The sequence below is a fragment of the Mycolicibacterium monacense genome, assembly GCF_010731575.1.
Lineage (GTDB): Bacteria > Actinomycetota > Actinomycetes > Mycobacteriales > Mycobacteriaceae > Mycobacterium > Mycobacterium monacense.
This window is the reverse complement of record NZ_AP022617.1, coordinates 1,375,343-1,432,224: the sequence shown is the minus strand read 5'-3', so window position 1 is coordinate 1,432,224 and position 56,882 is coordinate 1,375,343. Positions and strand designations below refer to the sequence as shown.

The 56,882-nt window shown below is 69.9% G+C and carries 53 protein-coding genes (2 of these 53 running past the window's edge); 17 read left to right on the top strand and 36 right to left on the bottom strand.

What is annotated here, in order from left to right; translation table 11 throughout:
- Positions 1–1,183, bottom strand: the 5' portion of a protein-coding gene (locus G6N49_RS06815; protein WP_234786928.1) for a hypothetical protein. The gene continues 83 nt to the left of window position 1, outside the view; 1,183 of the gene's 1,266 nt are visible here — the first part of the coding sequence; its start codon is at positions 1,181–1,183; the stop codon falls past the left edge of the window.
- A gap of 435 nt (positions 1,184–1,618) precedes the next feature.
- On the opposite strand from G6N49_RS06815, the gene G6N49_RS06810 reads away from it, so the two are divergent.
- Complete coding sequence (locus G6N49_RS06810) at positions 1,619–2,818, top strand: TerC family protein (protein ID WP_011560611.1); 1,200 nt, start codon at positions 1,619–1,621, stop codon at positions 2,816–2,818.
- 4 nt (positions 2,819–2,822) lie between these two features.
- Here G6N49_RS06810 and G6N49_RS06805 read toward each other — a convergent pair whose 3' ends face one another.
- A complete protein-coding gene (locus G6N49_RS06805) occupies positions 2,823–6,638 on the bottom strand; it encodes a bifunctional nitrate reductase/sulfite reductase flavoprotein subunit alpha (RefSeq protein WP_011560612.1) in 3,816 nt (1,271 codons plus the stop codon).
- A gap of 174 nt (positions 6,639–6,812) precedes the next feature.
- Here G6N49_RS06805 and G6N49_RS06800 point away from each other — a divergent pair, with 174 nt between their 5' ends.
- The 4 genes from G6N49_RS06800 (at position 6,813) to G6N49_RS06785 (ending at position 10,773) form a co-directional block, all read left to right on the top strand.
- Positions 6,813–7,166, top strand: a complete 354-nt coding sequence (locus G6N49_RS06800) for a hypothetical protein (protein WP_011560613.1) — start codon at positions 6,813–6,815, stop codon at positions 7,164–7,166.
- Positions 7,166–9,625, top strand: coding sequence for a nitrite reductase large subunit NirB (gene nirB / locus G6N49_RS06795; protein ID WP_083045071.1), 2,460 nt, complete (start codon positions 7,166–7,168; stop codon positions 9,623–9,625). The genes G6N49_RS06800 and nirB overlap by 1 nt, the downstream gene beginning before the upstream one ends.
- A gap of 59 nt (positions 9,626–9,684) precedes the next feature.
- Positions 9,685–9,993 (top strand): Rieske (2Fe-2S) protein, encoded by a 309-nt coding sequence (locus G6N49_RS06790; RefSeq protein WP_011560615.1) that lies wholly within the window; start codon positions 9,685–9,687, stop codon positions 9,991–9,993.
- A gap of 96 nt (positions 9,994–10,089) precedes the next feature.
- Positions 10,090–10,773 (top strand): sensor domain-containing protein, encoded by a 684-nt coding sequence (locus tag G6N49_RS06785; RefSeq protein ID WP_011560616.1) that lies wholly within the window; start codon positions 10,090–10,092, stop codon positions 10,771–10,773.
- 15 nt (positions 10,774–10,788) lie between these two features.
- On the opposite strand, the gene G6N49_RS06780 is transcribed toward G6N49_RS06785, so the two are convergent.
- From G6N49_RS06780 to G6N49_RS06765, 4 genes are all read right to left on the bottom strand, one after another.
- Positions 10,789–11,181, bottom strand: coding sequence for a universal stress protein (locus G6N49_RS06780; RefSeq protein ID WP_083045070.1), 393 nt, complete (start codon positions 11,179–11,181; stop codon positions 10,789–10,791).
- A 66-nt stretch (positions 11,182–11,247) separates the two neighbouring features.
- Positions 11,248–12,798, bottom strand: a complete 1,551-nt coding sequence (locus G6N49_RS06775) for a tripartite tricarboxylate transporter permease (RefSeq protein WP_011856030.1) — start codon at positions 12,796–12,798, stop codon at positions 11,248–11,250.
- Entirely contained in the window at positions 12,799–13,305 is a 507-nt protein-coding gene (locus tag G6N49_RS06770) for a tripartite tricarboxylate transporter TctB family protein (RefSeq protein WP_011856031.1), read from the bottom strand. It abuts the gene before it with no gap.
- Entirely contained in the window at positions 13,302–14,288 is a 987-nt protein-coding gene (locus G6N49_RS06765; protein ID WP_083045069.1) for a Bug family tripartite tricarboxylate transporter substrate binding protein, read from the bottom strand. Before G6N49_RS06765 ends, G6N49_RS06770 begins: the two co-directional genes overlap by 4 nt.
- A gap of 57 nt (positions 14,289–14,345) precedes the next feature.
- Here G6N49_RS06765 and G6N49_RS06760 point away from each other — a divergent pair, with 57 nt between their 5' ends.
- Both G6N49_RS06760 and G6N49_RS06755 read left to right on the top strand, forming a co-directional pair.
- Complete coding sequence (locus G6N49_RS06760; RefSeq protein WP_083045068.1) at positions 14,346–15,965, top strand: sensor histidine kinase; 1,620 nt, start codon at positions 14,346–14,348, stop codon at positions 15,963–15,965.
- Positions 15,958–16,620 carry a response regulator gene (locus G6N49_RS06755; RefSeq protein WP_011560622.1) on the top strand — a complete coding sequence of 221 codons (663 nt, stop codon included), beginning with the start codon at positions 15,958–15,960 and terminating at the stop codon, positions 16,618–16,620. Before G6N49_RS06760 ends, G6N49_RS06755 begins: the two co-directional genes overlap by 8 nt.
- On the opposite strand, the gene G6N49_RS06750 is transcribed toward G6N49_RS06755, so the two are convergent.
- Positions 16,607–17,521 carry a hypothetical protein gene (locus tag G6N49_RS06750; RefSeq protein ID WP_011560623.1) on the bottom strand — a complete coding sequence of 305 codons (915 nt, stop codon included), beginning with the start codon at positions 17,519–17,521 and terminating at the stop codon, positions 16,607–16,609. The genes G6N49_RS06755 and G6N49_RS06750 overlap by 14 nt on opposite strands.
- 165 nt (positions 17,522–17,686) lie before the next feature.
- Between G6N49_RS06750 and G6N49_RS06745 the strand changes: the two genes are divergently transcribed.
- Positions 17,687–18,895, top strand: a complete 1,209-nt coding sequence (locus tag G6N49_RS06745) for a cytochrome P450 (RefSeq protein WP_011856036.1) — start codon at positions 17,687–17,689, stop codon at positions 18,893–18,895.
- Here G6N49_RS06745 and G6N49_RS06740 read toward each other — a convergent pair whose 3' ends face one another.
- Complete coding sequence (locus G6N49_RS06740; protein WP_083045067.1) at positions 18,896–20,428, bottom strand: phospholipase D family protein; 1,533 nt, start codon at positions 20,426–20,428, stop codon at positions 18,896–18,898.
- Positions 20,429–20,444: 16 nt separating this feature from the next.
- Here G6N49_RS06740 and G6N49_RS06735 point away from each other — a divergent pair, with 16 nt between their 5' ends.
- Together G6N49_RS06735 and G6N49_RS06730 are read left to right on the top strand one after the other, a co-directional pair.
- Positions 20,445–21,656: a serine hydrolase domain-containing protein gene (locus G6N49_RS06735; protein ID WP_011768283.1), complete on the top strand. Its 1,212-nt coding sequence runs from the start codon at positions 20,445–20,447 to the stop codon at positions 21,654–21,656.
- Between the two features lie 10 nt (positions 21,657–21,666).
- Positions 21,667–22,389, top strand: a complete 723-nt coding sequence (locus G6N49_RS06730; protein ID WP_011560627.1) for a type 1 glutamine amidotransferase — start codon at positions 21,667–21,669, stop codon at positions 22,387–22,389.
- Here G6N49_RS06730 and G6N49_RS06725 read toward each other — a convergent pair.
- Positions 22,359–23,717 (bottom strand): TIGR01777 family oxidoreductase, encoded by a 1,359-nt coding sequence (locus G6N49_RS06725; protein WP_011560628.1) that lies wholly within the window; start codon positions 23,715–23,717, stop codon positions 22,359–22,361. The genes G6N49_RS06730 and G6N49_RS06725 overlap by 31 nt on opposite strands.
- A gap of 82 nt (positions 23,718–23,799) precedes the next feature.
- On the opposite strand from G6N49_RS06725, the gene G6N49_RS06720 reads away from it, so the two are divergent.
- Positions 23,800–24,483, top strand: a complete 684-nt coding sequence (locus G6N49_RS06720) for a phosphoribosyltransferase (protein WP_011560629.1) — start codon at positions 23,800–23,802, stop codon at positions 24,481–24,483.
- On the opposite strand, the gene G6N49_RS06715 is transcribed toward G6N49_RS06720, so the two are convergent.
- The 20 genes from G6N49_RS06715 to G6N49_RS06620 all read right to left on the bottom strand — a co-directional run bounded on the left by G6N49_RS06715 (position 24,480) and on the right by G6N49_RS06620 (position 45,704).
- A complete protein-coding gene (locus G6N49_RS06715; RefSeq protein ID WP_011560630.1) occupies positions 24,480–24,887 on the bottom strand; it encodes a phage holin family protein in 408 nt (135 codons plus the stop codon). The genes G6N49_RS06720 and G6N49_RS06715 overlap by 4 nt on opposite strands.
- Positions 24,888–24,904: 17 nt before the next feature.
- Positions 24,905–25,723, bottom strand: a complete 819-nt coding sequence (gene wag31, locus G6N49_RS06710; RefSeq protein WP_011560631.1) for a DivIVA-like cell division protein Wag31 — start codon at positions 25,721–25,723, stop codon at positions 24,905–24,907.
- A 203-nt stretch (positions 25,724–25,926) separates the two neighbouring features.
- Positions 25,927–26,217, bottom strand: coding sequence for a YggT family protein (locus tag G6N49_RS06705; protein ID WP_011560632.1), 291 nt, complete (start codon positions 26,215–26,217; stop codon positions 25,927–25,929).
- 97 nt (positions 26,218–26,314) lie between these two features.
- Positions 26,315–26,977 (bottom strand): cell division protein SepF, encoded by a 663-nt coding sequence (locus tag G6N49_RS06700; protein WP_011560633.1) that lies wholly within the window; start codon positions 26,975–26,977, stop codon positions 26,315–26,317.
- 66 nt (positions 26,978–27,043) lie between these two features.
- Positions 27,044–27,808, bottom strand: coding sequence for a YggS family pyridoxal phosphate-dependent enzyme (locus G6N49_RS06695; RefSeq protein ID WP_011560634.1), 765 nt, complete (start codon positions 27,806–27,808; stop codon positions 27,044–27,046).
- On the bottom strand, positions 27,805–28,509 hold the full coding sequence (gene pgeF, locus G6N49_RS06690) for a peptidoglycan editing factor PgeF (protein WP_179967736.1): 705 nt from the start codon (positions 28,507–28,509) through the stop codon (positions 27,805–27,807). The genes G6N49_RS06695 and pgeF overlap by 4 nt, the downstream gene beginning before the upstream one ends.
- Positions 28,510–28,530: 21 nt before the next feature.
- Positions 28,531–29,688 (bottom strand): cell division protein FtsZ, encoded by a 1,158-nt coding sequence (ftsZ, locus tag G6N49_RS06685; RefSeq protein WP_011560636.1) that lies wholly within the window; start codon positions 29,686–29,688, stop codon positions 28,531–28,533.
- 200 nt (positions 29,689–29,888) lie between these two features.
- Positions 29,889–30,818 (bottom strand): cell division protein FtsQ/DivIB, encoded by a 930-nt coding sequence (locus tag G6N49_RS06680; protein ID WP_011560637.1) that lies wholly within the window; start codon positions 30,816–30,818, stop codon positions 29,889–29,891.
- Positions 30,815–32,269, bottom strand: coding sequence for a UDP-N-acetylmuramate--L-alanine ligase (gene murC / locus G6N49_RS06675; RefSeq protein WP_011560638.1), 1,455 nt, complete (start codon positions 32,267–32,269; stop codon positions 30,815–30,817). The genes G6N49_RS06680 and murC overlap by 4 nt, the downstream gene beginning before the upstream one ends.
- Positions 32,266–33,387, bottom strand: a complete 1,122-nt coding sequence (gene murG / locus G6N49_RS06670) for an undecaprenyldiphospho-muramoylpentapeptide beta-N-acetylglucosaminyltransferase (RefSeq protein WP_011560639.1) — start codon at positions 33,385–33,387, stop codon at positions 32,266–32,268. Before murG ends, murC begins: the two co-directional genes overlap by 4 nt.
- Entirely contained in the window at positions 33,384–34,919 is a 1,536-nt protein-coding gene (ftsW, locus tag G6N49_RS06665; RefSeq protein ID WP_011560640.1) for a putative lipid II flippase FtsW, read from the bottom strand. Before ftsW ends, murG begins: the two co-directional genes overlap by 4 nt.
- A gap of 5 nt (positions 34,920–34,924) precedes the next feature.
- Positions 34,925–36,412: a UDP-N-acetylmuramoyl-L-alanine--D-glutamate ligase gene (murD, locus tag G6N49_RS06660; RefSeq protein ID WP_011856041.1), complete on the bottom strand. Its 1,488-nt coding sequence runs from the start codon at positions 36,410–36,412 to the stop codon at positions 34,925–34,927.
- Between the two features lies 1 nt (position 36,413).
- On the bottom strand, positions 36,414–37,493 hold the full coding sequence (gene mraY, locus G6N49_RS06655; RefSeq protein WP_011856042.1) for a phospho-N-acetylmuramoyl-pentapeptide-transferase: 1,080 nt from the start codon (positions 37,491–37,493) through the stop codon (positions 36,414–36,416).
- Positions 37,490–38,983, bottom strand: coding sequence for a UDP-N-acetylmuramoyl-tripeptide--D-alanyl-D-alanine ligase (locus tag G6N49_RS06650; protein WP_011560643.1), 1,494 nt, complete (start codon positions 38,981–38,983; stop codon positions 37,490–37,492). Before G6N49_RS06650 ends, mraY begins: the two co-directional genes overlap by 4 nt.
- Positions 38,980–40,500 (bottom strand): UDP-N-acetylmuramoyl-L-alanyl-D-glutamate--2,6-diaminopimelate ligase, encoded by a 1,521-nt coding sequence (locus G6N49_RS06645; protein WP_041925322.1) that lies wholly within the window; start codon positions 40,498–40,500, stop codon positions 38,980–38,982. Before G6N49_RS06645 ends, G6N49_RS06650 begins: the two co-directional genes overlap by 4 nt.
- A gap of 43 nt (positions 40,501–40,543) precedes the next feature.
- Positions 40,544–42,364, bottom strand: a complete 1,821-nt coding sequence (locus G6N49_RS06640; RefSeq protein WP_234786931.1) for a peptidoglycan D,D-transpeptidase FtsI family protein — start codon at positions 42,362–42,364, stop codon at positions 40,544–40,546.
- Positions 42,365–42,468: 104 nt separating this feature from the next.
- On the bottom strand, positions 42,469–43,482 hold the full coding sequence (locus tag G6N49_RS06635; protein WP_011856044.1) for a cell division protein FtsL: 1,014 nt from the start codon (positions 43,480–43,482) through the stop codon (positions 42,469–42,471).
- Entirely contained in the window at positions 43,479–44,591 is a 1,113-nt protein-coding gene (gene rsmH / locus G6N49_RS06630) for a 16S rRNA (cytosine(1402)-N(4))-methyltransferase RsmH (protein ID WP_406540076.1), read from the bottom strand. The genes G6N49_RS06635 and rsmH overlap by 4 nt, the downstream gene beginning before the upstream one ends.
- Complete coding sequence (gene mraZ / locus G6N49_RS06625; protein ID WP_011560648.1) at positions 44,566–44,997, bottom strand: division/cell wall cluster transcriptional repressor MraZ; 432 nt, start codon at positions 44,995–44,997, stop codon at positions 44,566–44,568. The genes rsmH and mraZ overlap by 26 nt, the downstream gene beginning before the upstream one ends.
- Before the next feature lie 296 nt (positions 44,998–45,293).
- A complete protein-coding gene (locus G6N49_RS06620) occupies positions 45,294–45,704 on the bottom strand; it encodes an SCO2097 family morphological protein (RefSeq protein ID WP_011560649.1) in 411 nt (136 codons plus the stop codon).
- A 225-nt stretch (positions 45,705–45,929) separates the two neighbouring features.
- Here G6N49_RS06620 and G6N49_RS06615 point away from each other — a divergent pair, with 225 nt between their 5' ends.
- The 4 genes from G6N49_RS06615 to G6N49_RS06600 are packed head-to-tail and all read left to right on the top strand — an operon-like array spanning position 45,930 to position 49,871.
- Positions 45,930–46,523 carry a GNAT family N-acetyltransferase gene (locus G6N49_RS06615; protein ID WP_011856046.1) on the top strand — a complete coding sequence of 198 codons (594 nt, stop codon included), beginning with the start codon at positions 45,930–45,932 and terminating at the stop codon, positions 46,521–46,523.
- A gap of 26 nt (positions 46,524–46,549) precedes the next feature.
- Positions 46,550–47,254: an LppM family (lipo)protein gene (locus G6N49_RS06610; RefSeq protein WP_011560651.1), complete on the top strand. Its 705-nt coding sequence runs from the start codon at positions 46,550–46,552 to the stop codon at positions 47,252–47,254.
- Positions 47,255–47,256: 2 nt separating this feature from the next.
- The gene (gene idsA2 / locus G6N49_RS06605; protein ID WP_011560652.1) at positions 47,257–48,336 is read left to right on the top strand and encodes a bifunctional (2E,6E)-farnesyl/geranyl diphosphate synthase; all 1,080 of its coding nucleotides are present in this window, start codon (positions 47,257–47,259) and stop codon (positions 48,334–48,336) included.
- A gap of 2 nt (positions 48,337–48,338) precedes the next feature.
- The gene (locus tag G6N49_RS06600; protein WP_011560653.1) at positions 48,339–49,871 is read left to right on the top strand and encodes an alpha-(1->6)-mannopyranosyltransferase A; all 1,533 of its coding nucleotides are present in this window, start codon (positions 48,339–48,341) and stop codon (positions 49,869–49,871) included.
- Between the two features lie 17 nt (positions 49,872–49,888).
- Here G6N49_RS06600 and G6N49_RS06595 read toward each other — a convergent pair whose 3' ends face one another.
- Entirely contained in the window at positions 49,889–50,293 is a 405-nt protein-coding gene (locus G6N49_RS06595) for an Rv2175c family DNA-binding protein (protein WP_011856047.1), read from the bottom strand.
- A gap of 35 nt (positions 50,294–50,328) precedes the next feature.
- On the opposite strand from G6N49_RS06595, the gene G6N49_RS06590 reads away from it, so the two are divergent.
- A complete protein-coding gene (locus G6N49_RS06590; protein ID WP_011856048.1) occupies positions 50,329–51,525 on the top strand; it encodes a protein kinase domain-containing protein in 1,197 nt (398 codons plus the stop codon).
- A 13-nt stretch (positions 51,526–51,538) separates the two neighbouring features.
- Here G6N49_RS06590 and G6N49_RS06585 read toward each other — a convergent pair whose 3' ends face one another.
- Genes G6N49_RS06585 through G6N49_RS06575 form a run of 3 tightly spaced genes read right to left on the bottom strand, consistent with a single transcriptional unit; the run spans position 51,539 to position 54,333 of the window.
- The gene (locus tag G6N49_RS06585) at positions 51,539–52,936 is read right to left on the bottom strand and encodes a class II 3-deoxy-7-phosphoheptulonate synthase (RefSeq protein ID WP_011856049.1); all 1,398 of its coding nucleotides are present in this window, start codon (positions 52,934–52,936) and stop codon (positions 51,539–51,541) included.
- A gap of 14 nt (positions 52,937–52,950) precedes the next feature.
- The gene (locus G6N49_RS06580) at positions 52,951–53,457 is read right to left on the bottom strand and encodes a polyadenylate-specific 3'-exoribonuclease AS (protein ID WP_011560657.1); all 507 of its coding nucleotides are present in this window, start codon (positions 53,455–53,457) and stop codon (positions 52,951–52,953) included.
- Complete coding sequence (locus G6N49_RS06575) at positions 53,458–54,333, bottom strand: hypothetical protein (RefSeq protein ID WP_011856050.1); 876 nt, start codon at positions 54,331–54,333, stop codon at positions 53,458–53,460.
- An 85-nt stretch (positions 54,334–54,418) separates the two neighbouring features.
- On the opposite strand from G6N49_RS06575, the gene G6N49_RS06570 reads away from it, so the two are divergent.
- Positions 54,419–55,675 (top strand): glycosyltransferase 87 family protein, encoded by a 1,257-nt coding sequence (locus G6N49_RS06570; protein WP_011856051.1) that lies wholly within the window; start codon positions 54,419–54,421, stop codon positions 55,673–55,675.
- Here G6N49_RS06570 and G6N49_RS06565 read toward each other — a convergent pair.
- The 3 genes from G6N49_RS06565 to G6N49_RS06555 form a co-directional block, all read right to left on the bottom strand.
- Positions 55,636–56,355 carry a lysophospholipid acyltransferase family protein gene (locus tag G6N49_RS06565; protein ID WP_011560660.1) on the bottom strand — a complete coding sequence of 240 codons (720 nt, stop codon included), beginning with the start codon at positions 56,353–56,355 and terminating at the stop codon, positions 55,636–55,638. The genes G6N49_RS06570 and G6N49_RS06565 overlap by 40 nt on opposite strands.
- 81 nt (positions 56,356–56,436) lie before the next feature.
- Positions 56,437–56,829 (bottom strand): hypothetical protein, encoded by a 393-nt coding sequence (locus G6N49_RS06560; RefSeq protein ID WP_011856052.1) that lies wholly within the window; start codon positions 56,827–56,829, stop codon positions 56,437–56,439.
- Positions 56,826–56,882: the 3' portion of an ArsA family ATPase gene (locus tag G6N49_RS06555; RefSeq protein ID WP_011560662.1), read on the bottom strand. It continues 1,209 nt past the right edge of the window; 57 of the gene's 1,266 nt are visible here — the last part of the coding sequence; the start codon falls outside the window, past its right edge — the gene reads right to left on this strand; the stop codon is at positions 56,826–56,828. The genes G6N49_RS06560 and G6N49_RS06555 overlap by 4 nt, the downstream gene beginning before the upstream one ends.

Sequence of the window (56,882 nt, the reverse complement as noted above, 5' to 3'; positions counted from 1 at the left end):
CTTCCTCGGAGGTGTTCTCGGACTCGTCCTGGGCCGGCGACGCCTCCTCGTCGTCGGTCAGTGACTCCTCATCGTCGGTCACGTCGGTCACGTCGGTCACGTCGGTCACGTCGGTCACGTCGGTCACGTCGTCCTCGGCGGGCTCCTCCTCCTCTGGCACATCGTCGACAAGTGTGTCGTCGAGCGGGTCCGTCTCGGCCGTCGCATCGGCCGGCTCCGACGCGCCCTCGCTCTTGGTCGACTCCTCCTGTGCGAGTGCCGTTTCCGATGTGCCGGGTTCCTCCGACGACTCCACACTCACCGATACGGTCCTGGCGGTCGCGTCGGTGGTCGTCGAGTCGATCGCCGCGATTCCGGCCGTCTGCACCGGCCGGAGCGCCTGGGCGATGGCATCGCGGATGTTGAGCAGGCCGCTGATGGTGCCGAGACCGGGGCTGAAGAAGCCGGCATCGACGGCGTCGCCGTTGAGGAACCCGTTGATCACCGCCGCGGGTCCGGTGATGAAGGCGTTGGCGAGCCCTTCGAGGTCACCGGTGCGCGCCGCATCGAAGACGTCTTGAACGAACGCGCCCCCTGCCTTCACGAAACCGGCGTAGATCGGGCTCAGCACGCCGATCGCGAACAAGGTGATCGGCAGCTGGGTCTGGTCGATCACGTTGAGCATGTTCTGCACCGGCTGCCGGATCACCGAGGTGATCGCCGGGATGAGTTCGATGGCGGGGCCGAGCAGCGGCGTGATCACCACCTGCCACAGGCTGTTGATCGCACCCTCCAGGTCACCCGCCGCCAGGTGGTCGCCGGCCGCGCGAAGCAGTGCCGGCACGCCGAACGGATTGTCGGCAGAGAACGAGTTGGCGAGACTTTCGCCCGCCCGGTCCAGGGCGCCGCCCAGCGTCTGCGCGCTGTTCCACTGGTTCTGCAGGATCTGGGCCAGAATCGGCGCGGGGTCGGCCAACACCCGCTCGCCGAGCAGACCGAGGTTCGTCAGCGTGTTCTCGACCACTTCGCCGTAGACGACGAAGGGATTCGCCAAGGCGGACAGCTGCAGATCTGATGTCGTGACGCTCGATGTCGCGGCGCGGGCGGCGTCCGGCAGCGGCGGCGCGACGGGGCTGATCGCGATGGCGCCGGCTCCCACCAACGCCACACCGGTGGTCAGATACGAACGAGCAGCTGTGTGCATTGCAAACTTCTTTCCATCGAAAGGACGGCCGACGGAAACGCAAACTACTGCGCGGTAGCCCGCAGCGATGCCCGATTCCGCAAACTCACAGCAGGAACGCCAGAACGACTGAGCGCACATCGGCGCCTCGACCCATTGCCGTTGAAAGCCGTCCAGTACGGGCAATCTTGGACTGGCAAACAAATGTCGGAAGCTGTCTCGCAAACTCGACCATCGGAGCGGCGGCCCACGGAAGATGTTTGCATCATCAAGCGCAGGGCAAACTCATGAGCAAGTCTAATGACCGCGGGATGGCAGGTCTCCGGGCCGGCAAACCCCACAGTCGTCCGGGCGGCATGACCGCCGCATTCGCCGTCAGTTCGCACGCGTGACCCGGCCGCGTTGTGGGAACACTGACGCCATGCCCACTGCCCGGACGCGATCGGCCGCCACCCGATGAACATCTCCCCTGTGCTGTGGGGGCTGACCGTCGCCGTCATCATCGCCCTGGTTCTCTTCGACTTCTTCTTCCACGTCCGCAAGGCGCACATCCCGACCTTGCGCGAGGCGGCCGTCTGGTCGGCCTTCTATGTCGGGATCGCGATCCTGTTCGGCCTCGGCGTGCTCGTGTTCGGCGGAACCAAACCCGGTCTGGAGTATTTCGCCGGGTACGTCACCGAGAAGGCGCTGTCGGTGGACAACCTGTTCGTCTTCCTCGTCATCATCGGCAGCTTCGCGGTGCCGCGCGCCGATCAACAGAAGGTCCTGCTGTTCGGCATCGTGTTCGCGCTCATCGCGCGCACCGGACTGATCTTCGTGGGCGCCGCGCTGATCAACGCCTTCGCGTGGGTCTTCTATCTGTTCGCGCTCATCCTGCTGCTCACCGCCGGTCAGCTGATCAAACCCGACGACGACGACCGCGGCGCGGACAACCTGGTGATCCGGCTGGCGCGGCGGTTCCTGCGTACCACCGACGACTACGACGGCGACAAGCTGTTCACCGTCGAGAACGGCAAGCGGATGCTGACGCCAATGCTGCTGGTCATGGTGGCCATCGGCGGCACCGACCTGCTGTTCGCCCTGGACTCGATCCCGGCGATCTTCGGCCTCACCCAGGACGTCTACATCGTCTTCACCGCCACCGCGTTCAGCCTGCTGGGGCTGCGCCAGCTGTACTTCCTGATCGACGGGCTGCTGGACCGCCTGATCTACCTGCACTTCGGGCTGGCCGCGATCCTGGCGTTCATCGGCGTCAAGCTGTTCCTGCACGCACTGCACGAGAACAACGTGCCGTTCATCAACGACGGTGAACCGGTCAACGTCGTCGAGGTCAGCACCCCGGTGTCGCTGGGCGTGATCATCACGCTGCTGCTGGTCACCACGGTGGCATCGCTGGTGTCGCCGAAGGGCCGGGTCAAGAACGCGATCGGCAGCGCCCAGCGCCACGCCACCACCTACCTGAACAAGACCTACTACGGCGAAGACGCCGCCGAACGCGAGAAGGCGTTCGCGAAGCTGTGCGCCGAGGAGCAGCAGATCAAGCAGATGCCGCCCAAGTACCGGGCCATGATCCGCCGCGAGGACGATCTGATGGATCTGCTGCGCCGTGCGCACGCCGAGCACGACCGGTATCTGGCCGAGGAGAAGTCGACGTGACCGCTCAGTACACGTCGCGCAGGTAGCGCTTCCCCGCGACGAGGCTCTTCTTGTATTCGCGCGCAGCCGATTCCGACAGGCCGCCGTGCTTCCGGATGATGGTGGTCAGGGCGGCATCGACATCCTTGGCCATCCGGGCGGCGTCACCGCAGACGTACAGATGCGCACCGCGTTCCAGCCACCGCCACACCTCGGCACCGTGTTCGAGCATCCGGTGCTGCACGTACACCGGCTTCGGCTGGTCACGGGAGAACGCCAGGTCGAGGCGAAGGAAGCCGTCGGTGACCATGTCCTCGAGGTCGTCGCGGTAGTAGAAGTTCTCGTCGCGGTGGCGGTCGCCGAAGAACAGCCAGTTGGGCCCGGTGTGTCCCAGCGCCCGGCGCTCCTGCAGGAACGCCCGGAACGGGGCGATGCCGGTGCCCGGTCCGACCATGATCATCGGGGTCACGCCGTCGCGGGGTGGCCGGAAGTGCGGGGAGCGTTGCAGGAACACCGGAAGCGGTGCGGTGGCGCGGTCGGCGAGGAACGTGCTCGCCACTCCTCCGCGCTCACCGCCGTCGCTGCCCCGGTAGCGCACCACCGACACCGTCAACTGCACCTCGTGCGGGCTGACGAGCGGACTGCTGCTGATGGAGAACTGGCGCGGGGTCAGCCGCACCAGCACCTCCTGCCACTGCCGCGGATCGGCGCGAACCTCGAACTCGCGAACCACGTCGAGACCGTTGCGATCGACCAGCCAGGCGTCCAGATCGGCACGCGCCGCCCGCAGTCGCTTGGCCGCCGAGCGGTCGCGGCACTGCTCGGCCACGAACCGCATGAGGTCCGGGGTGACGCGGCAGAAGTCGTAGCTGACCGTGAGCGCGTCCCGCAGACTGTGTTCGGCACCGTCGACGTCGACCTTCTCGCTTCCGTCGAGGCCGGTGGCGGCGAGCCAGGCGTCGACGGCCACCGCGCTGTTCGTGGCGTAGACGCCCAGTGAATCGCCCGCGGCGTAGGTGACGTCGTATTCGGAGATGTCGAAGCCGAAGTGCCGCACCTCTTTTCGGGACTCTGCCGGGGTGAGCAGCGTGTTGCGCGCCAGCGGCGCGAGCAGCGGCCTGGCCCGGGTGAACGGTTCGGCGACGGTCGTGGTCCGCCGCCGCGTGGTGACCCCGCCGCCGTCGGAGTCCACGCCGTCCGGGTTCAGCAGGTGGGTCATCTGCTGGGCCCAGTGCTCCATGCGGTCCTGGTCGTAGGCTTCGCAGTCGACCCGGTCGAGCATCCGGGTGGCGCCCAGCGAGGCCAGCCGACCGTCCAGCGAGCGGGCGTGCCCGCAGAAGTCGCTGTAGGACCGGTCGCCGATCCCGAGCACCGCGAAGCGGATGTGGTCGAGCTTCGGTGCGTCCGGGCCCTGCAGCCGGTCGAAGAAGTCGGCCCCGTTGTCGGGCGGGCCGCCGTCGCCGAAGGTGCTGGTGATGACGACGACGTCACGCGCCTCGGCCAACCGCGGCAGCGGCAGCTCGTCCATGGTGACCAACTGGGCACCGGGCAGTCGGGCCGCCACGTCGGTGGCGAAGTCCTCGGCGGTGCCGGTCTGCGAGGCCCACAGCACCAGCGGCCCGTCCGATGCCACGGGTTCCGGCGCCGGGGTGCGGAGCTCTTCGGTGGGTGCGGCGACCGTCTGCACCGGCCGCAGCGCCACCGCGCACACCTTGAACTCCGGCTGCAGCGAGTCGGGGTCGACCGCATCGTTGGTCAACGCGTTGACGGTGAGGTACTCGCCGTGTTCGTCGTTGAAATGGAATGGCGCAAAGCAGTTTCCGGGCATCACCCGATCGCAGACCACCGCGGGCAGCACCGCGCGTCCGCGTCGCGAGGTCAGTTCGACCGATTGTCCGTCGACGATGTCGAGGGCTGCGGCGTCGTGCGGGTGGACTTCGACGAACGGCCGGCCGTCGAGTTTGACCAGGGCCCGCACCCGGCCGGTCTTGGTCATGGTGTGCCACTGGTGCGGCAGACGCCCGGTGTTCAGCACGAACGGGAAGTCGCCGTCGGGCAGTTCCGCGGCGTCGACGTGCGGGCGGGCGTAGAAGACCGCGCGCCGCGACGGTGTCGGGAACGCCAACCGCGGGCGGTGGCCGGAGGCGTCGACGTGGAGATCCTGGCTCACACCGTCGTTGAGGTAGCGGATCGGGTGGCGGTCGGTTCCGTCGTCGGGAGGGACCGGCCACTGCAGCGGCGTCTCGCGCAGCCGGTCGTACGTCGCGCCGCGAAGATCGAAACCCGTTCTGCGATTGCTGAACTCGCGGATCTCGTCGAAGATCTGGGCACTGTCGGTGTAGGCGAAATCCGCGCCGAACCCCAGTTCGGCGGCGATCCGGCAGATCAGCTGCCAGTCGGGGCGGGTCTGGCCGGGCGGTGGGACGGCCTGCTGCAACAGCGTGAGCGTACGGTCCGAATTCACCATCACCTGATCGGATTCGGCCCACAGGGTGGCGGGCAGCACGATGTCGGCGTACCGGTTGGTGGCGGTGTCGCGGTAGACGTCCTGCGTGATCACCAGTTCGGCGGCCTCCAGCCCGGCGATCGTGGTCCTGCGATTCGGCATGGTCGCCACCGGGTTGGTGCAGATGATCCAGCAGGCCTTGATCTCGCCCGCGGCCAACCGCTCGAACATGTCGACCGCGCCGGGACCGGCGTCGGTGCGGATGGTGCCGGGCGGCAGACCCCACCGCTGTTCGACGAACGCGCGGTCCTCGGCGGAGAGGATGGAACGTTGACCGGGCAGGCCGGGCCCCATGTAGCCCATCTCGCGCCCGCCCATCGCGTTGGGCTGCCCGGTCAGCGACATCGGCCCGGCACCCGGTCGGCAGATGGCGCCCGTGGCCAGGTGCAGGTTGCAGATCGCGTTGGTGTTCGCCGTGCCGTGGGTGCTCTGGTTCATCCCCACCGCCCAGCACGTCACCCAGTCGCCGGCCTCGGCGATCATGGCCGCGGCACGGTGCAGATCGGCTTCGGCGAGGCCGGTGATCGCGGCGACCCGCGCCGGGGCGTAGTCGGCGAGGAACTCCGGCATGTGCGCCCAGCCCTCGGTGTGCTCGGCGATGAACTCCTCGTCGATGTCGCCGCGCTCGACCAGCAGGTGCAGCAGCCCGTTGAGCAGCGCCACGTCCGTGCCCGGCCGGATCGGCAGGTACAGGTCGGCCCGGTCGGCGGTGGCGGTGCGGCGGGGGTCGACGACGATGAGCTTGGCGCCCGTCTTGAGGCGGTCGACCATCCGCTGGTGCAGGATCGGGTGACAGTCCGCCATATTCGACCCGATGACGAAGAACAGGTTGGTGACGTCGAAGTCCGTGTAGGACCCCGGCGGCCCGTCGGCGCCCAGCGACTGTTTGTAGCCGGTGGCCGCGCTGGCCATGCACAGCCGCGAATTCGACTCCAGGTACTTGGTGCGCAGGAAGCCCTTCGCCAATTTGGTTGCCAGATACTGCGATTCGAGCGACATCTGACCCGACACGTACAGTGCGACGGCATCGGCTCCGTGTTCGTCGACGATGGCCCGCAGCCGCCGCCCCGCCTCGGCGACGGCGTCGTCCACCGGGGCCGGAACCGGTTCCTCGTGGCGGGTGGGCCGCAGCAGCGCCGAGGTCAGCCGGCCGTCGGTGGCGTTCATCATCTCAGCGTGGGTGGCACCCTTGGTGCACAACCGGCCGGAGTTCGTCGGGTGCAACCGATCTCCGGACACCCGGGCGATGACGGGTCGGCCCCCTTCGCTGCCGGTGTGCACCTCGATACCGCAGCCGACGCCGCAGTACGAGCACGCAGTCCTGGTCACGGCCATACGCCCATCGTTCGCCGGACCTGTTCCGGTTGGTTTCCGCGGACGTTATGGTCAGGAAAATTGGTCCTCACCGCGGAGGGCGGCCTGCGGTGAGCCGCCGGTGCGGAGTCCGACTCCTGCCGGACTCGCCGACGAAACCGCCGCGAAACAACGGCGCCCTACTTTGTCGTAGGCATGAGCGACGGAAGTACACCTCGTTTCCTGCAGGGCGCCTTCGAGTTCGAGGGCAACGGCCTTGACAAACCCATGCCGATCGACCCCGGGCTGCGCTACGTCGTGCCCGCCGGGGCGGTCGCCCAACCCGTGTACTTCCGCGGCGGCAACTCGACTGCCGAGATGGTCACGGTCGTGCTGTTCCGCGACGGGAAACCGATGCGGTACTTCCCCATCGCGGCCAAGGGTTCCACCCACGTGGCGTTGCGCGTGGTGGAGGACCTCCTCGGTGACACGGTGCTCGAACTGTTCGTCGCCGCCCCCGCCGGGTGCGCTGGGACGTTGATCGTCGATCTCGGACTGGTGGAGATCTGATGACGCGCAGACGACTCGTCGTCATCGGCAACGGGATGGCCGGCGTCCGCGCGATCGAGGAGATCCTCGCGCGCGGCGGCGCCGACATGTTCGAGATCACCGTGTTCGGCGACGAACCGTACGGCAACTACAACCGCATCCTGCTGTCGAACGTGTTGTCCGGCAGTGACGATACCTCCGAGATCTACCTCAACCCCCTCGACTGGTACACCGGCAACGGCATCGATCTGCGGGCCGGGGTGCGGGTGGTGCGCATCGACCGCTACGCCCGTCTGGTGCACGCCGACGACGGCACCGCACTGCACTACGACGAGCTGATCGTGGCCACCGGGAGCCGCTCCTTCTTCCCGCCGATCACCGGGTTGTGGGCCGACGACAAGACGCTGGCCGACGGGGTGTTCGGCTTCCGCACCCTCGACGACTGCCTGGGCATGATCCACGAGGCCGAACACCGGACCAAGGCCGTGGTCATCGGCGGTGGGCTGCTGGGGCTGGAAGCCGCACGCGGCCTGCAGAACCGGGGTCTGACCGTGGACGTGGTGCACGCCGGCGCAACGCTGATGAACGCCCAACTCGACGACACCGCGGGCGCGATCCTGCGACGCTCGGTCGAACGCCTGGGGATCACGGTGCACATGGACAAACGCACCACCGAGGCACTCCTCGGCGAGGACGGGAAGCTGCGCGGCATCGGCTTCTCCGACGGCAGCACCGTCGACTGCGACATGCTGGTGGTCGCGGCGGGTATCCGGCCCAACGTCGGGCTCGCGCAGCGGGCCGGCCTGACCGTCGAACGGGCCATCGTCGTCGACGACCACATGCGCTCGATCGACGACGACCACATCCACGTGGTCGGTGAGTGCGCGCAGCACCGCGGCCAGGTGTACGGGCTGGTGGCGCCGCTGTGGGAGCAGGCAGGGGTGCTGGCCGCCCACCTCACCGGCACCGACCCGACCGCGGCGTATCACGGCTCCCGGACCGCGACCAAGCTCAAGGTCGCCGGGGTCGACGTCGCCGCGATGGGGCTCAAGGCGCCCGAACTGCCCGACGACGAGTTCGTGCAGTACTCCGAGCCCAGGCACGGGGTGTACAAGACCATCGTCATCCGCGACGGAAAGCTGGTCGGGGCAACACTTCTCGGCGACGTCAGCAAGGTCTCGTTCCTGACGCAGGCGTTCGACACGGGCCTGCCGCTCCCCGAGGAGCGGGTATCGCTGATGTTCGACATCGGCACCCCCGACGTCGAGGTGGGGGTCGCCGAGCTGGCCGACGACGCGCAGGTGTGCAACTGCAACGGGGTCTCCAAGGGCACGCTCGTGGGGTGCGTGCGCGACGGGGAGGCCTCGGTGTCGGGGGTGATGGCGAAGACCAAGGCGGGCAAGGGGTGCGGCTCGTGCAAGGAACTCGTCGGCCAGATCGTCGAATGGGCCGCCGGCGGGGCCGTCACCGAGGATCCGTCGGCGTCCTGGTATGTGCCGGGTGTCCCGTACGACAAGCCGACGCTGATGCGCCACATCCGTGAGCTGCGTCTGCATTCGGTGTCCTCGGTGTTCGCCGCACTCGCCCCCGACGGCAGGGAGGACGCCGGCTCGAAGATGGCGCTGGCCTCACTGCTCGAGATGATGTGGGCCGACGAGTTCGTCGACGAGCGCGACGCCCGGTTCATCAACGACCGGGTGCATGCCAACATCCAGCGCGACGGCACCTTCTCGGTGGTTCCGCAGATGAAGGGCGGCGTCACTAACCCGTGGCAGCTGCGCCGCATCGCCGACGTCGCGGACAAGTACTCGATCCCGATGATCAAGCTCACCGGCGGGCAGCGCATCGACCTGCTCGGGGTGCGCAAAGAGGATCTGCCCGCGGTGTGGGCCGATCTGGACATGCCGTCCGGCTACGCGTACGGCAAGAGCTTCCGCACGGTGAAGACGTGCGTGGGCAGCGACTTCTGCCGGTTCGGCGTCGGTGACTCGACGGCGCTGGGGATCGCGATCGAAGACCGGTACAAGGGGTTGGCCAGTCCGGCGAAGATGAAGCTCGCCGTCACGGGATGTCCGCGCAACTGCGCCGAGTCGCTGTGCAAGGACCTCGGGGTCGTCGCGATCGACGGCGGCCGCTGGGAGATCTACGTGGGCGGGGCGGCCGGCGCGCACATCCGCAAGGGCGACCTGCTGGCCACCGTCGACGCTCCCGACGAGGTCATGACGCTGACGGGGCGGTTCCTGCAGTACTACCGGGAGAACGCCAACTGGCTGGAGCGCACCTACGCATTCGTCCCACGGGTCGGCATCGAGAAGATCCGCGACGCGATCGCCGAGGACGCCGAAGGGCTGGATCAACGGATGCAGAAGTCCGTCGACGCCTACCGCGATCCGTGGCACGACGGCCGGGCGCCGGCGACCGAGGGGCAGTTCCGGTCGTCGCTGCCGCTGCTGCCCCTTCCCCAGGTGCCCGTGCGATGAGCGCTTGCGCGAAGAGCCGAGGACCCGATGAGCGCTTGCGCGAAGAGCCGAGGATCTAGATGAGCGACGTGGAGCTCGGCGCGGTCGACGAGATCCCCGTCGGTGAGGGCCGCACGTTCACCGTCGACGGTGACCAGATCGCGGTGTTCCGGCTGCGTGACGGGTCGCTGCGGGCCGTGGATGCGGTGTGTCCGCACCGCGGCGGACCGCTGGCCGACGGGTTGGCCGACGAACGGGTGGTGGTGTGCCCGCTGCACGGCCACACGTTCGATCTGTGCAGCGGCGCGGAGGCGGGCGGGGCGGAACTCTCGGTGCGCAGCTACCCCGTCACCGCGGTCGGCGGGGCCATCCGGCTCAGCCGATCTTGACGGCACCGATTCGTTATCGGGAATTGCGGTGCATCGTGACCAGGAATCGCCGTCGACTTCGCCACATCGGCGGCGCCAATACAGCACCATGCTCATATGCGCCAATCGAGAGCCGCACTTGTTGTCGCAGGCGTCTGCCTTGTCGTCACCGGCTGCACCACGACGGTCAACGCCGAGTCCACCACACCGACCCGCACAATGATCCCGCGTCCCCTCGTCGAACGTGAGCTGCCCGGGCTGCTCCTCGAGCCCGAGGAGGCCTCCGCGGTGATGGGTACCACCGGTATGGCGCCCACCGGGACGGAGTCCGCAATGGAGGACAACAGCGGGATCATGGAGCCCCGGGAATGCCTGTCCATCGATGCCGCGGCGGAGGCGCTCGTCTACGAGGGCAGCGAATACTGGGCCGAGCGCGGTGTGAGCATGAACAACGGTGACGATTTCACCCACTACCTCAAGCAGGCGGTGGTGCTGTTCCCGTACCGGGAGAAGGCCGCCGCCTTCTACGAGGCCTCGGTTCACCAGTGGCCGGCCTGCCGCCAGTACACCCACACCCAGAGCGGGTCGGTCTGGGACGTCGGCAAGATCGTCGACGAGGACCACATCCTGAGCACGACGGCGATGATGCAGGAGGCCAAGGCGCCGGGCTGGGGCTGCGGACGCGCGCTGGCGCTGCGCAACAACATCATCATCGACGTCAACACCTGCAGCCCCGATCCGGCCGACTCGGCGGTGCGGGTCGCCGCCCAGATCGGCGAGAACGTGCGGGCCCAGTGGTAGCAGGGCGGTGCCGGATCAGCCCTCGTCCGGTTTGACGGCCAGCACCGGTTTCGGGCATTCCAGCAGCACCTGCTGGGATACGCTGCCCAGCAACAGCTTCCCCACCGGGCTGCGGTGACGCAGGCCGATCACCAGCAGTTCGGCATCGTCGCGCTCCATCGCGGCGAGCAACGCATCCGCGGCATAGACACCGACGGGTTGCTGCACCTCGTACGGCACCCCGCAGTCGGCGAGTTGCGCCTCGAGTCCGCTGACGTCCTTGGACTGGGCGAACGCGGCGTCGACGTAGGAGTCGCCTGCGGTGGAATTGACCACCAGCAGTCCGGTGCCGCGGCGGTTGGCCTCGGTGATCCCGTGTTCGACCGCCACCTCACCGAACCGGTCCGCGGTGTATCCGACGACAATCATGCCGTCTCCTCGCGCGAGCGCTCGTCGGTGATCATGCCGTCTCCTCGCGCGAGCGCTCGTCGGTGATCATGTCCGTGCCGCCTTCTCCTGTTGGTCCACATCGTCCTCCACGATGAGCAGAGTGTCCTCGCTACGGTGAAAGAGCTTGAGCACCAACGGGGCCAGCAGTAACAGCGCCATCAACACGTAGACGACGATCGCGACCGGTTCGGTGAACAGGCTCGTCCAGTCGCCGCCGCCGAGTTGAAGGCTCTGCCGCAGTTGGCGTTCGATCCGCGGCCCGAGGATGACCCCGATGATCAACGGCAGCACCGGGAGGCCGAAGCGGCGCATCATCAACCCGAGCAGTCCGAACACCAACAGCAGCGCCAGGTCCAGCGGTTGGATGTTGACGGCCAGAGCACCCAGCGTGGCGAAGAACAGGATGCCGGCGTACAGGTACGGCCGCGGTGTGCGCAGCAGTTTCGCCCACAGCGGGGCCAGCGGCAGGTTGAGCACCAACAGCAGCAGGTTGCCGATGAACAGGCTGGCGATCAGCGTCCAGATCAGCAACGGCTCCTTCTCGAAAAGCGTTGGACCGGGCTGGATTCCGTAGGACACGAAGGCGGTCAGGATGACCGCCGCGGTGGCGTTGGTGGGCAGGCCGAGCGACAGCATCGGCACCAGCGTGCCCGCCGCCGACGCGTTGTTGGCCGCCTCCGGTCCGGCCACGCCCTCGATCGCGCCCTTGCCGAACTCCACATCGTGCCCCGTGCGTTTCGCGAGCTTCTTCTCGGTGATGTAGGACAGGAACGTCGGCAGTTCGGCGCCGCCGGCGGGCAGCGCACCGAACGGGAAGCCGTAGGCGGTGCCGCGCAGCCAGGGCTTCCATGACCGGCGAAAGTCGTCGCGACCCATCCACGGCCGGCCCACCGGGATCACCTCCGCGGGGCGCCGCCGCAGGTGGGCGGCCACCCACAACGCCTCGCCGACGGCGAACACGGCGACGGCGATCACCACGATGTCGATACCGTCGGACAGCTGCGGTAGCCCGAAGGTGGCCCGCGGTTGGCCGGTGAGGAAGTCGATGCCCACCACCCCGATGGCCAGGCCGAGAAACAGCGAGATCGCCCCGCGCAGCTTCGAGGCGCCGAGCACCGCGGTGACCGCGACCAGCGCGAACACCATGATCGCCAGGTACGACGGCGCGCCGAGCGTGACCGCGAACCTGCTGATCGGGGGTGCGAAGGCCGCGAGCAGCGCAGTGCCGATCGCACCGGCGACGAACGAGCCGATCGCGGCGGTGGCCAGCGCCTGGGCGGCCCGGCCGGCCTTGGCCATCTTGTTGCCCTCGATCGCGGTGATCACCGACGACGATTCACCGGGGGTGTTCAGCAGGATCGAGGTGGTCGATCCGCCGTACATGCCGCCGTAGAAGATGCCGGCGAACATGATGAACGCCGCGCTCGGGCTGACGTTGTAGGTGACCGGCAGCAGCAGCGCCACCGTCATCGCGGGGCCGATCCCCGGCAGCACACCGACCGCGGTGCCCAGCAGCACGCCGATGACCGCGTAGAGCAGGTTCATCGGCGTCGCGGCCTCCGCGAAGCCCTGCATCAGCCAGTCGAAATTGTTCATCTACAGGATCCCGTCGAGAATGCCTGCGGGCAGCGGGATTCCGAGCCCGGAGTAGAACGCGTAGAAACTCGCCAGCGACAGCGCCAGCCCGATCGCGATGTTGCGCACCCAGTGGCGGTTGCCCAGCACGGCCACCGCTCCGGCGAACAGCAGGGTGCCGGTGATCACCCAGCCGAGTGGCTGCACGAGCAGGATGACGGCGACGAACAGCCCGACGAGCAGGCCTACGGTGCGCCAGTCGCTCGGCGCCTCCGGGTCGACGTCCTCGCCGGCGTCGGCCTCCCCCACCGACCCGCGCGGGATCGCGATCGCCAGGATCACCGCCAGCACGATCAGCACCGCCCCGACGACGATCGGGAAGGCCCTGGGACCCACCGGGTCGACCTTGGCGAATCCGGCGGTCAGGCGCAGCGCGTCGACGATCAGGAACGCGCCGACGGCGACCAGCACGGCGCAGATCAGGTACTGCGCCCGGTCGACGCGGGCCGGTTTGTCGGTGGTGGTCATACCAGCCCCAATTCGGTCAGGGTCGACGAGACCCGGTTGTCCTGTTCGACGAGGAACTGCTCGAACGCCGCACCGGTGACGAAGGCGTCGGTCCAGCCGTTCTTGGTCAGCGCCTCCTTCCACTGCTCGGTGCCGTGGAGTTCCTCGAGCGCGGAGATCATCGCCTGTTTGGCATCGTCGGAGATGCCGGGCGGCGCGAGGACTCCGCGCCAGTTGGCGAACGTCAGATCGATGCCGGACTCCTTGAGGGTGGGCGCATCGATACCCTCCACCCGTTCGTCGCTGGACACGGCCAGCACGCGGAGCTGGCCGGCCTCGATCTGATCGATCAGCTCACCGGGACTCGACGTCCCCGCGGTGATCTTCTTGCCCAGCAGCGCGGTCAGCAGGTCACCGCCACCGTCGTAGGTGATGAAGTTGACGTTCTTGGGATCCACGCCGACGACTTCGGCGAGTTCCATCGGGAACAGGTGGTCCGGGCCGCCCGGCGACGATCCGCCGCCGATGGTCACGTTGGCCGGATCGGCCTTCCACGCCTCGACGAAGTCACCGACCGTCTTCAACGGTGAGTCGGCGGGGACGAAGATCGCGCCCGGGTCCTCGATGAGCTTGGCCAGCGCGGTGGCGTCGGAGGCCTTGATGTTGGAGCCGTTGGTGTAGGTCGCACCGACCACGCCGAGGCCCATCGTCATCATGAGGTCGTCGTTCCCGCGCTCGTTCATCAGCCGGGCCATCGCGACGGTGCCGCCCGCGCCGATCACGTTGAACACCTCGACGCGGCCCGTGATGTCGTCGTCCTCCATGATCTTCACCGCCGTGCGGGCGGTCAGGTCGTAGCCACCGCCGGGGCTGTTGGGCACCATCATCCGCAGCCGGTGCAGACCCTCGGACTCGTTGCCGCGGGTCACCCCGCACGCGGTCAGCAGCACCACAGCCAGCACGATCACGGCCAGCGCCCGCAGGTTTCGTCTCACGGTGGTCATACTGGACCCGGAAAGTGACGTGAGTCACTCATTCGGAAGCAAAGGACGTTTTGGTCGTTGAGTTCACGATGGTCCGCGACGGTGCGCGGATTCGGTGCCCGCAGCCTGGCCGGACGGTTCCTGGTGTTCCAGCTGCTGGTGGTGGCGGTGGTGCTGCCGGCCGTGGCGGCGGTCTCGATCGCGCAGTCCACCCGGGAGTTCCGGGATACGCGCAGCCAACGCATGATCGCGGTCGCCGAGAACGTCGCGTCCACCCCGATCGTGCGGGACCGCTTGGCCGATCCGTTCGCCGCGCGGGTACTGGCGCCGGAGGTGGATCGGGCGGTGGCGCTCTCAGGTGCGGCGCTGGCGGAGATCGTCGCTGCGGACGGCACGGTGCTGGTGTCGTCGGATCCGTCGCGCGTCGGTAACCGGGTGGACCTGAGCGTCACCCGCGCCGACGAGGGCCGGGCCTGGTACGGCGACGACGACATCGACGGTGTGCACAGCTTGATCGGGCACGTGCCGGTGCTGACCAACCGGGGTGAGGTGCTGGCGATCGCGTCGGTCAGCGAACCGTATCCGTCGGTGTGGCAACTGCTCAGCGTGGCCGGTGAACGGCTCGTGCTCTACCTCGGACTGGCCGCGGCACTGGGGCTGGTGGCCTCGTGGCTGCTGTCGCGGCGGATCAAGCGACACACCCGGGGCCTGGAGGTGGCCGAGATAGCCGGGCTGGCGGATCACCGGGAAGCGTTGCTGCACAGCATCCGTGAGGGTGTGGTGGCCGTGAACACCGACGGTGTCATCACCCTGCTCAACGACAGCGCCCAGGAGTTGCTCGGACTCTCGGGGGCGGCGGTGGGCCGGCGCGCCGATGCGGCGGGGCTCGATCCGGCGGTGGTCGAATTCCTGCTCTCCGGTGAGGACGGCCGCGACGTCGTGATCGCCACCCGCACCCGGGTGTTGGCGCTCAACCGGCGCACCGCCTCGAGCGGGGGTGAGTGGATCGGTACGGTGACCACGATGCGTGACAGCACCGAACTGGCCGCTCTGCAGGCACAGTTGTCGTCACACAAGAGCGTCACCGACACGTTGCGCGCGCAGACGCACGAATTCGCCAACCAGTTGCACACCATCTCGGGGCTGGTTCAGCTGGGCGAATACGACGCGGTGCGGGATCTCATCGGCGAGTTGACGCGCCGGCGTGCGGAGATCAGCGACGCGGTGACCCGCCGGATCGCCGACCCCGCGGTCGCGGCGCTGCTGATCGCGAAGACCACGCTGGCCGCCGAGAGCGGGGTGACGCTGTGGCTCGACCCGGATTCGCATCTCGGCGCATTGGATCCGGCGGCGGCGACCGACGTGATCACCCTGCTGGGCAACCTGATCGACAACGCGGTCGACGTATCCGTGGGTTCGGGGGCGGCGCGGGTGAGCGTGCGCATCGACGACGCCGACGGGCTGTCGATCACCGTCGCCGACACCGGACCCGGTGTGCCCGAACATCTCCGGGAAGAGATCTTCGCCCGCGGGGTGACCTCGAAACCCGAGTCGCCGGGCGGTCGCGGGATCGGCCTGGCACTGGTCCGGCTGGTCACCGCCCAGCACGGCGGCGTGGTGGACGTCTCCGACCGCGCAGACGGTGGCGCAGTGTTCACCGTGCGGTTGCCGCCCAGCCGGGTGGCTGCGCATGCGTGACGTGCTGGTGGTCGACGACGATTTCATGGTCGCCGACATCCACCGCCGGTTCGTCGAAAGGGTGGACGGGTTCCGGGCGGTCGGGGTTGCCCGAACGGGCGCTGAAGCACTCACCGCCGCACGGGAACTCGCACCGCACCTGATTCTGCTGGACGTCTACCTGCCGGATATGACGGGCCTCGAGGTGCTGCAGCGGTTGCGGTCGGGCGGGGACGGCGTCGGGGTCATCATGATCACCGCCGCGCGGGAACTCGACACCGTCCGTGCGGCGCTCGACGGCGGCGCGGCGGACTATCTGATCAAACCGTTCGAGTTCGCCCAGTTGCGCGCCAAGCTGGAGGCGTTCGCGGCCCGCGCCGACGCCCTGGAATCCGCGACCGGCGCCGATCAGTCGCTGATCGACTCGCTGTTCGGCCGGCCCAGCGGCAACGAAGTGCTGCCCAAGGGTCTGGGCATCGAGACCGGGCGGCTGGTCCTCGACGCAGTGCAGCGAGCCGGCGAGGTGTCGGCGACGGAATGCGCTGAGCTGGTGGGCATCTCGCGGGTGAGCGCACGCCGCTACCTGGAGCACTATTTGAGTACCGGCGCGCTGGAGTTGCGGTTGCAGTACGGGGCGGGGCGGCCAGAACGGCGTTACCGGGTCAGCGCGGCATGAACCCGGGCCCGCCGAACGGGCTGACGAACTTGGCGCACGGCCCCAGCAGATCTGGGCGGAAGAACTTGGACGCGATGCACTCGCCGTCGACGCCGGGATTCTGCGCCGACACCGTGCTGGCGATGAGACCACGCACGTGGCGGTAGAGGTCGGCGCTCGTGGCGGTCGACAGCCTCGCCGCGAGGTCGTACATGTTCATCGAGGTGCCGGGAACCGGCTGACCGCCGCGCGCGGTGTTGGGTCCGTCCTTGTTCAACACCGCGTGGCACTCCTGAAAACCGGGCGGCGGTCCCGCGGGCGGGCAACCGTCGAGCGGGAACTGTGCCGAGTACAGGGCGTTGAAGTACCCGGTGTGCAGGTCGGCCGGGAAGGCACTCGGATTGCAGGCCGGGAAGAGTGCGGGAGCCGGCCGCTCCGGTTGGCCGGCCGCGATGTTGGTCTCGACCCAGTTGGAGTGGGAGTAGAAGTCCTGCTGGGCGTGCATCAGACCGCCGAACGCGGCACGGGCACCGGGACCGTCCCTGAGCGCGTTGGCGCCCGGCCCGACCGGCTGCGACCCGCGCAGGATGACCGGCGAGAGGGTGCTCCACGCCTGTTGGGCGCGGGCACAGATGTCGCCCGGGTTCTTCGCGTTGTCGATGTGACGCCACTGATCGGTGGCGAATGCATCGCTTCCCATGGCGCCACCGCCGGGCGGCGGCCCGTTGAGGATCTGCAGGATGGCGATCTCGTTGACCTGATCCGGCGGAAGCGCAGCGCGTGTGACGGCCGCGTGGTTGTGGATGTAGAACGCCTGCGCGCTCGGCGCGGACCAGCACATGCCGCCGACGAGGCCGGCCACGGCCAGCACGGCCAGTGGTACGCGTCGCAGTCGTCGCGTGATGGTGAAGGAAACGGACATGGGACCCCTCCCAATTTGCTTCCCCGACGGGCAGCGTTCTACCCGATGCGCAATGACAGCAAACCTGCGCGGTAAATGCCCGAGCGCGCCGACTGAGGTCGGTGGCTCACAATCTCAACCGTTCGGCCGATGCGCTCGTGACTGATCTTGAGGGACAAACAGAGCATGACAACACTCGACGTGGGGTTGCCGACGGTCGACTACGAGAACGAGGACGATCCGGAGGAGGCGCACCGCATCCTCGCGGCAGCGCGCGAGCGGGCGCCGGTCGCACTCGGCGCACACGGGCCCGAGGTCCTGACCTACGAGCTTGCGCGCACAGTGCTGCGCGACGACCGGTTCGCGACCCCGAGGGGTCTGGCTCTGGCCACCCAGGGCGTCACGTCCGGACCCGTATGGGATCGCGTCGTCGCCGGCCTGCTCAGCCTCGACGGCGAGGATCACCACCGTCTGCGCCGGCTGGTGTGCAAGGCGTTCACGCCGAAGGCGTCTTCGCGCCTGCGCGACACCTGCGTCCAGGTCATCAACGACCTCGTCGACCCGCACACCGCGGGCGGCACGGTCGACGTGGTCGCCGACATCGCGCGGCCCTACCCCATCCCGATCATCTGCGCCCTGCTCGGCGCTCCGGCACGGGACTGGGCCCGGTTCTCCGCGTGGGCCGACGACATCTTCAAGATCTTCAACTGGAACGTCGCCGAGGACGCCGACGACATCGAACGTGCGTGGTCCGAACTCGACGCGTACAACGACGCCCTCGTGCGAGCGCGCCGCGATGATCTCACCGACGATCTGTTCTCCGACCTCATCCGGGCCGAGGTCGACGGCGACCGCCTCACCCACGACGAGCTCCTGATGCTCGCCGGAGGACTGCTGATGGCGGGCACCGATACGACGCGCAATCAACTCGCGGCGGCCGTCGGCGTCCTGTGCGACCACCCCGACCAGTGGGGGCTGCTGGCCGCGAACCCCGCGCTGATCCCGCGCGCCGTGGACGAACTGATGAGGTTCTGTCCGGTCATCTTCACCACCATCCGCACCGCGCGCGAAGACGTCGAACTTCCCGGACTGCGGGTCCCCGCAGGCGAACTGGTCATCGTCAACATCGCGGCCGCCAACCGTGACCCGGCGGCGTTCGAGGACCCCGACCGGCTCGACGTCACGAGGGAGGGCGCCACCGCGATGCTCACCTTCGGCGGCGGCGTGCACTACTGCCTCGGCTCGCACCTGGCCCGGACAGAACTGGTGGAGGCGCTCACGGTGCTCACCCGGAGGATGCCGCATCCGCGCCGCACCGCACCCGAACGCTGGAAACCGCTCACCGGCATCAGCGGCCCGGCGACGTTACCGCTGGCCTTCGACGCCGGACACTGATCACCATTTCCCGCGTATGCGCGCCCGGTACGATCGGCCGTCCGGGTCGTACACCATCCGGTACACCGGTGCGGCCCACAGCCGCGTCAACCGCCCCAGCTGTTCGGTCCGATGCGGCCGCAACCGTCCCGGCGGCCGGGGACCGACCCGTCCGCCTTCGTACCATGCATCCAAATCGTCTGCGGCCGACACGATTTCACGTACCGCGTCGGACGGGTCGACGAGCCCCTGATCGTCTGCGCGGTCGAGGTGTTCACGCATCAACCGCAGCCGCAGGTCACGCGCGAAGACACCCTCGTCGTCGAGGACCGCGCACGACAACTCGCTGTCGTGGGTCCAGGACCGCCGGTTGAAGTTGTCACTGCCCGAGCACGCCCACACGTCGTCGATCACGCAGACCTTCGCGTGCACGTACACCGGTGTGCCCTCGTGGTTCTCGACGTCGAACACGTGCACCCGCTGCGGTGCCGCCTCCCGGCAGGTCGCGATCGCCTGCCACCGACCGACCTGATTGGGCGGCAGGGCAAGTCGGCCGTCCACGTCGGGATGTCGCGGTACCACGGCGACCAGATGTAGATCCGGGTTGGCGCGCAGCGCGCGGGCGAACAGCGCGGCCACCCGCTTGGACCACAGATACTGGTCCTCCAGATAGATCAGCCGGCGGGCGCGCGGCACCGCCTTGCTGTAGGCACGGGCGATGCTGCGTTCACCGTGCGGGGCGAAGTCGTAGGCGAAATGCGCATCCGGGTACGTGCGCAACACCTGAACGTTGTGCGGGCCGCACGCCGGTGGGTCGGGCGGCTGCTCGGGCAGCGGGTCGGCGGTCATGTCCGCGCCGCCGAACTTGTCCCGCAGCCACGCCAGCGGGTTGAGCATGTCCAGCGACGCCGGGTCGTTCCATCGCTCCCGGAACGTCGTGTCCAGCGCACCGACCACCGGACCGCGCAACTGCAACTGCACGTCGTGCCACGGCGGCCGGTCGCCGTACTGCTTACTCATCTGCACCGCCTGCGGGTCCCCGCGGTGCGATGCGTCGTCGCGACGCGAGTGGCACAGGTCGATGCCCCCGGCGAACGCCACATCCCGCTCCGGGGCGCCGGGATGGCGGATCACCACCAGCTTCTGATGGTGCGAACCGCCGATCCTGACCCGCTGATCGAGCAGCACCTCCCCGCCGGCCTCCTCGATGTGCTCGCCGAGATGGCGGTTCTCCTCCTCGCTGTAGGCCAGCTTGTCCAGATGCGACCGCCACACCAGACCCTTGACCACCACACCGCGTTCGGCTGCGCGACAGAACAATTCGCGAATCGTCGGCCCGTCGTCGCGCAACTTCTCGTCGGGATCGCCGCGCCAGTCGGTGAAGAACACGTGATCCCCGTCCCGCAACGCCTCGACCTCGGTGGCGAGGCGGTCGAAGTACGTCGCACCGTGGACGAGCGGCTCGACCCGATTGCCCGCACACCACGCGGGCAGCGTCGTATCCGGGTTGCCGCGCTCGTCCGCGGTCAGGAACCAGTCGGACACGTCCGCCATCTCGCTAGTATCGACCATGCCTGACCCCCGCCGCATCGTCGGCACACTCGCGGTGCTGCTGCTGGTGACCGCGTGCACGACGGCCGATCCCCCCGACCCTGGCCCCGATCCGCGGGCCGACGCGGTGATGCGGATAGTGAACGACACCATGGCCGACGCCCACCTGAAGGCGGCGATCGTGCGGGTCACCGAGGACGGTGACGAGATCGTCACCCGCGCCGTCGGCGAATCGATGACCGGCGTGCCCGCCACCGCCGACATGCACTTCCGCAACGGCGCGGTCGCGATCTCCTACGTCGCGACGCTGCTGCTGCTGCTCGCCGAGGACGGCACCGTGAGCCTCGACGACCGGCTTTCGCGCTGGCTGCCCGACGTACCGCACGCCGACCGCGTGACACTGGGTCAGCTGGCGCAGATGACGTCGGGCTACCACGATTACGTGCTCGGCAACGACGCGTTCGCCGACGCGGCATACGCCGACCCGTTCCGGGCCTACACGACCGACGACCTGCTCGACTTCGCGGTGCACAAGCCGCTGCAGTACGAACCGGGCACCAACTGGAGCTACGCCCACACCAACTACGTCCTACTCGGGCTGGCGCTGGAGAAGGCCACCGGCCGCTCCATGACCGACCTGCTCGACGAGAAGGTCCTCCGACCGCTCGGGCTGACCGGTACCCGCGCCTCGCTGACCGCCGAGATCCCCGAACCGGCGCTGCACGCGTACACCTCCGAACGCCGGCAGGCGCTCCGAATACCGGACGGCACAAGCTTTTACGAGGAGTCGACGTACTGGAATCCGTCGTGGACCATCACGCACGGCGCCATCCAGACCGCCACCATCGCCGATCTGGAGGCCACCGCCGTCGGCATCGGATCCGGCAAGCTGCTCTCCCCGGACTCCTACCGCCGCATGGTGTCGACCGACCTGCGGGGCCGCACCCGGGCCCAGCCCGGATGCCCCACCTGCATGCCGATGACCGACCGCTACACCTACGGGATCGGCATCGTGATCTCCGGGGACTGGTTGCTGCAGAACCCGATGTTCTCCGGGTACGGGGGTCTCGAGGCGTATCTGCCCGCACGCAAGCTCGCGATCGCCGTCGCCGTCACCTTCGCCCCCGAGGCGTTCGACGCCCAGGGGAACTACACCAACGCCGCACAGACGCTGTTCTCCCGGATCGCCGCCGAACTCGCTCCGGACGACGCGCCACCGGTACCGCGGTGATAATGACCGGGTGACATCCCGAGTCCTGTTCCTGTACAACGATCCCGTCGCCACCGAGGCACTGCTGGGTGAGGCGTTCGTCGACGCCGGTTACGACGTCGACACCTTCACCGTCGTGCCACCGGAGCGGGCCGCCAACCCCGCCGTCGACGTCGTGTTCCCCGACCCCACCGGCTACGACGTGATCGTGCCCCTGGGTGCGCGGTGGCCGGTGTACGACGACGCGCTGCGCCGCACCTGGGTCGGCGCCGAGATGGCGATGCTGCGCGAGGCGGCCGAGGCGGGCGTGGCGCTGCTCGGTGTGTGCTTCGGCGGGCAGATCCTCGCCCAGGCGTTCGGCGGGACGGTCGGGCGCGCACCGGCACCGGAGATCGGGTGGTACGACATCGGCACCGACCGGCCCGACCTCGTCTCGACGGGTCCGTGGTTCCAGTGGCATTTCGACCGGTGGACGGTCCCGCCGGGCGCGGTGGAGATCGCCAGGACGGCCGGCGCGTCGCAGGCGTTCCTGCTCGACCGCTGCCTCGCGCTGCAGTTCCACCCCGAGCTCGACCACGGTCTGCTGACCGACTGGCTGGCCGACGACCGCGACGGCGAAGCCCTCGCCTTCGGCCTCGACCACGACGAACTGCTCACCCGCACAAAGGAACTCGAAGGCGATGCGGCCACCCGAATCCGCGGACTGGTCGACGCGTTCCTGTCCTACGTCGGGGGGGTGCCCTGTCCGAGCTGATGGGCGAGCGCATCCGCGAGGTGGGGCTGGCGGAAACGGTGGCCCAGTGAGAGCAGTTTCGCCGGCGCCACCCGTTGGTCGGCCTCGGCCAGTTCACGGGCGCCCTGCGCGCCCAGCAGCAGCCGCGGGCCGGCTGACGGGACGGGCAGCACGGCCGGCCGGTGCAGCACCGCCGCCAGCGTTCTGGTGTAGTCGGCGTTGCGCACCGGCTCCGGCGCGACTGCGTTGACCGGCCCGCTCATCCGCTCGTCCCACAGCGCGTGGTAGTACACATCGAGCAGGTCGTCGAGCCCGATCCACGACAGCCACTGCCGCCCGGTGCCCAGCCGGCCGCCCAGCCCGGCGCCGAACAGCGGCCGGAACAGCCGCAGCGTCCCGCCCGCGGCGGCCTGCACGATTCCGGTGCGCACGGTGACCACCCGCGCTCCCGCGTCGGCCGCCGGCCCGGTGGCGGTCTCCCAGTCCGCGACGACGTCGGCCAGGAAACCGGTGCCCTGGCTGCTGTCCTCGTCCAGCACCTCATCTCCGCGGTCATAGCCGTAGAACCCGATCGCCGAGGCGCTGACGAAGATGCGCGGTCCGCCTGCGGCGGCCAGCTCCGCGAGCCGGCGGGTGGGCTCGATGCGGCTGTCACGGATCGCGGCCTTGTGCGACGCGGTGAACCGGCCGGCGATGGAGGCACCCGCCAGGTGCACCACGGCGTCCACACCGGTCAGCAGGTCCGCCGCCGGGTGCTGCGGATCCCATCGCCGCTCGTCCGGGCCCTTCGGGGCCCCCCGCACGAGCCGGATGACCCGGTGCCCACCGCTGGTCAGCATCGCGGTCAGCGCCGCGCCGACCAATCCGGACGCACCGGTGACGGCGACGACGAGTGGCCCGCGCCCGGCCGCGGCGGCGTCCCGGTGGGAGGCCAGGTCGTCGGCCAGTTGGCGGTGCCGGTAGACGAAGGTCGACCGCAGCATCGCTGCCGGCACGGTCGTGTCGACGCGGTCGCGTACCAGGGTGCGGCCGGCACCGGCGTCGGCGAAGTCGTGGGTGTGCCGCCACCAGCCGATCACCCGTGGCGGCAGCGACATCACCCCCCGCGACGACAGGGCGTCGACGAACCGGTACGGCGGGTCGTACCCGGCCGGGTCGTGCTGGGCGATCCAGCGCAGCCCGCCGGGCAGGCCCAGCACCGCCTGCCCGTCCGCCAGCGACGGCGTCTCGGCGACCACCGTCATCGGCTGCCACGGGGGCACCAGCCGGGGCATGGCGCCCGGCCGGGTGTGCCAGGCGAACACCTCGTCGATCGGGTGGTCGACGATGCTCTCGTACTCGATGCCCATGGTTCTCCCGTCACCGGTGTGCAGTCAGTATTCGGCGCCGCCCGGAAGGTGGATTGCCGCGCTGCGCGATGGGTACGCCCTCATGGCGATGAGCGGATGGGAACGGCTCGGCGGCAGGTCCGCCGGGCGCACCTTCCGGGACCGCCGCGACGCCGGCCGGGTCCTGGCCGAGAAACTGTCGGCCTACCGCGGGCGCGACGACGTGGTGGTGCTGGGTCTGGCGCGCGGCGGCGTTCCCGTCGGCTGGGAGGTCGCCCACGGCCTCGGCGCACCGCTGGACGTGTTCCTGGTGCGCAAACTCGGGGTGCCGCAATGGGAAGAACTCGCGATGGGTGCCATCGCCTCCGGCGGCGGTGTGGTGGTCAACGACGAACTCGTCTCCCGACTGAACATCACCGAGGAGGCCCTGCAGCGCGCGATCGAGCGCGAGACGGTGGAACTGCGCCGCCGTGAGACCGCCTACCGACAGGGTCGTCCACCGCCGGAGCTCACCGGGGCGACGGTGGTGCTCACCGACGACGGCATCGCCACCGGCGCGAGCATGCTGGCCGCGGTGCGCGCGGTCCGGGCATCGGAACCCGCGCGGGTGGTGGTGGCCGTTCCGGTGGCTCCGCCCTCGGCATGCCGCGCGGTCGACGCGGAAGCCGATGCGGTGATCTGCGCGACGACGCCTGCCGGATTCGAAGCCGTCGGCCAGGTGTATGCCGATTTCCACCAGGTCACCGACGACGAGGTACGGGACCTGCTGGCGACACCGACCCGCTAGCGGGTGGTGGGTTCCTCGGGGTGCTCCGAGCCGACCTCGTCCTCGTGGCGTTCGTCGAACGGGACCGCGCGGGTGTCGGCATCGGAGTCGGTGCCGGTGTGGTTGTCGACGTCGGGGTTCCGTTCGGCCGCCGCTTGGGTGTCGTCGGCCTCGTAGTCCCCGGGTTCGTCGGGATAGTCGGCGTCGAACTCGTCGTCCGGCGCGTGATCAGCGGTTCCGGTGGCGCCGGCGGTCTTCGCGGCGGGTGTGCGGGAGCGCTCGCGGACGGCGTCGACGATCAACAGGATGACACCGACCGCGCTGGCCGCAATGCAGACCCAGGCGATCACGGCATTGCCGGTGACCACGGCGGTCACCAGGGCGGCGAGCCCGATGACAGCCAGGACGAGCGCGATGATCAGCATCGATCAGCGCCGCCGCGTCAGTTGTTGCCGCGGTTGAATTGGTTGAAGCCGCCGCCGTCGTTGTTGGCGCTCGAATCCACCGGCGCGGCCGAACCCCGCTGACCCAACTCCTCGAGCTGCGATTCCAGGTAGGTCTTCAGGCGCGTGCGGTACTCACGCTCGAACGTCCGCAGCTGTTCCAGCCGGCCTTCGAGCACGGTCCGCTGCTGGTTGATGGTGCCCATGATCTCGGAGTGCTTGCGCTCGGCGTCGGCTTGCAGCGCATCCGCCTTCTCCTGGGCCTGCCGCAGCTGGGTTTCCGACCGGGTCTGCGCGTCGGCCAGCATGGCGTCGGCGCGCTGACGGGCCTCGGTGACCGTGGTCTCCGCGGTCTGCCGGGCGTCGCTGACCATCGCATCGGCCTGGGCCCGCGCGTCGGCGAGCAGCTTGTCCGATTCGGCCTTGGCGGTGCTGGTCAACCGGTCGGCGGTCTCCTGGGCCAGGCTCAGCACCTTGGCCGCGCGCAGTGCCGAGTCCTCGCTCTGCTGCGCGGTGGGCGCCGGCGCCGCGGGCGGCGCCTCGTACACCGGCTGCGGCGGCGGGGTCGGTTCGGGCTCCGGCTCGTAGACCGGGGCGGCCTGCGGCTGGGAGACGCCACCGCCGGACCGGGCCGAGGACAGCTCCTGGTCCAGTTCGGCGACCCGCTGACGCAGGTCGGTGTTCTCCTCGATCAGCCGGGTCAGCTCATTCTCGACCAGGTCGAGGAAGGCATCGACTTCGTCCTCGTTGTAGCCCCGCTTGCCGATGGGCGGCTTGCTGAACGCGACGTTGTGAACGTCGGCGGGTGTGAGCGGCATCGTCTGCCCCCTTGAGTCTGGACCGTCAACCGATCTCAAAGTGTAAAGCCTGCATGGATCGCAACTGGCGTCCATCCTGTCACACCAGACCCGGCGGTTGCAGCGGAGGTCAAATTTTAAGAGCGAATTTCAATTTCTTCCGCGTTCTTCCGACGTTCTTCGGCGCCCGGGGCGGCCCCGCGGCGATGGCCTGCGGGCCTGCGTCAGGCCGCCGCTCCGAACGCCAACTGCATACCGATGAACGCGACGAGCAGCAGCACCATGATCGACAGGTCGAAACGCACCGCGCCGATGGTGAGCTGGGGAATCAAGCGCCGCAGCAGTTTCACCGGCGGATCGGTCAGCGTCATGATCACCTCGAGCACCACGACCGTCAGCCCCCGCGGGCGCCAGTCCCGGCTGAAGGACCGGATGAACTCGACGACCACCCGCGCGATGAGCAGGAGCCAGAAGACGAACAGCGCAAAACCAAGGATTTCGAAGAACAGCGCCAACGGAAGCTCGACCTCACTACGGGCAGATATGTGACATTCGATACAGGTGAGAAAACAACCTCGTCAGCCTACCTGCCGGGCCGAGGCACCGCCGAAGTCACTGATACGCGTAGAAGCCCGCCTCGGCGATGCGCCGGCGCTCGTCGGCGGTGACGTCCACGTCGGCCGGCGAGAGCAGGAAGACCTTGGTGGCGACCTTGTCGAACGACCCGCGCAGCGCGAACGCCAGGCCGGCGGCGAAGTCGACGAGACGCTTGGCGTCGGCGTTGTCCATGGAGACCAGGTCCATGATCACCGGGGTCCCGTCACGGAACTTCTCCCCGATGGTCCGGGCCTCGCTGTAGTCCTTGGGACGCAGGGTCGTGATCTTGGCCAGTGGGCTGCCTTCCTCGAAGAGCATCGCCATGCGGCGCGGGTCCATCGCCAGGGCGCCGCGGGTCGAACCGCGCAGCGCACCCAGCCGAGGTGCCGGCCGCTCGAACTCACGCGGGCCGCGGAGTCGGGGGTCGAACCGCGGCTCGTCATACCCGCCGCGGTAGATCGGCGGTTCGTCGTATTCGCGCGGTGCCGGCCGGTCGTCGTACTCGCGGCCGGCGCGATCGATGTAGCCCTCCTCCTCGAACCGGTCCTCGCGGGGCCGACGGGCGTAGCCACGGGCCGCGCCGCGCTCCGCGCGGTCGTCGTCCTCGTAGTACTCGTCGTCGTAGTCATCCATGGGCGCCATACCGAAGTAGGCCTTGACCTTGTGCAGTGTGCTCATCGCGCGACCCTTCTGAAGACCGTCAAGCTGTGGTGTCTGTGATGAAGATGTGACTGGAGTGACTACTCAGGGTGACGTTAGAGGACGAGGTCCCATAAGCGCGGTTCCGACACGCACACATGTCGAGCCGTGTCGGACCGCCATCTCGAGATCACCGGACATCCCGGCGGACAACTCGAACCGCTGCCCGCGGCCAATCTCTTTGCGGCGCTGCCGCACCCGACGCCACTCCGACTGCAGACGCGCGAATGCCGACTCGGCGTCGGCACCCAGCGGCGGGATGCCCATCAACCCGACGAACTCGAGCGCCTCCGCGGAATCGACTGCGGCGCACAGCTGGTCGATCAGCTCCGGCTGGTCGACGTCGACCCCGCCGCGTTCGACGTCACCGTCGAGGCTGAGCTGCAGGTAGACCCGCAACGGCGCCGTGCGTACCCCGTCGCCGAGCGCGTCGCCCGCGCCCCGGTCGAGCGCGGCGATCAGCTTGGCGCTGTCCACCGAATGCGCGGCGTACGCCCAGCGCGCGACCGCCCTGGCCTTGTTGCGCTGGATCCGGCCCACCATGTGCCACCGCACCGGGTCGCCGGCGAACTCGCCCGCCAGTTCGGCCGCCTTCTTCGACGCCTCCTGCTCACGCGATTCGGCGAACTCGCGGCAGCCCAGCCCGTAGAGGATCCGGATGTCGGAGGCCGGGAAGAACTTGGTGACCGGCAGCAGCGCGATCTCGGCGACATCGCGGCCCGCCGCGTCCGCGGCGCGGGCGAGCCGTTCGCGCAGCGCGGCCAGCGAGGCAGCCAACTCGGACTCCCGGGTGGTGACCACGGTGCTCACTCCATCCACACCAGCGAGGCCAGCCTGCCGGTGGGAGCGTTGCGGCGATGGCTGAACAGGTTGCGGTCGGCGACGGTGCAGCGCGGGTCGACGTCGATGGCCGTGATGCCCAGATCAGTGAGCTGGCGGGCGATTCCGGCCCGCAGGTCCAGGCCGGCGGTGCCGCGTGCGGTGGTGGTCCGGCTACCGGGCAGCGCCGCCTCGACGTCGGCGGCCATCGCCTCGGGCACCTCGTAGTTGCGGCCGCTCACCGCGGGGCCGAGCAGTACCGAGATGTCCTCGACCCGCGCGCCGGCCTCGCACATCGTCTCCACCGCGCGCGCGACGACGCCGTCGCGCGCCCCGACCCGTCCGGCGTGGACGGCGCCGATCACCCCGGCGCGCGCGTCGGCCAGCAGGACCGGCACACAGTCGGCGGTGACGACGGCCAGCCCCAGGCGGCGGGTCGTGGTCACCAGACCGTCGGCGTCGTCGACCGGTCCGTCGTGCGGTCCGGTCACGCGCACCACCCGGTCGCTGTGCACCTGGTGCATCCAGACCAGGCGGCCGTCGAGCCCGGTCGCCTTCGCGAGGCGCTCGCGGTTGGCGGCGACGGCGGCCGGATCATCTCCGACGTGGTCACCGAGGTTGAAGGTGTCGTACGGCGGCGCCGAGACACCGCCTGCGCGGGTCGTGGTCACCCGCCGCACACGAACGGTCACGTTCCCAGTATCGAACCCGGGTCAGTGCCGCATGAACGGTGGCACGTCGACGTCGTCGTCGGCGATCCCGCCATCGTCGCCACCGATGCTGACGGTCGCGCCGTTGGTGTGCACCGGCACGCTCGCCGGATCGGCCGGCTCGAACAGCGGCGAGGCCACCTTGCCCGCCCGCCCGGGGGCGATCGGCTGGGTGGCGGCCGCGCTCGGGCTCACCACCGGGTTGCGGCTCGGACCCGCCGAGTCGAATCCGGCGGCGATCACGGTGACCCTGACCTCGTCGCCGAGCGAGTCGTCGATGACGGTGCCGAAGATGATGTTGGCCTCGGGATGCGCGGCGTCCTGCACCAGCGACGCGGCCTCGTTGATCTCGAACAGCCCCAGGTCACTACCGCCGGCCACCGACAGCAGCACGCCCTGGGCACCCTCCATCGAGGCTTCCAGCAGCGGCGAGTTGATCGCGATCTCGGCGGCCTTGAGCGCCCGGCCGTCACCGCGGGCCGAACCGATGCCCATCAGCGCCGTGCCCGCACCGCTCATCACACCCTTGACGTCGGCGAAGTCGACGTTGATCAGACCGGGCGTGGTGATCAGGTCGGTGATGCCCTGCACACCGTTGAGGAGCACCTCGTCGGCGCTGCGGAACGCGTCCATGAGCGAGACCGCGGCGTCGCCCATCTGCAGCAGCCGGTCGTTGGGGATGACGATCAGCGTGTCGCAGCTCTCGCGCAGCGACTGGATGCCGTTCTCGGCCTGGTTGCTGCGCCGCTTGCCCTCGAACGAGAACGGTCGCGTCACCACGCCGACGGTCAGCGCGCCGAGCTTGCGCGCGATCGAGGCCACCACCGGCGCACCGCCGGTGCCGGTGCCGCCGCCCTCGCCGGCGGTGACGAACACCATGTCGGCGCCCCGCAGGAGCTCCTCGATGTCGTCCTTGGCGTCCTCGGCGGCCTTGCGGCCCACCTCCGGATCGGCCCCCGCCCCGAGGCCGCGGGTCGAGTCCCGCCCGACGTCGAGCTTGACGTCCGCATCGCTCATCAACAACGCCTGCGCGTCGGTGTTGATCGCGATGAACTCGACGCCCTTGAGTCCCTGTTCGATCATCCGGTTGACGGCGTTGACGCCACCGCCGCCGATGCCGACGACCTTGATGACGGCGAGGTAGTTGTGCGGCGGGGTCATCGCTCTACCTTCTTCGCGCAAGCGCTCATGAGCGTTGCCTTTCTGCTGCCTGGTTGCCAGTACTCATGCGAAGCCTTCCCGCAAACCCTCAACCTCAACCACAGGCTTAGAGTTATGTCAAGTAGTTCCGCGCAACCAGAACGGTAGGGCGACGCTGCCGATCAACCATGCAGGCGCGCCGACGGTGTCGGCACGAATTTCTACTTGACCGTGGGCAAATCGGGGCTGGAAACGTCGTACGTGCGACCCGGTTGGGTGAGCAGTGCGGCCAGCTTGAGGGCCTTCTCGTCGGTGCGGTCGGTGGTCCCCCACACCACCACCCTTCCGTCGACCAGCGTCAGCGTGATCGATGCCACCGACGGCGCGGCGATGCGCCCCACCTGTCCGGCGACCTCCGGCGGCAGCGCCAGCATGACCTGCAGCGCCGCCTCGGTCGCCGGATCGTTGGGTCCCGGCGTCGCCGTCTCCAGGTACGGCAGGTTCGGCGGCGGCGGTGCGGTCGCGAAGTCGACGCCGTCCCGGTCGAACAGGTGCGGGCCGTCGGGATAGTCCTTCACCACCACCGGCACCCGCTCGACGACGGTGATCCGCAGCGAGGACGGGTACTCGCGCTGCACCCGCGCACTGGCGACCCGCCGGATCGTCGCGACGCGTTCGGCGACAGCGTCGGTGTCGACCTGCAGCAGCGGGGTGCCCGGCACCACCGCGGCGGCGCCAAGCACCTCTTCCTGGGGTATCGCCTCCAGACCGACGACGACGATGTCGCGCACCGACATGATCGGGGTGAAGTAGAGGAGCAACCCGACACCGACCGCGGCGACGGAGAGCAGGGCCGACCACACCAGCACCTTCAGACCGCGCACCGCGCGTCGCGGAATCGGCGTCGCCTCACGGACCGGACCGCTGGTCGCCCTGCGCTTGGCCTCGCGGCGGGCCTCCTCGATCGCCATCGCGCGGTCCTTCACCGCGCGGCGCTGCTCACGTTCGCGCCGGGCGCGGCGGCGGGGTCCCTCGCGGTCCTCCTCGTCGTCGGCGGACGGCGCCGGCGCGGTCGGGTCCTCGGCCGGTGGGGCCGCCGGCGGCGGGGTGGGTTCCTCCGGCGGCTCGGGGTTCTCCGGAGGCACCGTCATCGCGCGCCGGCCCCCGGGACGGTCCGGTTCGCCCTGGCCTGCAGCGCCGCGATGATCTCCGGACCCAGCATCGTCACGTCACCCGCGCCCATGGTCACGACCACGTCGCCGGGCCGCACCGCACCGGCGACCTGCGCGGCCACCGCGGAGAAGTCGGGCACATAGGTGACCGGCACGCCGACGTGCTCGACGATGCTGGCCCCGCTCACCCCGGCGATCGGCTGTTCCCGGGCGCCGTAGACGTCGAGCACGAACACCAGGTCGGCCGCGCTCAGCGCGGCGCCGAACTCGCGCGCGAACGTCTCGGTCCTCGAGTACAGATGCGGCTGGAACACCACCACCGCGCGCCCGTCGCCGGCCTGATCGGTGACCGCGCGCAGCGCCGCCAGCGTCGCCGCGACCTCGGTCGGGTGGTGGGCGTAGTCATCGAAGACCCGGACCCCGGTCGCCGTCCCGACCAGTTCGAAGCGGCGGCGCACCCCCTCGAATCCGGCCAGCCCGTCGAGCACGGTGTCGGGGTCGGCCCCGACCTGCAGCGCGGCCAGCAGCGCGCCCAGCGCGTTGAGCGCCATGTGGCGGCCCGGCACCGAGAGCCGCATCGCCCGCGGGGCGCTCTCCCCCGCCAGCTGGATGTGGGCCACCGCACCGGTCCCCTGCTGCTCCCAGCCGACCAGCGCACCGGCGAGGTCCCGACCGCCGGCCGAACCGTAGCGCAACACCCGAACACCAAGGGCCGCAGTGCGTTCGGCGAGCGCGGCGGAGCCGGGATCGTCGACGCACGCGATCAGCGCCCCACCCGGGGTGAGCCGCTCGACGAACGCGTCGAACACCGCGGTGTAGGCCTCGGCGCTGCCGAAGAAGTCCAAATGGTCGGCTTCGATGTTGGTGACCACGGCGACATCGGGGGTGTATTCGAGCAGCGAACCGTCGCTCTCGTCGGCCTCGGCCACGAAGCACTCGCCGCTGCCGTGGTGGGCGTTGGTGCCCGCCTCGCCGAGGTCACCGCCGACGGCGAAGCTCGGGTCGAAACCGCAGTGCTGCAGGGCGACGATGAGCATCGAGGTGGTCGTGGTCTTGCCGTGGGTGCCGGTCACCATCAGCGTGGTGTGCCCGGCCATCAGCTTGGCCAGCACGACCGGCCGCAGGACGATCGGGATCGCCCGCCGCCGCGCCTCGACCAGTTCGGGATTGGTCTTCGGGATCGCCGCGTGCGTGGTGACGACGGCGGTCGGCCCGCCCGGCAGCAGGTCGAGCGACGAGGCGTCATGGCCGATCCGGATGGCCGCTCCGCGGGCGCGCAGCGCAACCACGGCGCGGGATTCCTTGGCGTCGGAACCGGAGACCATCGCCCCGCGGTCGAGCAGGATGCGCGCGATGCCCGACATTCCCGCGCCCCCGATGCCGACCATGTGGACCCGGCGCAGTTCGTCGGGCAGGGGTGGGGTGCTCACCGCACCCCCTTCCGCCCGCCGGCCGCTTCGCGCGCCACGTCGAGCGCCACGTGGGCGACGTGCCGGGCCGCATCCCGGTGCCCGGACAGCGCGGCTCCCGCGGTCATGGTCTGCAGTCGCCCGGTGTCGGTGAGCAGCGGGACGACCGTGTCGGCGACGAACTGCGGTGACAGGTCGGCGTCGTCGACCACCAGGCCGCCGCCCGTCTCGACGACCGGCCGGGCGTTGAGCCGCTGTTCACCGTTGCCGATCGGCAGCGGCACGTACACCGCGGGGAGCCCGACCGCGGTCACCTCGGCCACGGTCATCGCCCCGGACCGGCAGATCGCCAGGTCGGCGGCCGCATACGCCAGGTCCATCCGGCTCAGATACGGCACCGCGACATACGGCGGATCCCCCGGCGCCGGGTCCGGCAGCTCGAGGGTGTTCTTCGCCCCGTACGCGTGCAGCACCGAAATCCCCGCTGCAGCAAGCGCTTTCGCTGCGCCGGAGACGACGTTGTTGAGGGAGCGGGCGCCCTGCGACCCGCCGAACACCAACAGGACGCGGGCGTCGTCGGCGAATCCGAAGTGGGCGCGCGCCTCGGCACGCAGTGCGGCGCGGTCCAGTTCGGTGATGCTCGAACGCACCGGCGTACCGACCACCTCCACCCGGCCCAGGCCGGGGTCGGCCACGGCGGACAGCACCCGGCGGGCGAACCGGGCGCCGACCTTGTTGGCCAGACCCGCGCTGGCATTGGCCTCGTGGACGACGATGGGCACCCTGTTGCGCCGGGCGGCCAGGTACGCGGGCAGCGCCACGTAACCGCCGAACCCGATCACGACGTCGGCGTGCACGGTGTCGAGGATTTCGCGGGTCTCCCGCACGGCCCGGCGCACGCGCATCGGCAACCGGGCGAGATCACCCGACAGTTTGCGGGGCAGCGGGACCGGCGTGATCAGTTCCAGGGCGTAGCCGCGCTCGGGAACCAGTCGCGTCTCCAGCCCCCGCTCGGTGCCGAGTGCGGTGATCCGCACCCCGGGCTCCAGCGCGGCCAGCGCGTCGGCGACGGCCATCGCCGGTTCGACGTGCCCCGCGGTTCCGCCGCCGGCGAGGAGGACCGAGATGGTGCCGTTCACCCGTAACGTTGACCTTCCCTGGGGCGGGCTCGCCGGCCCTGTTGGCCCCGCCGACCCTGTTGATCCTGACCGGTCCGGCGCGTTGCCGACCGCTGACCGCCTACATGATGCCTTGAGCCCCGCACCCGGTCCTCAGCCGCGGGGGGTTTGGGCCGCCGGGGCGCGCGCGCCGGTTTGGCCGCCCGTGGCGCGGCCGGTTTGCCCGGCCGCGAGCGCAACCGGTCGCGCACCGCCTCCAGCGGGGTGGGCACGTACGGCTCGGGCGGCGGCAGCCGCAGCAACCGGTTGACCCGGTCGTCGCGGCCGGCCCGCAGCGCGGCCACGGCATCGGGTTCGTGGCGTGCGGCGTTGGTGATCAGGCCCATCATGAGCAGCGTCGTCGCGGTCGACGTCCCGCCCGCGGAGATCAGCGGCAGCTGCAGTCCGGTGACGGGCAGCAACCCCACCACGTAGCCGACGTTGATGAACACCTGGCCGAGCACCCATGTCGTCGCGGTGGCGGTCAGCAGTCGCAGGAACGGATCGGCCGAGCGGCGCGCGATGCGCATTCCGGTGTAGGCGAACAGCCCGAACAGGGCGAGCAGGCCGGCCGCGCCGACGAATCCGAGTTCCTCGCCGATGATCGCGAAGATGAAGTCGTTGTGCGCGTTGGGCAGGTAGTTCCACTTCGCGGTGCCCTGCCCCAGCCCGTCGCCGAACACGCCGCCGTTGGCGAGCGCGAACTTCGCCTGCCGGGCCTGATAGCCCGAGCCCTGCGCATCGGCGCTGGGATCGAGCCAGGACTGCACGCGAGCTGAGCGGTAGCCCTCCGCCATGGCAAGCACGGCCGCCGACACCATCACCGCGAACAGCGAGGACAGGAACACCTTCAGCGGCAGGCCGGCATACCACAGCAGGGCGAGCAGGATGATGCCCAGCGACACCGTCTGGCCGAGGTCGGGCTGGGCGACGATCAACGCCAGCGCGATGACCGCCGCTGGCACCAACGGGACGAGCATCTCGCGCAGGGTGGCCCGCTCCATGCGCCGCGCCGCCAGCAGGTGCGCACCCCAGATCGCGAACGCGATCTTCGCCAGCTCCGAGGGCTGCATGGAGAACCCGGCCACCACGAACCAGCCGCGCGACCCGTTGGCGACCTTGCCGATACCCGGGATCAACACCAGGATCAGCAGCACGATCGTGAACGCGAAGCCGGGGAAGGCCAAGCGTCGCAACGTCTTCACCGGCATCCGCAGCGCCGCGTAGAACGCGACGAGCCCGACCACCGTCCACAGCACCTGTTTGGCGAACACCGACCAGGGTGAGCCGTCGGAGTCGTAGGAGTACACACCGGATGCCGAGAGCACCATGGTCAGCCCGAGCGTGATCAGCAGGGCGGTGACGGCGATGATCAGGTGGAACGACGTCATCGGCCGGCCGAGCCAGGCCGCGAAGCGGGTGTGGGACACCGTGGGGGGTTGGGCGGCCCTCGGCGGTTCGTCGGCGCCGGGGCCGGCCGCCTTACCGCGCAACCGGGCCAGGATCGTCGCCACGGCGTCTACCCGAGATCGGCGCGCACCGCGGCGGCGAAGGCGTCGCCGCGCTGGGTGTAGCCGCTGAACTGGTCGAATGAGGCGCCTGCGGGCGCCAGCAGCACAGCGTCACCGGGGCGGGCGAGGTGGCGCGCGGCGTCGACCGCCGCCCGCATCACCGCATCGGGTAGCGGCCGCCCTCCCGTGTCGATCACACGAGTCACATGATTCACAGCTGACTCAGTTGTCCCATGCACCCCAGAATCCTCCCCCGTCACAAGCTCGACGACGGGGACATCCGGCGCGTGTCGCGATAACGCCTCGGCGACCACCGCGCGGTCGCGGCCGATCAGCACCACCCCGGTGAGCCGGTCGGCGACCTCGGCGACGAGCGCATCGACCGACACGCCCTTGAGCAGTCCGCCGGCGATCCACACCACCCGCGGATACGCCGCGATCGAGGCGCGGGCGGCATGCGGATTGGTGGCCTTCGAGTCGTCGACCCAGGTGACGCCGCCGGAGACCGCGACCACTTCGGCGCGGTGCCGGCCCACCTCGAACGAGGCCAGCGCCGCGGCCACCGCCTCGGCCGGTACGTCGACCGCGCGGGCCAGCGCGGCCGCCGCCAGCGCGTTGAGCACCCCGACCGGTCCGGCCACCCGGATGTCGTCGGCGCGCGCCAGCCGAAGGCCGTCGGCGAACGCGTTGTCGACCAGCCACCCATCGTGGACGCCCAGTTCACCGGCCCCCGGCGGACCCAGCCGGAAGCCCACCCGCACCGGCGCCGCGGCGGTCGTGAGCAACTCGGCCGCCACCGGATCGTCGAGACCTGCCACGGCCACCCGGCCGTCGAGCGCCCTGGCCTTGTCGCGGGCGTAGGCCGTCATCGACCCGTGCCAGTCCAGATGGTCCTCGGCGACGTTGAGCACCACACCCGCGTCCGGGCGCAGCGACGGCGCCCAATGGAGCTGGAAGCTCGAGAGCTCGACCGCCAGCAGTTCGGGTTCCTCATCTCCTCGCGTCCGCGGTGACTCACCGAGCACGTCGAGGACGGGGTTGCCGATGTTGCCGCACAGCATCACCCGGCGGTCCGCGGCGCGCAGGATCGCGTAGAGCATCGAGGTGGTGGTCGTCTTGCCGTTGGTGCCGGTGACCACCAGCCAGCGCCGCGGCGGCCCGAACCAGCCCGCCCGGTCCAGCCGCCACGCCAGCTCCACGTCACCCCAGATCGGCACCCCGGCGGCCGCGGCCGCGGACAGCACCGGTGCGGTCGGGGGGAATCCGGGGCTGGTGACGACAAGGGCGTAGTCGGCGATCCCGGCCACCGCCTCACCGGTGGTGACGACCGCGGCGGGGGTGATCAGCCGCTGCAGCGCCAGCGGGTCGTCGTCGCAGATGGTCAACCGCACACCGGTCGGCTCGAGCACCGCGCTGACCGACCGCCCGGTCAGCCCGGCGCCGGTGATCAGCACCCGGGCGCCCGGGGTCAGCGGTTCGACGACTGCGCGGGCCACGTCAAGCCCCGACGGCGGTGAGCCACTCGCCGTAGAACAGCGCCACGCCCAGCCCGCAGGCGATCGCGGTGAGCAGCCAGAATCGGATGATCACCGTGGTCTCGGCCCAACCCACGAGTTCGAAGTGGTGGTGGAACGGGGCCATCCGGAACACCCGTCGCCCGGTGGTGCGGAACGCCAGGATCTGCACCACGACCGAGGTGACCTCGGCGACGAACAGCGCGCCGAGCACCACCGCGAGGATCTCGGTGCGGCTGGTGACCGACAGCCCGGCGATGATGCCGCCGAGCGCCAGCGATCCGGTGTCGCCCATGAAGATCTTGGCCGGTGCGGCGTTCCACCACAGGAATCCGATGCAGGCGCCGGCGGCGGCCGCGGCGACCAGCGCCAGATCCAGCGGATCGCGCACGTTGTAGCAGCCAAGACCAGGGCTGGTCGCGCACGCGTTGCGGTACTGCCAGAACGTGATCAGCACGTAGGCCGCGCACACCATCGCCATCGCGCCCGCGGCCAGACCGTCGAGCCCGTCGGTGAAGTTCACCGCGTTGGACCAGGCGCTGACCAGCACGACGCAGAACAGCACGAAGATCAGCGGCGCCAGCGTCACGGTGGCGATCTCGCGCACATAGGACAGCTCCGGGCTGCCCGGCGTCAGCCCGTCGGCGTTGCCGAACTGCAGCGCCAGCACCCCGAACAGCAGGGCGGCCGCCAGGATGCCCACGGTCTTGGCGGTCTTGTTCAGGCCGAGGTTGCGGGCGCGCCGGATCTTGATCAGGTCGTCGATGAAGCCCACGATGCCCAGTGCGGTGGCCAGGCCGAGGACCAGCAGACCCGAGGCCGACGGCCCCTCCCCGTCGAGCGCCAACCCGACCAGGTGGGTGCCGAGGTAGCTGACCCAGATGCCGGCCAGGATCGCCACCCCGCCCATCGACGGCGTGCCGCGCTTCTTGTGATGGGTCGGCGGGCCGTCCTCACGGATCTCGTGTCCGAAGCCCTGCCGGGTGAACAACCGGATGAGCACCGGCGTCAGCAGGATCGACACCGCCAGCGCGAGGCCGACGGCGATGAGGATCTGCCTCATCGGGTGGCGGTCCCGTCACGTCCGGCGGTCAGCGAATCGGCCAGCGCACCGAGGCCCGCCGAGTTCGACGCCTTCACCAGCACGACATCACCGGGCTGCAGTTCGTCGCTCAACAGCGCCAGCGCAGCGTCGGCGTCATCGACCCGGGTGGCCTCCGCCCCCCAGGATCCCTCCATGACCGCCCCCTGATGCATGGCGCTTGCCGACCTCCCGGTTCCTACGACGACGAGTCGTGACACATCTAAGCGCACCGCCAGTCGGCCGATGCTGTCGTGCTCGGATATCGAGTCGTCACCGAGTTCGGCCATCTCGCCGAGCACGGCCCAGCTCCGGCGTTTGGCCGCGCCGCCCCTACTCATCCATGCCAGCGCCTTGAGCCCCGCCCGCATGGAGTCCGGGTTCGCGTTGTAGGCGTCGTTGACCACGGTGACGCCGTCCTCGCGCGTGGTGACCTGCATGCGGTGCCGCGACACCGGACCGGCCCCGGCGAGCGCGGCCGCGACCTGGTCCAGGGTGGCCCCGCATTCCAGCGCGACCGCGGCCGCACACAGTGCGTTGGACACCTGGTGGTCGCCGTGCACCGCGAGGTTCACCGGCACCTCACCGCCCGCGGCGTGCAGGGTGAAACGCGGGCGAGCGAGTTCGTCGAGCGTCACCGCGTCCGCCCAGATGTCGGCGCCGGGTTCCCGCGACACCCGCACCACCCGGGCCGCCGTCACCTCCGCCATCGCGGCGACCGCACTGTCGTCGGCATTGAGGATCACCACACCGGATTCCGGAACAGCCTGCGGCAGTTCGGATTTCGTGGCGGCAATGGCCTCGCGCGAACCGAACTCGCCGAGGTGGGCGGTGCCCACGTTGAGCACCACCGCGATCGACGGCGGGGCGATCGCGGCCAGCGCGGCGATGTTGCCCGGATGCCGCGCCGACATCTCCAGCACCAGGAAGTCGGTCGAGCGGTCGGCGCGCAGCACCGTCCACGGGTGACCGAGTTCGTTGTTGAACGAACCCGGCGGGGCGATCACCTCCCCCAGCGGGGCGAGTACGGCGGCCACCAGATCCTTCGTCGAGGTCTTCCCCGACGATCCGGTGATCCCGACGATCCGCAGCCCGCCGTCGACCAGTTCGGCGGCGACCGCGGCGGCCAACCGGGCCAGCGCCGCCAGCACCGCGGCACCGGCGCCGTCGGTGTCGTGTTCGAGCACACCGGAGCCCTCGGGCCCCGCGGCGGGAGGGACGACGACGGCGGGCACGCCGACCGGACGGGCGGCCAGCACCGCCGCGGCCCCCGCGGCGACGGCGGCCGCGGCGAAGTCGTGGCCGTCGGAGCGGGCACCCGGCAGCGCCAGGAACAGCCCGCCGGCCGTGACGGCGCGCGAGTCGAATTCGACGGTTCCGGTGATCCGGGTGGCGGCGGCGTCCTCGGGGGTGATGTCGGCCAGCCGGCCGCCGACGATCTCGGCCACCCGGGCCAGGGTCAGTTCGATCACCCGCGCTTCTCCAGCAGTTCGGCGAGTTCGACGCGGTCGTCGAACGGGTGGGTGCGACCGGCCGCGGTCTGGCCGGTCTCGTGGCCCTTACCTGCGACCAGCACCACGTCACCGGAACGCGCCCACCGCACGGCGTGGGCGATCGCCTCGCGGCGGTCACCGACCTCGACGACGTCCGCGCCGCCGCCGGCCGCGCGGGCGCCGGCCATGATCGCCGCTCGGATCGTCGCGGGGTCCTCGTCGCGGGGGTTGTCGTCGGTGACGACGACCAGGTCCGCCAGTTCCGCGGCGACCCGGCCCATCGGTTCGCGTTTACCGGCGTCGCGGTTGCCGCCCGCGCCGAACACCACGGCGATGCGGCCCGTTCCCTGGCCCCGCAGCGTCTCCAGCACCGCCCGCAGGGCGCCCGGTTTGTGGGCGTAGTCGACCAACGCGAGGAAGTCCTGACCACGGTCGACGGCCTCCAACCGGCCGGGCACCGTCGCGGTGCGCAGACCCGGCGCGGCCTGCTCGGGCGAGACGTCGACGGCGTCGAGCAGCGCGGCGGCCAGCAGACAGTTCGCGACGTTGTAGTGCCCGGGCAGGGCGATGCGCAGTCCGTGGTGCACGCCCGCCGGGTCGACGGCGACGAACTCCTGCGCGCCGGCCTCGACGGCGCGGACGTCCTCGGCGCGCCAGTCCGCGGGTCTGCCGGAGGCGCTCACCGTCACCGCCCGCCCGGCCCGGATGGCCATCGCCCGGCCCGCGTCGTCGTCGACACACACCACCGCGAGCTCGGCGCGGGTGCGGGACTGCGGGTCGAACAGCCCCGCCTTGGCGTCGAAGTAGTCCTCCATGGTCGGGTGGAAGTCGAGGTGGTCGCGCGAGAGGTTGGTGAACCCGCCCGCCGCGAAGTGCACCCCGTCGACCCGGCCGAGGGTGAGCGCGTGGCTGGACACCTCCATCACGACGGTGTCGACGCCCTGTTCGACCATCACGGCGAGCAGCGCCTGCAGATCCGGTGCCTCGGGGGTGGTCAGCGCGCTGGGCTGATCGCGCCCGTCGATCCGGATGCCGACCGTGCCGATCAGCCCGGCGACCCGCCCGGCCGCCCGCAGGCCGGCCTCGACCAGGTACGTGGTGGTGGTCTTGCCCGAGGTGCCGGTCACGCCGACGACGCGCAGGTGCTGCGACGGATGGCCGTAGACGGTCGACGCGACGGCGCCGAGCACTGCGCGGGGATCGGGGTGGACGAGCACCGGGACCACCGGGTCCGCACCCAGCATGACCGCTCCGGCGGCGTCGGTGAGCACGGCCACCGCACCCGCGGCTACCGCGTCGGCGACGAACCGCGCCCCGTGCGCGGAGGAACCCGGCAACGCGGCGAACAGGTCACCGGGCAGCGCGTCCTGGCCGCGCAACGTCACCCCGGTGACCCGGATGTCGGGCACCGGGAATCCGGGGGCGGGAACCGCCTGCACCTGCTCGGCAAGGGCACCGAGCGCGTGTCCGACGGGATGGCTGGGGCGCAGCTTCATGGCCATGACACAGTACCGAGCCTCGGTCGGCCCGACGCGTCGGTCAGGTCGCCTGCAGTGTCAGCGGAGCGCCGGGCGGTGACAGCGGCACGTTCTGCCGCTGCAGCAGCCACGAGGCGATGTTGTGGAACAGCGGGGCGGCCGACGAGCCCGGGGAACCGTCGGCGGCGCGGTGCGGGGCGTCCATCATGATGCCGATGACGTAGCGCGGATCGTCGACGGTGGCCATGCCGGCGAAGGTGATCCAGTAGACGTCGCTGTAGTAGCAGCCGCAGGCGGGGTTGATCTGCTGCGCGGTGCCGGTCTTGCCCGCGATCTGGTAGCCCTCGACCGCCGCCGCCGGCCCGGTGCCCTGCTGCTCCCCCATCGGATCGCGCTGTACCACCGAGCGGAACATGTTGCGCACGGTCTGCGCCGTCTGCGGCGACACCACGCGCACGCCCTCGGGCCGCTCCTCTTCGGTGCGGGTGCCGTCGGGGGCGATGGTCGCCTTGAGGACCCGCGGCGGGATGCGCACGCCGTCGTTGGCGATCGCCTGGTACATCCCGGCCATCTGCAGCAACGTCATCGAAAGGCCCTGTCCGATGGGCAGGTTGGAGAACGTACTGCCCGACCACTGGTGGATCGGCGGCACCAGGCCGGCGCTCTCGCCCGGCAGGCCGACTCCGGTGCGCTGGCCCAGGCCGAACTTCTTGAGCATCTCGGCGTAGCGCTCCGGCCCGATCCGGTCGGCGAGCATCAGCGTGCCGACGTTGGACGACTTCCCGAACACGCCGGTGGTGGTGTACGGCATCGTGCCGTGCTTCCACGCGTCGCCCACCGTGACGCCGCCCATGTTGATCGAACCGGGCACCTGCAGCACCTCGTCGGGGTTGGTCAGCCCGTACTCGATCGCCGCGGCCGCGGTGACGATCTTGTTCACCGAACCCGGCTCGAACGGCGAGGACACCGGGAGGTTGCCGATCTGGCGGTTGTCCTGCTTGCCGATGTCCTGGCTGGGGTCGAACGTGTTGTCGTTCGACATCGCGAGCACCTCAGAGGTTTTCGCGTCCAGCACGACGGCCGAGACGTTTTTGGCGCCGGAGGCGTCCTTGGCCATCTGCACCTGCTGCTGGACGTAGAACTGGATGTCGTCGTCGATGGTCAGTTGCACGGTCGAACCGTCGACCGCGTCGTGGCGGTTGCGGTAGCTGCCGGGGATCACCACACCGTCGGAACCCCGGTCGTAGGTGACCGAGCCGTCGGTGCCGGCCAGGACGGCGTCGAGCGAATCCTCCAGGCCCAGCAGGCCGTGGCCGTCCCAGTCGATGCCGCCGACGATGTTGGCCGCCAGCGAGCCACCCGGGTACTGCCGGATGTCCTGGCGTTCCGAACCGACCTCGGGGAACTTCTCGGTGATCGCATCGGAGATCACCGGATCGACCGCGCGCGCCAGGTAGACGAACGTCTCGTTGCTGTTCAGTTTGCGCAGAACGGTTTTCGCATCCGGTTTGTTGTTCAGCCGCGCGGCGACCTCGTCGGCGATCTCGACCAGGCGGCGCTTGGGATCGGGCGCCTCCTCCGACTTCGCGCGCGCCTCCTCGAGTTGTTTGCGGACCTTGACCGGCTGGAACGTCAACGCCCGCGCCTCGATGGTGAAGGCCAGCTTGTCGTCGTTGCGGTCGACGATGCTGCCGCGCACCGCCTTCTGCACATCGGTGACCTTGAGCTGTCCGGCCGCCTCCGCGCGCAACCCCTCTGCGCGCGGCACCTGGAGGTTGAACAGCTGAGCGGCGGCGACCAACAGCAGTACCAGCATCACCGCGGTTCCGGCGCGGTGCCGGAACACGAACGACGAGCTGCGCAGGCCGGATTCGCCGGCCACCGCCTTGCGGGTGCGGCGGGCCTTGGCCGGGCGGCCCTGGGCGGAGGCCGCCTTCGGGCCGCGGGCGCGCCGGGGAGCACCACCCCGCGGATCGCGGCGGGGGCTCACGCCGGCGGTCCTGCCGGCACGGGCGCCTGCGGCGCGGCGAGGTGGTCCGGAGCGGGCGCCGGAAGCGGCGGGGGCACTGGGGCCAGCGCCGGGTCGACCGGCGCGGGAGCAGCAGCGGGAGCCGGCGCGGGAGCCGAATCCAGCGGGACCGCAACGGGACCCGGCGCCGGCGGCTGGGCACCGGGCGCGAGGTGCGGAACCTCACCCTGCGGGAGCGCGGTCTGCGGGAGCGCGGTCTGCGGACTTGGGGTGATGCGGACGGGCACCTCGCGGGGGTCGACCACGCGGGGGGCGCCGGCCTGCGCGGCGGGCCGCGGCGGGGCGGGCGCGGGCACCACATCGGGGATCGGGGTGTTCAGCGGTGGCGGTGGCACCCCCTCGGCAGGTTTCGGCGTCCCGACGACCACCCAGTTGCCCGCCGGGTCCTGCACCAGGTGGGCGGTGTCGCGTGACGGGATCATGCCGAGATTGCGGGCCGCCTCGGCCAGGGCGGGTGCCGCCTGCGCCTCCAGCACGTCGCGTTCGAGGGCCTCTTTCTGTTGCGCCAGAGCCTGATTCGTCTGGCGGGCGGCACCGAGCTGGTAGGACCGTTCGGCCGCGCCGGTCGACAGCCAGAGCGTGATGCCGAGCCCGAGGCCGAGTGAGCCGATGACCAGCACCACGAACGGCACCCGCGCGATCAGCGCCTTGGGGTTCAGCTCGATCGTCGAGAGCTTGATAAGCAACCGTTCCCGCAGGGGCGGGCGTACGACCTTCGGCGCCTTGGCTTTCCGCGCCTTCGCCCGGGCCTTGGCCTGGGTGGCATTCTTCGGCCGCGCCGGCAGCTCCGCGGGCCGCGCGATCGGCGCGGTCTGGGGCGCCGACCGCGAGTCGCGGGTGGGCCTGCCGGTCGGGGTTCTGCGAGGACGCGGAGCCGCCTCGACACCCCGGCGGGCCGTCTTGCGGACCGGCTGGCGGGGCGCCCGCCTTCGCTCCTCACCGCGCACGGGTGCAGATCGCTTTGCCTTCATCGGGCGTCCCTCCTGGCCGTTGTCGGCCTGCCGGCGACCTTCTCCAGTGCGCGCAACCGCACCGGCGCACTGCGCGGATTGCGTTCGATCTCCTCCGGGGTGGCCCGCTCGGCCCCGCGGGTGAGTGCGACGAACTCGGGTTCGTGGCCGGGTAGTTCGACGGGCAGCCCGGGGGGTGTGCGCGACGCGGTGGCCGCGGCGAACTCGGTCTTGACGATGCGGTCCTCGAGCGACTGGTAGGCCATCACGACGATCCGGCCGCCGGTCTCGAGGGCGCCCAGCGCGGCGGGGATCGCCGCGCGCAGCGAGTCCAGTTCGCTGTTCACCGCGATCCGCAGGGCCTGGAAGGTGCGCTTGGCGGGATGCCCGCCGGTCCGCCGGGCGGGTGCCGGGATGGCATCGTAGAGCAGTTCGACCAGCTCACCGGTGGTGTTCAGTGGCCGGCGGCGCACAATGTGCTTGGCGATGCGGGCGGCGAACCGCTCCTCACCGAATTCCCGGAGAATCCGGGTGATGTCCTTCTCCGCGAACGTGTTGACCACGTCGGCCGCGGTGAGCGGGGCGTCGCTGTCCATGCGCATGTCCAGCGGGGCGTCGGCGCTGTAGGAGAACCCGCGCTCGGTGCGGTCGAGTTGCATCGAGGACACCCCGAGGTCGAAGAGGAACCCGCTGACCTCGGCCACGCCGGTCTGCGCCAGGGCGTCGTCGATCCCGTCGTAGCGGGTGCGCACCAGCGACACCCGGTCACCGAACGGCGCGAGCCGCTCGCCGGCGATCTGCAGCGCCTGCGGGTCGCGGTCCAGCCCGATGAGATGCAGCCCGGGCAGGTCACTGAGGAACCGGTGGGCGTGGCCACCCGCGCCGAGCGTGGCGTCGACCAGGACGGCTCCGCGGCCGTCGGGATTGCGGCGGGTCAGCGCGGGGGTGAGCAGTTCGACGCAACGATCCAGTAGGACCGGTATGTGCTCCATCGCCACCCCCGGGCTGTACGCCCCTGCAGCGAGGTCCCTGTCCGAGGCGGACCTGGCGTCGGGGAAGTACGCCAGGGCCGGTTCGGACAGAGGCCACGCTGCACGGGCCGGTTCAGATGATGTCGCGCAGAGTTTCATCAGTCGCCGCGGAGAAGTTCTCTTCGTGGGCCTGCTGGTACTCCTGCCACGCCGCGGCGTCCCAGATCTCGAGGTAGTCGACCGAGCCGATCACCACGCATTCCTTCGACAGGCTGGCGTAGCGGCGGTGGTCGGCCGACAGCGTGATCCGACCCTGGGCGTCGGGATGCTGTTCGTCGGTCGCGGCCGCCAGATTCCGCAGGAAGGCGCGGGCTTCCGGATTGCTCCGCGACGCCTGTGAGGCCCGGCGGGCCAGTTTCTCGAATTCCGCACGCGGATAGACGGCGAGGCTGTGGTCCTGGCTCTTGGTGACCATCAACCCTCCTGCCAGTGCGTCGCGGAACTTGGCGGGCAGTGTGAGCCGCCCTTTGTCGTCGAGCTTCGGCGTGTAGGTGCCCAGAAACATCCTGGCCACCTCCTGCGCCACTGGGAGCCCCGGTTGCTCCGCTGCACGCCACTTTACCCCACAATCCCCCACTTTGCGCCATTGCTGGGCACCAGATTGCCACGTCGCCCCACTTCAGCCCAGCCGTCAGTGGTTTTCCGGCCCGCACCGGGCCGTCGACAACCCGTCCTGAGACCTGAATGCGCAGCTCAGGGGGTATGGCGGGGTGGTGGGGCGTAGTGGGGGAAACTCACCGGCCCACGACATGAAAAAAGGGGCAGCCCCACACGGGGCCACCCCTTTCAGCGTGTCTGCGACTACTCGTCGAAGCGCCGCCGGAACCGGTCCTCCATCCGGCTGGTGAACGAACCACCACCCGAACCCTTCGGCCGCTTCTGCCGCGCGCCACCGCCGACGGGCGGGGCCGACCGGTCGCGGCCACCGGCCACGCGGGGGCCGGTGATCGCGAAGACGACGCCGCCGAACATCACGATGAAGCCGATCACCGAGAGGATCGGGAAGCTCCCGATCATGGTCGCCTTGAACGCGACACCGGAGACCAGCATCGCCAGGCCCACGACGAACAGGGCCGCGCCCTGGAGCCGACGGCGGGCCGACGGCGCTCGCAGAGTCCCACCGCGCACACTCGACGCGAATTTGGGATCCTCGGCATAGAGCGCGCTCTCGATCTGATCGAGCATGCGCTGCTCATGATCGGAGAGTGGCATTCGTCCCTCCTCGCCGCCTGCGGCCGTTCGTTCAAACTCGTGCGTGCCCGCGTTCACGGACCTCTAACTGTCATGATACGAGGTCGATCTGAGCCGTACCACCTACTTCGCCCCACGATTGTATGACCTCTGCCGCCCCCGGAAGGACAGTGCCCGTCCGCGGAGATAATGGGGACCGACGACTCTTGTGCACACTCCCGCGCGACGGACCGAAGGGCAACGACATTGGCGCCGCATCTCATCGATCTGTCGCCGACCGACATGGAGCGCCGGCTCGGCGAGGCGCTCGGCATCTACGTCGACGCCATGCGCTATCCGCGCGGTACGGAGGAACAGCGCGCCTCCATGTGGATCGAGCACACCCGCCGCCACGGCTGGAAGGCCGTCGCGGCCGTCGAACCGCAGGCCGGGGCGCCCGACACGCCGGAGGATCTCAGCGGTGCGCCGCTGCTGGGCGTCGCGTACGGCTACTGCGGTGCGCCGGATCAGTGGTGGCAGCAGCAGGTGGTGGCCGGGCTCAAGCGCGTCGGCGCCGAACCGGCTCGCATCGACGACTTGATGAACAACTACTTCGAGCTCACCGAACTGCACATCGCTCCGCATGCGCAGGGCCGCGGCCTTGGCGAGGGGCTGACCCGCCGGCTGCTCTGCGACCGCGGCGAGAAACACGTCCTGCTCTCCACGCCCGAGATCAACGGCGAGGCCAACCGGGCCTGGCGGCTCTACCGCCGGCTCGGCTTCTCGGACGTCATCCGCGGCTACCACTTCGCCGGCGACCCGCGGGCGTTCGCGATCCTGGGCCGCGCACTGCCGCTGTAGACCGGCATCTGGCACGATGACCCCCGATGACCTCCGTGCTCGCCCGCCGACAACGTACCCGCCTGGTGGCCTGGGTATTGCTGCTGCTGATGCTGCCCATGGTGGTGGGCTGTGTGCGGGTCCGGGCCTCGATCACCGTGTCCCCCGACGACCGGGTGTCCGGCCAGATCGTCGCGGCGGCCAAACCGCGCGGACCGGACGACAAGGGTCCGCAGCTGCTCAACAACCTGCCCTTCGCCACCAAGGTCGCGGTCTCGGACTACAACCGCGACGACTACGTGGGCACCCAGGCGGTGTTCTCCGACCTCACCTTCGCCGAACTGCCGCAGCTGGCCAACATGAACCGCGACGCCGCGGGCGTCGACATCTCGCTGCGCCGCGCCGGTGACCTGGTGATCCTGGAAGGCCGCGTCGACCTGACCTCGGTGAGCGATCCCGAGGCCGACGTGTCGCTGTCGGTGGCGTTCCCCGGCGAGGTCACCTCGACCAACGGCGACCAGGTCAGCACCGAGGTCGTGGAGTGGAAGCTCAATCCGGGCGTGGTGTCGACCCTCAACGCCCAGGCGCGCTACACCGACCCCAGCGCGCGGTCGTTCACCACCGCCGCCATCTGGCTGACGGTGGCCACGCTCGTGGTGGCCGCGATCATCGGCGGTCTGGCCTGGAGCAGCCGGGACCGTTCCCCCACCCTCGCCGACCCCAACCCGAACGACGAAAGGGGCACCCGCTGAGCGTGGATGCCGCGGCTCCGTCAGCCGCCGAGTTGGCCGGAGCCGTCACCGAGCAGTTGCGGGACTACCTGTCCGCGCGCCGGCGCGATGCCGCCTACATCGGTTCCGACTACGCGGAGCTGACCGCCGCACTCGAGGAGTTCGTGCTCCGGGGCGGTAAACGCCTCCGGCCGGCCTTCGCGTACTGGGGCTGGCGGGCGGTGGCCGACCGGCCCGCCGACAGCGGTGTCCTGCTGCTGTTCTCCGCGCTGGAACTGCTGCACGCCTGCGCACTGGTGCACGACGACGTGATCGACGCCTCGGCGACGCGCCGCGGGTTGCCGACCGTGCACCGGCTGTTCGCCGACCGCCACGCCGACCGGGGTTGGCACGGTTCGTCCGAACAGTTCGGCCTGTCGGCGGCGATCCTGGCCGGCGACCTGTCGCTGGTGTGGGCCGACGACATCGTCGCCTCGGTCGATCTGCCCCTCGACGCCCACCGCCGCGTGCAGCGGGTGTGGGCCGACATCCGGACCGAGGTGCTCGGCGGGCAGTTCCTCGACATCGCCGCCGAAGCGAGCGGAGCCCAGACGGTCGCCTCGGCGATGACGGTGAACACCTACAAGACCGCCTCGTACACGGTGTCGCGGCCGCTGCAGCTCGGTGCGGCCGCGGCCGCCGACCGCCCCGAGGTGCTGGAGATCTTCCACCAGCTCGGCACCGACATCGGGGTGGCGTTCCAACTGCGCGACGACGTCCTCGGCGTGTTCGGGGATCCGGCCGTCACGGGCAAACCCTCCGGAGACGACCTGCGGTCGGGTAAGCGCACCGTGCTGCTGGCCGAGGCCGTCGAACTCGCCGAGAAGACCGATCAGGGCACCGCCGCGCTGCTGCGCTCGTCGATCGGCACCGATCTGAGCGAGTCGCAGGTGCGCGAACTGTGTTCGGCCATCGAGTCGGTCGGTGCGCTCACGGCGGTCGAGGAACGCATCGCGCTGCTGACCCGCCGCTCGCTGGAGGCGCTGGACGCCGCACCGATCGACCCGCAGGCCAAGGCCGGCCTGACCGAACTCGCCAGATTGGCCGCCAACCGGTCCGCCTGAGCATGGTCACACCCACTCCGACCGAGACGCCGAAACCCGGCTCGGCGCAACATGTCTCCCGCCTGATCGCATTCGCCTCGTCGCCGTCGGGCAGACCCGCGCTGCTCGGTTTCCTGGGCGCGACGCTGATCACGGCCGGCGGGCTCGGCGCAGGCAGCACCCGGGTGCACGACCCCCTGCTCGAATCGCTGCACCTGTCGTGGCTGCGCTTCGGCCACGGCCTGGTGCTGTCCTCGGTGCTGCTGTGGGGCGGGGTCGCGATCATGTTGGCGGCCTGGTTGTGGCTGGGCCGCCGGGTCGTCGGTGACGATCCGGGGCGCACCGCCGACGAATACACGATGGTCGCCACCACCGGTTTCTGGCTCGCGCCGTTGCTGCTCAGCGTCCCCGTGTTCAGCCGCGACACCTACTCGTACCTGGCGCAGGGCGCGCTGCTGCGCGACGGTTTCGACCCCTACGTAGTCGGCCCGATCGCCAACCCGAACCCGCTGCTCGACGACGTCAGCCCGATCTGGACCACGACCACGGCACCGTACGGTCCGGCCTTCATCATGGTCGCGAAGTTCGTCACCATGATCGTCGGCGAGCACGTGGTCGAGGGCACGATGCTGCTGAGACTGTGCATGCTGCCCGGGCTGATCCTGCTGATCTGGGCAGCGCCGCGGGTGGCCCGCCACATCGGCGCCAGCGGCGCTGCGGCGCTGTGGATCTGCGTGCTCAACCCGCTCGTCATCATCCACCTCATGGGTGGGGTCCACAACGAGATGCTGATGGTCGGGCTGATGATGGCCGGGCTGGCCCTGACCCTGAACAACCGCCCGGCGGTGGGTGTCGCGGTGATCGTCGTCGCCGTCGCGGTGAAGGCGACCGCCGGTCTGGCGCTGCCGTTCACGGTGTGGATCTGGATGCGCCAGTTGCGCGATCGCCGCGGCTACGGTGCGCCGCGGGCGTTCGCGACCGCCACCGCGGCGGGGCTGGCGATCTTCGTCGCCGTGTTCGCGGTGTTGTCCTGGGTCGCCGGGGTGGGTCTGGGCTGGCTGACCGCGCTGGCGGCCGGGAACGTCAAGATCATCAACTGGTTGACGCTGCCGACGGCGGCGGCGAACGTGATCAACGCGGTGGGCGGGCTGTTCCTGCCGGTGAACTTCTACGCCGTCATCGATGTGACCCGCATAGTCGGCCTGGCGATCATCGTGGTGGCGCTTCCGCTGCTGTGGTGGCGGTTCCGGCACGACGACCGCGAGGCGCTGATCGGGATCGCCTCCGTGATGCTCGTCGTCGTGCTGTTCGTACCCGCCGCGCTGCCCTGGTACTACACCTGGCCGCTGGCAGTGGTCTCCGCGCTGGCCCAGTCGAGGCGGTCGATCGCGCTGATCGCCGGGTTCTCCACCTGGATCATGGTCATCTTCAAACCCGACGGCGCGCACGGTATGTATTCGTGGCTGCACGTCCTACTGGCCGCGGGATGCGCTGTGGTGGCGTGGTATTCGCTGGCGAAGGTCCGTGAGCGGGCGCCGACCGCGGGCGGTCAGTAAGCGCCGACCGCGGGCGGTCAGTAGGCGAGAGCCTGCGCGCGCCGGAGCACCTCGCGGGCCTGATGCGAATGCAGTGCGTCGACGGGCCTGGCGTTGGGAATCGGTTCGGTGGCCCCGTCCCGGCTGATGACCAGCGACTCGTCCGGGGTGAACAGCCAGCGCACGATCTCGTTGTCGCGGTAGCCGCCGTCGCGCAGCACGACGAGCAGACCGGGCAGCTGTTTGATCACGTGGCTGTGGCGGTCGAAGAACATCTGCGGCACCACGAATTTCCCGTCGCGCCGCACGGCCAGCAACTGGCCCTGCCGCAGGAGGTGGTGGACTCGCGTGACCGCCACACCGAGCAGGTCGGCGACTGTTGGCAGGTCGTAGACGGGCTCGTCGGGGTCGAGGACGTCGTCGGCGGCCGGAATGCTGCTCACGCACTGAGTCTAGGGCCACCGGCGCGACTCGTAACATGTGTTCGGTGGAGGCCTACCCGCAGTCGGACCCGCTCGCCGGCGCCGTGCTGGACGGCCGCTACCGCGTCGACGCGCCGATCGCCACCGGCGGCATGTCCACGGTGTACCGGGGACTCGACGTGCGTCTGGACCGACCCGTCGCGCTCAAGGTGATGGACCCGCGCTACTCCGGGGACCAACAGTTCCTGACCAGGTTCCAGCGGGAGGCCAGGGCGGTCGCCCGGCTGAAGGATCCCGGTCTCGTCGCGGTGTACGACCAGGGCCTCGACGGCCAGTATCCGTTCCTGGTGATGGAACTCGTCGAAGGCGGAACGCTGCGCGAGCTGCTGCGCGAACGCGGCCCCATGCCCCCGCACGCGGCGGCCGCCGTACTGGCGCCGGTGCTCTCGGGGCTGGCGGTGGCGCACCGAGCCGGCCTGGTGCACCGCGACGTCAAACCGGAGAACGTCCTCATCTCCGACGACGGTGAGGTCAAGATCGCCGACTTCGGGTTGGTGCGCGCCGTGGCCGAAGCCAAGATCACCTCCACGAGTGTGATCCTCGGCACGGCGGCCTACCTGTCCCCCGAACAAGTCGGCACCGGGAACGCCGGACCGCGCAGCGACGTGTACTCCGTCGGGGTCATGGCGTTCGAACTGCTCACCGGCGTCACCCCGTTCAACGGGGACAGTGCGCTCGCCGTGGCGTATCAGCGCATGGACAACGACGTTCCGCCGCCGAGTTCGGTGATCTCCGGTGTGCCATCGCAATTCGACGAGCTGGTGCTGCGCGCCACCATGCGCGACCCGGCCGACCGGTACGCCGACGCACTCGACATGGGCGCCGAGCTGGAGGAGATCATCGAGGAACTGCGGTTGCCGCCGTTCCGGGTGCCCGCGCCGCGTCACTCCGCCCAGCACGCGTCGGCGGTGCTGTACCACAGCCAACCGCCGGATCAGCAGGCCACCACGGACACGACCGCGCGCCCGCCGGCGTCAGCGCCCCGCCAGCACACCCGGGTGTTCACCCGCGACTCCGGTGAGATCGCTTATCCGGCAGGGCAATTCGCCGGCATCGACATCGACGAGTTCTACTGGGCCCGGCAGCGGGCCAAACGTGCCCTGCTGTTCTGGGTCGTCGCGGTCATCACGCTGGCCGGTCTGCTCGCCGCCGGCGCGTGGGCGCTCGGCAGCAATCTGGTGAACCTGATCTAGCGGTACTGGCGGACTAGTCCCGCAGCATCTCCGCGACCAGGAACGCCAACTCGAGGCTCTGCTGGGTGTTCATCCGCGGATCGCACGCGGTCTCGTAACGCCCGGCCAGGTCGGTGTCGGAGATGTCCTGCGCGCCGCCGAGGCATTCGGTGACGTTCTCACCGGTGATCTCGACGTGGATGCCGCCCGGATGGGTGCCCAGCGCGCGGTGCACCTCGAAGAAGCCCTGCACCTCGTCGACGATGCGGTCGAAGTGGCGGGTCTTGTAACCGGTCGAGGACTCGTGGGTGTTGCCGTGCATCGGATCGCACTGCCAGATGACCTGGTGCCCGCTGGCCTGCACCTTCTCGATGATCGGCGGCAGCAGGTCGCGCACCTTGCTGTTCCCCATCCGGGTCACCAGCGTCAGTCGGCCCGGCTGGTTGTGCGGATCGAGCCGCTCGACGAGCTCGACGGCCAGTTCCGGTGTGGTGGTCGGCCCGAGCTTGATGCCGATCGGGTTGGCGATGGTCTCCACGAACGCGATGTGCGCGCCGTCGAGCTGGCGGGTGCGCTCACCGATCCACACGTAGTGCGCGGACAGGTCGTAGAGCCGCGGCTCCGGATCGTCGGCCGGGAACTCCGTCGAGAGCCGCAGCATCGCGCGTTCGTAGTCGAGCACCAGCGCCTCGTGGCTGGCGAAGATCTCGGCGGTCTGCAGGTTGCGGTCGTCGACGCCGCAGGCGCTCATGAACGTCAGCGCCCGGTCGATCTCCCCGGCGAGCGCCTCGTAACGGGCGCCGGCCGGCGACGTGCGCACGAATTCGCGGTTCCAGTCGTGCACACCCTGCAGCGCCGCCATCCCCGACGAGGTGAGCGCGCGCACCAGGTTCATCGCGGCGCTGGCGTTGGCGTAGGCGCGCACGAGACGCGACGGATCGTGCTGGCGGGCCGCCGCGTCCGGGGCGAACCCGTTGATCATGTCGCCGCGGTAGGACTTCAGCCCCAGCGCGTCGATGTCCGACGAGCGCGGTTTGGCGTACTGCCCGGCGATGCGCGCCACCTTGACCACCGGCATGCTCGCGCCGTAGGTGAGGACAACGGCCATCTGCAGCAGGGTGCGGATGTTGGCGCGGATGTGCGGTTCGGTGTTGTCGACGAACGTCTCGGCGCAGTCCCCGCCCTGCAGCAGGAACGCCTCACCGCGCGCGACGTCGGCGAGCAGACCCTTGAGCTTCTCGATCTCCGAGGGCACCGTGACCGGCGGAACGCTCTCGAGGACCGTGCGCATGGCCTTGGCGGCGTCGGCGTCCCAGCTCGGCTGCTGGACCGCCGGTTTGGCCAGCGCGGAATCCAGGCGGTGACGCAGCTCGTCCGGCAGGGGCGGCAGGTCGGGGAGCTGGTCGATGGGGATGTCGACGGTCCAGTTCACCCGTCAATGGTAAGTCAGGGCCGGGAACGGCCGTCCATCCCCGCTGATCCGGTCATGACCTGGTAGCGCAGCAGGTTGTGGCGGGCGTCGACCAGCGCGTCGTGGGAGTCACGCGGCCGCGGTGGCATCCGCGGTGAGCCGCGGTCCTCCCAGAACTGGCGCAGTTCGCGGGTGAACCGGGGTATCGCGGGTGGCAGCGCGGTCATCGGCCCCCACAGCTGGCAGAGCACCACGTGGTCGTAGGCGCCCACCCAGGCCCACAGCTCGATCGGCTCGTCGCCGTCGATGCCGAAGAAGTCCTCGAGTTCGGATCGGATCTCGCGGCGGGACCGCCAGGACTTCGACGCCGGCGACGGCAGCTTCGGAAGCACGTGTTTGCGGACCCAGCTGCCCGCGCGTTCCGGGTCGAACTCGGTCGACACCGCGTAGTACTCGCGGCCGTCCTCGGCCGCCACGCCGATCGAGATGAGCTCGATGGTGCGGCCGTTGTCGATGAACTCGGTGTCGTAGAAGTAGCGCATCTACACCGGGGCTTTCTCGACCGCGGCGACCTTCTGCGGGGCGGGTGCGGCGTGGATCTCGCGGTCCAGCTGTTCGTCGACCTTCCCATCGTCGGGGAATCGCGGCATCCCGGCGATGGCGTCCTGCAGCCACAGTTTGGCCTGCACGACGGGCCTGCGCAGCCAGCGCTCACGTTCCAGCGCCCGGTGCATCTTGCGGGGCCGGTTCGTGTAGCGCCAGCGGGCCCACGGCGCGTGCGGGCGGGACAGCCGCAACGCGCCCACGAACAGCAGGGGTGTGATGAACATGCCCACCAACCCGGTCCACACCTTTCCCTTGGCCAACACCACCATCGCCAGCATCAGCGTCACCACCGCCAGGGCGATGACCGTCGCGCGCGCGGCCACGCTGTGGTCGTCGCGCCAGATGCCGACGTCGAAGAACGACAGTGGATTGAACCCCAGGATGAGCAGACCCGCCACCGCCACGGCGGCGAACACCGCATCCACCGAGGTGCGGCCGTCCTCGGACCAGTACACGTCCGACAGATGCAGGATCAGGGCGTACTCGTCGAGCACCAGCGCGGCACCGATTCCGAAAAGGGTTGCCGCCGCCGTGAATTCGGGTACTCCCCCGTTGACGGCCAGCGTCACCATGGTGAGACCCGACACCATCACGAGAATCACCCCGATCACCACGTGGTGGATGTGCATGCCGCCCGTACCGGCGATGTTGCGCGGCTGCCACCACTTGCGGGGAGCGTCGCTGTCGGCGTGCCGCCTGATGTAGCGCACGATCGTGCGCGTCACGAAGAAGGTGAGGATGAAGGCGACCAGGCAGCACAGCAGCGGCAGGCGATCGACGGTGAGGAAGTCCAGCTGCAGGGTCAGGTGCACGCTCGAAAACTTACGCCGACCTGCGCGTGGCGCGACCGGGATACCGGCCGACTCGCCGGAGGTCACCGATAGGCTGGTCGGCGACATGAGTACTCGGCGGACGCCTGCTTGGGCGCCAACCCTCGCGTGGCGGACGTTCTGCCTCCTGACCCTCGCCGCGCTCGGCTGGGCCGGCTGGCGGTTGCTCGGAGAGACGCCGTACCGGATCGACATCGACGTCTACCGGATGGGTGGCCGGGCCTGGCTCGACGGTAGCCCGCTCTACGCCGACGGTGCGATGTTCGCCACCGAGGGCGGCCTCGACCTGCCGTTCACCTATCCCCCGCTGGCGGCGATCGTCTTCTCGCCGTTTGCCGTGATGTCGTTGCCCGCGGCCAGCGCGGTGATCACCGCAATCACTCTGCTGCTGCTGATCGTCGCCGTGCTGATCGTGCTGACCCGGCTCGACGTCTGGACGCCAGGGAGGCGGATCTGGCTGGCCGCGGCGATCGTGGCCCCGGCCGTGGTCCTCCTCGAACCGATCCGGGCGAATTTCGACTTCGGCCAGATCAACGTCGTGCTGATGACGCTGGTGATCGCGGACTGTGTGCCGCGGCGCACCCCCTGGCCGCGCGGGGTCCTGCTCGGGGTGGCGATCGCGCTGAAACTCACCCCGGCGGTGTTCCTGCTGTACTTCCTGCTGCGCCGCGACACCCGCGCACTGCTGGTGAGCGCGGCCTCGGTCGTCGTGATGACGCTGCTCGGGTTCGCGCTGGCCTGGCGCGACTCCTGGGAGTACTGGACCGAGACGGTGCGCAACACCGACCGGATCGGCACGGCCACGCTGAACACCAACCAGAACATCGCGGGCACGCTCGCGCGGTTCGGTGTGGGCGAGGACCTCCGGTTCATCCTGTGGGTGGTGGGGTGCTTCGCGGTGCTCGGACTGACCGTCTGGGCGGCGCGGCGGGCGCTGCGCGCCGACGAACCGGTGCTGGCCCTGGTCTGCGTGGCGATGTTCGGGCTGGTGGTGTCACCGGTGTCGTGGTCGCACCACTGGGTGTGGTCGTTGCCGACGGTGCTGGTGACCCTCGTGGTGGCCTACCGCACCCGGCACGCGGCGCTGGCCGTCGCCGGGGCGCTCGGCTGCGCGCTGATGGTGTGGTCGCCGATCACACTGCTGCCCGAGCACCAGGAGACCTCGGCGCCGCTGTGGCGTCAGCTGGCCGGCGGATCCTACGTGTGGTGGGCGCTGTTGGTCATCGCGGCGGCGGGCACACTGTCGGCGCGGTCCACCCACCGCACCGAACCCGTCACGGCGGCTCAGCCGGCGGCGGCTTCGGGCAGTCGCGCGGCCGGCTGAGCGACCGCGGTGCCCTCCTTGACGTCGGCGGCGTAGAGGTCGACGTACTCCTGACCGGAGAGCCGCATCAACTCGTACATGACCTCGTCGATGACCGCCCGCTCGATGAATCGGTTGCCCGCGAGCCCCTCGAACCGGGTGAAGTCCATCGGCTTGCCGAACTTGACCTCGACCTTGCCGAACCGCCACATCTTGCTGCCGGGCGGGTTGACGGCGTCGGTGCCGATCATCGCGACCGGGATCACCGGCATGCCGGTCTCCAGCGCGAGCCGGGCCAGACCGGTCTTGCCCTTGTACAGCCGTCCGTCGGGTGAGCGGGTGCCCTCCGGGTACATGCCCAGCAGTTTGCCTTGGGCCAGGATGCGCTCGGCGGTGGTCAACGCACTCTTGGCGGAGTCGGCGTCGGTCCGGTCGATCGGTACCTGGCCGGCGACGGTGTAGAACCAGCGCTGGAACCAGCCCTTGAGCCCGGTTCCGGTGAAGTACTCCGCCTTGGCCAGGAAGGTGATGCGCCTGCTGACCACCAGCGGCAGGTAGAAGCTGTCGGCGACGGCCAGGTGGTTACTGGCCAGGATGGCCGCTCCTGAACGGGGAAGATATTCCAGCCCTTGCACTTTCGGGCGGCCGAGCAGGGTCAGCAACGGGCCCATGAAGACATACTTGAACAGCCAATACCACATGGACCCTCCGCATCGGGCGCACCGGACGGTGCTCTGCGACAACTTTACCCAGGTGGTGAGAACACGACCACAGGGCGGACCTCACTCCTGCACGGTCACCGGAATGTGCTGATAGCGGCCCGGCCCGGGACGCGGTGGCGGCTCGCCGGACGGCGGCGGTGGTGACGGCTGTGGCGGTTGAGGCGGCTGTGGCGGTGGTTCTGCCGCGTCGATGTCGTCGACGAGCGCGCGGACCACACCCAGCAGCGCGACGCTGTGTTCGGCGACGACGTTGAGCAGGGGGTGCTGTTCGCCCTGCACCAGCGCGGCCAGCGCGCACACCGGGCACCACACCTGCTGACAGCTGCCTGCGCGGTCTGCGCCGCTTCCGGCCGCACGGGCGGCGGCGAACCGGATCGCCGGATCGACGCGGTTGAGGATCGCCTGCGCGAGCGCTCTGAGCTCGGGACCGAGGTCGGGATGATCAGCACTCACGCCGGCCACACCTCCGGATTCGGTCGAAATCGCACGGTCAGCTCGCTTCCCCG

Excerpts from the sequence above, each read along its gene's own strand:
- G6N49_RS06810 (WP_011560611.1), top strand. The coding sequence starts at position 1,619 with ATGAACATCTCCCCTGTGCTGTGGGGGCTGACCGTCGCCGTCATCATC.
- G6N49_RS06805 (WP_011560612.1), bottom strand. The coding sequence starts at position 6,638 with ATGGCCGTGACCAGGACTGCGTGCTCGTACTGCGGCGTCGGCTGCGGT.
- G6N49_RS06800 (WP_011560613.1), top strand. The coding sequence starts at position 6,813 with ATGAGCGACGGAAGTACACCTCGTTTCCTGCAGGGCGCCTTCGAGTTC.
- nirB (WP_083045071.1), top strand. The coding sequence starts at position 7,166 with ATGACGCGCAGACGACTCGTCGTCATCGGCAACGGGATGGCCGGCGTC.
- G6N49_RS06790 (WP_011560615.1), top strand. The coding sequence starts at position 9,685 with ATGAGCGACGTGGAGCTCGGCGCGGTCGACGAGATCCCCGTCGGTGAG.
- G6N49_RS06785 (WP_011560616.1), top strand. The coding sequence starts at position 10,090 with ATGCGCCAATCGAGAGCCGCACTTGTTGTCGCAGGCGTCTGCCTTGTC.
- G6N49_RS06780 (WP_083045070.1), bottom strand. The coding sequence starts at position 11,181 with ATGATTGTCGTCGGATACACCGCGGACCGGTTCGGTGAGGTGGCGGTC.
- G6N49_RS06775 (WP_011856030.1), bottom strand. The coding sequence starts at position 12,798 with ATGAACAATTTCGACTGGCTGATGCAGGGCTTCGCGGAGGCCGCGACG.
- G6N49_RS06770 (WP_011856031.1), bottom strand. The coding sequence starts at position 13,305 with ATGACCACCACCGACAAACCGGCCCGCGTCGACCGGGCGCAGTACCTG.
- G6N49_RS06765 (WP_083045069.1), bottom strand. The coding sequence starts at position 14,288 with ATGACCACCGTGAGACGAAACCTGCGGGCGCTGGCCGTGATCGTGCTG.
- G6N49_RS06755 (WP_011560622.1), top strand. The coding sequence starts at position 15,958 with ATGCGTGACGTGCTGGTGGTCGACGACGATTTCATGGTCGCCGACATC.
- G6N49_RS06750 (WP_011560623.1), bottom strand. The coding sequence starts at position 17,521 with ATGTCCGTTTCCTTCACCATCACGCGACGACTGCGACGCGTACCACTG.
- G6N49_RS06745 (WP_011856036.1), top strand. The coding sequence starts at position 17,687 with ATGACAACACTCGACGTGGGGTTGCCGACGGTCGACTACGAGAACGAG.
- G6N49_RS06740 (WP_083045067.1), bottom strand. The coding sequence starts at position 20,428 with ATGGCGGACGTGTCCGACTGGTTCCTGACCGCGGACGAGCGCGGCAAC.
- G6N49_RS06735 (WP_011768283.1), top strand. The coding sequence starts at position 20,445 with ATGCCTGACCCCCGCCGCATCGTCGGCACACTCGCGGTGCTGCTGCTG.
- G6N49_RS06725 (WP_011560628.1), bottom strand. The coding sequence starts at position 23,717 with ATGGGCATCGAGTACGAGAGCATCGTCGACCACCCGATCGACGAGGTG.
- G6N49_RS06720 (WP_011560629.1), top strand. The coding sequence starts at position 23,800 with ATGGCGATGAGCGGATGGGAACGGCTCGGCGGCAGGTCCGCCGGGCGC.
- G6N49_RS06715 (WP_011560630.1), bottom strand. The coding sequence starts at position 24,887 with ATGCTGATCATCGCGCTCGTCCTGGCTGTCATCGGGCTCGCCGCCCTG.
- wag31 (WP_011560631.1), bottom strand. The coding sequence starts at position 25,723 with ATGCCGCTCACACCCGCCGACGTTCACAACGTCGCGTTCAGCAAGCCG.
- G6N49_RS06700 (WP_011560633.1), bottom strand. The coding sequence starts at position 26,977 with ATGAGCACACTGCACAAGGTCAAGGCCTACTTCGGTATGGCGCCCATG.
- ftsZ (WP_011560636.1), bottom strand. The coding sequence starts at position 29,688 with ATGACCCCGCCGCACAACTACCTCGCCGTCATCAAGGTCGTCGGCATC.
- G6N49_RS06680 (WP_011560637.1), bottom strand. The coding sequence starts at position 30,818 with ATGACGGTGCCTCCGGAGAACCCCGAGCCGCCGGAGGAACCCACCCCG.
- mraY (WP_011856042.1), bottom strand. The coding sequence starts at position 37,493 with ATGAGGCAGATCCTCATCGCCGTCGGCCTCGCGCTGGCGGTGTCGATC.
- G6N49_RS06645 (WP_041925322.1), bottom strand. The coding sequence starts at position 40,500 with ATGAAGCTGCGCCCCAGCCATCCCGTCGGACACGCGCTCGGTGCCCTT.
- G6N49_RS06635 (WP_011856044.1), bottom strand. The coding sequence starts at position 43,482 with ATGAAGGCAAAGCGATCTGCACCCGTGCGCGGTGAGGAGCGAAGGCGG.
- rsmH (WP_406540076.1), bottom strand. The coding sequence starts at position 44,591 with ATGAAACTCTGCGCGACATCATCTGAACCGGCCCGTGCAGCGTGGCCT.
- mraZ (WP_011560648.1), bottom strand. The coding sequence starts at position 44,997 with ATGTTTCTGGGCACCTACACGCCGAAGCTCGACGACAAAGGGCGGCTC.
- G6N49_RS06620 (WP_011560649.1), bottom strand. The coding sequence starts at position 45,704 with ATGCCACTCTCCGATCATGAGCAGCGCATGCTCGATCAGATCGAGAGC.
- G6N49_RS06610 (WP_011560651.1), top strand. The coding sequence starts at position 46,550 with ATGACCTCCGTGCTCGCCCGCCGACAACGTACCCGCCTGGTGGCCTGG.
- G6N49_RS06600 (WP_011560653.1), top strand. The coding sequence starts at position 48,339 with ATGGTCACACCCACTCCGACCGAGACGCCGAAACCCGGCTCGGCGCAA.
- G6N49_RS06590 (WP_011856048.1), top strand. The coding sequence starts at position 50,329 with ATGTGTTCGGTGGAGGCCTACCCGCAGTCGGACCCGCTCGCCGGCGCC.
- G6N49_RS06580 (WP_011560657.1), bottom strand. The coding sequence starts at position 53,457 with ATGCGCTACTTCTACGACACCGAGTTCATCGACAACGGCCGCACCATC.
- G6N49_RS06570 (WP_011856051.1), top strand. The coding sequence starts at position 54,419 with ATGAGTACTCGGCGGACGCCTGCTTGGGCGCCAACCCTCGCGTGGCGG.
- G6N49_RS06565 (WP_011560660.1), bottom strand. The coding sequence starts at position 56,355 with ATGTGGTATTGGCTGTTCAAGTATGTCTTCATGGGCCCGTTGCTGACC.